General features: G+C 63.7%; 38 protein-coding genes and 1 pseudogene. 18 read left to right on the top strand and 21 right to left on the bottom strand.

Annotation, left to right across the window (positions count from 1 at the left end; all coding sequences use genetic code 11):
• Positions 1-175: 175 nt before the first annotated feature.
• A complete protein-coding gene (locus tag VIG90_RS03800; RefSeq protein WP_331592112.1) occupies positions 176-1,105 on the bottom strand; it encodes a polysaccharide deacetylase in 930 nt (309 codons plus the stop codon).
• A 136-nt stretch (positions 1,106-1,241) separates the two neighbouring features.
• Positions 1,242-1,988: an arylmalonate decarboxylase gene (locus tag VIG90_RS03795; protein WP_331592111.1), complete on the bottom strand. Its 747-nt coding sequence runs from the start codon at positions 1,986-1,988 to the stop codon at positions 1,242-1,244.
• 179 nt (positions 1,989-2,167) lie between these two features.
• On the opposite strand from VIG90_RS03795, the gene VIG90_RS03790 reads away from it, so the two are divergent.
• Positions 2,168-2,461, top strand: coding sequence for a DUF1330 domain-containing protein (locus tag VIG90_RS03790; RefSeq protein ID WP_331592110.1), 294 nt, complete (start codon positions 2,168-2,170; stop codon positions 2,459-2,461).
• 34 nt (positions 2,462-2,495) lie between these two features.
• Positions 2,496-3,701, top strand: coding sequence for an FAD-dependent oxidoreductase (locus VIG90_RS03785; RefSeq protein ID WP_331592109.1), 1,206 nt, complete (start codon positions 2,496-2,498; stop codon positions 3,699-3,701).
• A 144-nt stretch (positions 3,702-3,845) separates the two neighbouring features.
• Here the strand turns inward: VIG90_RS03785 and VIG90_RS03780 are convergent, their stop codons facing one another.
• The 5 genes from VIG90_RS03780 to VIG90_RS03760 all read right to left on the bottom strand — a co-directional run bounded on the left by VIG90_RS03780 (position 3,846) and on the right by VIG90_RS03760 (position 8,193).
• Complete coding sequence (locus tag VIG90_RS03780) at positions 3,846-4,652, bottom strand: helix-turn-helix domain-containing protein (protein WP_331592108.1); 807 nt, start codon at positions 4,650-4,652, stop codon at positions 3,846-3,848.
• Between the two features lie 61 nt (positions 4,653-4,713).
• The gene (locus VIG90_RS03775) at positions 4,714-5,631 is read right to left on the bottom strand and encodes a polysaccharide deacetylase family protein (protein WP_331592107.1); all 918 of its coding nucleotides are present in this window, start codon (positions 5,629-5,631) and stop codon (positions 4,714-4,716) included.
• Between the two features lie 4 nt (positions 5,632-5,635).
• On the bottom strand, positions 5,636-6,559 hold the full coding sequence (locus VIG90_RS03770; RefSeq protein WP_331592106.1) for a polysaccharide deacetylase family protein: 924 nt from the start codon (positions 6,557-6,559) through the stop codon (positions 5,636-5,638).
• Complete coding sequence (locus tag VIG90_RS03765) at positions 6,556-7,242, bottom strand: isochorismatase family protein (protein WP_331592105.1); 687 nt, start codon at positions 7,240-7,242, stop codon at positions 6,556-6,558. The genes VIG90_RS03770 and VIG90_RS03765 overlap by 4 nt, the downstream gene beginning before the upstream one ends.
• Before the next feature lie 15 nt (positions 7,243-7,257).
• The gene (locus VIG90_RS03760; protein ID WP_331592104.1) at positions 7,258-8,193 is read right to left on the bottom strand and encodes a hydroxymethylglutaryl-CoA lyase; all 936 of its coding nucleotides are present in this window, start codon (positions 8,191-8,193) and stop codon (positions 7,258-7,260) included.
• 82 nt (positions 8,194-8,275) lie between these two features.
• Between VIG90_RS03760 and VIG90_RS03755 the strand changes: the two genes are divergently transcribed.
• The 3 genes from VIG90_RS03755 (at position 8,276) to VIG90_RS03745 (ending at position 12,517) form a co-directional block, all read left to right on the top strand.
• Positions 8,276-9,460 carry a CaiB/BaiF CoA-transferase family protein gene (locus VIG90_RS03755; protein ID WP_331592102.1) on the top strand — a complete coding sequence of 395 codons (1,185 nt, stop codon included), beginning with the start codon at positions 8,276-8,278 and terminating at the stop codon, positions 9,458-9,460.
• A gap of 492 nt (positions 9,461-9,952) precedes the next feature.
• Positions 9,953-11,134 (top strand): Xaa-Pro peptidase family protein, encoded by a 1,182-nt coding sequence (locus VIG90_RS03750; RefSeq protein ID WP_331592101.1) that lies wholly within the window; start codon positions 9,953-9,955, stop codon positions 11,132-11,134.
• Positions 11,135-11,143: 9 nt separating this feature from the next.
• Positions 11,144-12,517 carry an LLM class flavin-dependent oxidoreductase gene (locus VIG90_RS03745; RefSeq protein ID WP_331592100.1) on the top strand — a complete coding sequence of 458 codons (1,374 nt, stop codon included), beginning with the start codon at positions 11,144-11,146 and terminating at the stop codon, positions 12,515-12,517.
• Between the two features lie 53 nt (positions 12,518-12,570).
• Here the strand turns inward: VIG90_RS03745 and VIG90_RS03740 are convergent, their stop codons facing one another.
• From VIG90_RS03740 to VIG90_RS03720, 5 genes are all read right to left on the bottom strand, one after another.
• Positions 12,571-13,470, bottom strand: coding sequence for an alpha/beta hydrolase (locus tag VIG90_RS03740; RefSeq protein WP_331592099.1), 900 nt, complete (start codon positions 13,468-13,470; stop codon positions 12,571-12,573).
• Between the two features lie 77 nt (positions 13,471-13,547).
• Positions 13,548-15,881, bottom strand: coding sequence for a TonB-dependent receptor (locus tag VIG90_RS03735; RefSeq protein WP_331592098.1), 2,334 nt, complete (start codon positions 15,879-15,881; stop codon positions 13,548-13,550).
• Between the two features lie 172 nt (positions 15,882-16,053).
• Positions 16,054-17,388, bottom strand: coding sequence for an MFS transporter (locus VIG90_RS03730; RefSeq protein ID WP_331592097.1), 1,335 nt, complete (start codon positions 17,386-17,388; stop codon positions 16,054-16,056).
• A 39-nt stretch (positions 17,389-17,427) separates the two neighbouring features.
• A complete protein-coding gene (locus VIG90_RS03725; RefSeq protein ID WP_331592095.1) occupies positions 17,428-18,111 on the bottom strand; it encodes a hypothetical protein in 684 nt (227 codons plus the stop codon).
• Between the two features lie 609 nt (positions 18,112-18,720).
• Positions 18,721-19,476, bottom strand: a complete 756-nt coding sequence (locus tag VIG90_RS03720) for a GntR family transcriptional regulator (RefSeq protein WP_331592094.1) — start codon at positions 19,474-19,476, stop codon at positions 18,721-18,723.
• Between the two features lie 136 nt (positions 19,477-19,612).
• Between VIG90_RS03720 and leuC the strand changes: the two genes are divergently transcribed.
• The 3 genes from leuC to VIG90_RS03705 all read left to right on the top strand — a co-directional run bounded on the left by leuC (position 19,613) and on the right by VIG90_RS03705 (position 23,185).
• Positions 19,613-21,019 (top strand): 3-isopropylmalate dehydratase large subunit, encoded by a 1,407-nt coding sequence (leuC, locus tag VIG90_RS03715; RefSeq protein ID WP_331592093.1) that lies wholly within the window; start codon positions 19,613-19,615, stop codon positions 21,017-21,019.
• On the top strand, positions 21,016-21,642 hold the full coding sequence (gene leuD, locus VIG90_RS03710) for a 3-isopropylmalate dehydratase small subunit (RefSeq protein WP_331592092.1): 627 nt from the start codon (positions 21,016-21,018) through the stop codon (positions 21,640-21,642). Before leuC ends, leuD begins: the two co-directional genes overlap by 4 nt.
• A 166-nt stretch (positions 21,643-21,808) precedes the next feature.
• On the top strand, positions 21,809-23,185 hold the full coding sequence (locus VIG90_RS03705) for an MFS transporter (RefSeq protein WP_331592091.1): 1,377 nt from the start codon (positions 21,809-21,811) through the stop codon (positions 23,183-23,185).
• A gap of 109 nt (positions 23,186-23,294) precedes the next feature.
• Here VIG90_RS03705 and VIG90_RS03700 read toward each other — a convergent pair whose 3' ends face one another.
• Both VIG90_RS03700 and VIG90_RS03695 read right to left on the bottom strand, forming a co-directional pair.
• The gene (locus VIG90_RS03700; RefSeq protein ID WP_331592090.1) at positions 23,295-23,696 is read right to left on the bottom strand and encodes a metalloregulator ArsR/SmtB family transcription factor; all 402 of its coding nucleotides are present in this window, start codon (positions 23,694-23,696) and stop codon (positions 23,295-23,297) included.
• Positions 23,693-24,346 carry a peroxiredoxin gene (locus VIG90_RS03695; RefSeq protein WP_331592115.1) on the bottom strand — a complete coding sequence of 218 codons (654 nt, stop codon included), beginning with the start codon at positions 24,344-24,346 and terminating at the stop codon, positions 23,693-23,695. Before VIG90_RS03695 ends, VIG90_RS03700 begins: the two co-directional genes overlap by 4 nt.
• 101 nt (positions 24,347-24,447) lie before the next feature.
• Here VIG90_RS03695 and VIG90_RS03690 point away from each other — a divergent pair, with 101 nt between their 5' ends.
• The 9 genes from VIG90_RS03690 to VIG90_RS03650 all read left to right on the top strand — a co-directional run bounded on the left by VIG90_RS03690 (position 24,448) and on the right by VIG90_RS03650 (position 34,297).
• Complete coding sequence (locus tag VIG90_RS03690; protein WP_331592089.1) at positions 24,448-25,374, top strand: MBL fold metallo-hydrolase; 927 nt, start codon at positions 24,448-24,450, stop codon at positions 25,372-25,374.
• 9 nt (positions 25,375-25,383) lie between these two features.
• Positions 25,384-27,042 carry a bifunctional protein tyrosine phosphatase family protein/NAD(P)/FAD-dependent oxidoreductase gene (locus VIG90_RS03685; protein WP_331592088.1) on the top strand — a complete coding sequence of 553 codons (1,659 nt, stop codon included), beginning with the start codon at positions 25,384-25,386 and terminating at the stop codon, positions 27,040-27,042.
• Between the two features lie 14 nt (positions 27,043-27,056).
• Entirely contained in the window at positions 27,057-27,836 is a 780-nt protein-coding gene (locus VIG90_RS03680) for a sulfite exporter TauE/SafE family protein (protein ID WP_331592087.1), read from the top strand.
• Between the two features lie 18 nt (positions 27,837-27,854).
• Positions 27,855-29,294: a cytochrome ubiquinol oxidase subunit I gene (locus tag VIG90_RS03675; protein WP_331592086.1), complete on the top strand. Its 1,440-nt coding sequence runs from the start codon at positions 27,855-27,857 to the stop codon at positions 29,292-29,294.
• 8 nt (positions 29,295-29,302) lie between these two features.
• Positions 29,303-30,316 (top strand): cytochrome d ubiquinol oxidase subunit II, encoded by a 1,014-nt coding sequence (gene cydB, locus VIG90_RS03670; RefSeq protein ID WP_331592085.1) that lies wholly within the window; start codon positions 29,303-29,305, stop codon positions 30,314-30,316.
• A 246-nt stretch (positions 30,317-30,562) separates the two neighbouring features.
• Positions 30,563-30,970 carry a hypothetical protein gene (locus VIG90_RS03665; protein ID WP_331592084.1) on the top strand — a complete coding sequence of 136 codons (408 nt, stop codon included), beginning with the start codon at positions 30,563-30,565 and terminating at the stop codon, positions 30,968-30,970.
• 66 nt (positions 30,971-31,036) lie between these two features.
• Entirely contained in the window at positions 31,037-31,570 is a 534-nt protein-coding gene (locus VIG90_RS03660) for a copper chaperone PCu(A)C (RefSeq protein ID WP_331592083.1), read from the top strand.
• Positions 31,554-32,201: an SCO family protein gene (locus tag VIG90_RS03655; protein ID WP_331592082.1), complete on the top strand. Its 648-nt coding sequence runs from the start codon at positions 31,554-31,556 to the stop codon at positions 32,199-32,201. The genes VIG90_RS03660 and VIG90_RS03655 overlap by 17 nt, the downstream gene beginning before the upstream one ends.
• A 95-nt stretch (positions 32,202-32,296) precedes the next feature.
• On the top strand, positions 32,297-34,297 hold the full coding sequence (locus VIG90_RS03650) for a TonB-dependent receptor (RefSeq protein WP_331592081.1): 2,001 nt from the start codon (positions 32,297-32,299) through the stop codon (positions 34,295-34,297).
• Between the two features lie 253 nt (positions 34,298-34,550).
• Here the strand turns inward: VIG90_RS03650 and VIG90_RS03645 are convergent, their stop codons facing one another.
• From VIG90_RS03645 to VIG90_RS03625, 5 genes are all read right to left on the bottom strand, one after another.
• Positions 34,551-36,602, bottom strand: a complete 2,052-nt coding sequence (locus VIG90_RS03645) for a M3 family metallopeptidase (RefSeq protein ID WP_331592114.1) — start codon at positions 36,600-36,602, stop codon at positions 34,551-34,553.
• Between the two features lie 677 nt (positions 36,603-37,279).
• Positions 37,280-39,274: a response regulator gene (locus tag VIG90_RS03640; protein WP_331592080.1), complete on the bottom strand. Its 1,995-nt coding sequence runs from the start codon at positions 39,272-39,274 to the stop codon at positions 37,280-37,282.
• Positions 39,264-40,139, bottom strand: coding sequence for a CheR family methyltransferase (locus VIG90_RS03635; protein WP_331592079.1), 876 nt, complete (start codon positions 40,137-40,139; stop codon positions 39,264-39,266). The genes VIG90_RS03640 and VIG90_RS03635 overlap by 11 nt, the downstream gene beginning before the upstream one ends.
• Positions 40,136-43,186 carry a response regulator gene (locus VIG90_RS03630; protein ID WP_331592113.1) on the bottom strand — a complete coding sequence of 1,017 codons (3,051 nt, stop codon included), beginning with the start codon at positions 43,184-43,186 and terminating at the stop codon, positions 40,136-40,138. The genes VIG90_RS03635 and VIG90_RS03630 overlap by 4 nt, the downstream gene beginning before the upstream one ends.
• A 500-nt stretch (positions 43,187-43,686) precedes the next feature.
• Complete coding sequence (locus tag VIG90_RS03625) at positions 43,687-44,841, bottom strand: class I SAM-dependent methyltransferase (RefSeq protein WP_331592078.1); 1,155 nt, start codon at positions 44,839-44,841, stop codon at positions 43,687-43,689.
• A 164-nt stretch (positions 44,842-45,005) separates the two neighbouring features.
• On the opposite strand from VIG90_RS03625, the gene VIG90_RS03620 reads away from it, so the two are divergent.
• On the top strand, positions 45,006-45,926 hold the full coding sequence (locus tag VIG90_RS03620) for a LysR family transcriptional regulator (protein ID WP_331592077.1): 921 nt from the start codon (positions 45,006-45,008) through the stop codon (positions 45,924-45,926).
• A gap of 97 nt (positions 45,927-46,023) precedes the next feature.
• Here VIG90_RS03620 and VIG90_RS03615 read toward each other — a convergent pair whose 3' ends face one another.
• Positions 46,024-46,341, bottom strand: coding sequence for a hypothetical protein (locus VIG90_RS03615; protein ID WP_331592076.1), 318 nt, complete (start codon positions 46,339-46,341; stop codon positions 46,024-46,026).
• Positions 46,342-46,403: 62 nt separating this feature from the next.
• Positions 46,404-46,818: pseudogene (locus tag VIG90_RS03610) on the bottom strand (hypothetical protein); the annotation flags it as partial.

Here is a 46,818-nt window from a genome sequence, read left to right as displayed (position 1 = left end):
CCCAGCCGTGCGAACGACAGGCCACCGCCGGTGAGGAACGCCGCCTCGAATCCGGCCTGCTCGATGAGAAGCGCCGAAAGCCCGTCCCAGCACCCCGGAACGGAGAGAAGCCGCCGACGTCCCTCGACATCGGCGGCCACTCCTTGTTTCAGCTTCTCGATGTGAGAAGGTGCGCTCATCCCTGCTTGCTTTCGCCCAGCTGGCCGGGAATGTGCTTTTCGTGGTTCTGCAGATACCACTCGGCGATTTCCTCGCGCTTCGGGAACCACACGCCCGGCAGCGACTTTGCGTACTCGAGGAATTCGCGCAGCGCGCGGATGCGGTGGGCGCGGCCCGACACGTGCGGGTGCAGGCCGACGTTCATGGTGCGCATGGAGTGCTCGCCCTCTTCATAGAGAACCTCCAGCTCTTCAATCAGCGCATCGCGGAACTGGTCCGTGGTGTAGTTCTTGCGCGTGATGAACGTGAAGTCGTTGATCTCGTTCGAGTACGGCGTCGAGACGATCGGCCCGTTCGGCGTGCGCAGCAGGTACGGCTGATCGTCGTTCATGATGTCGCAATAGAACAGGCAGCCGTATTCCGCCAGAATGTCGGCGGTCTGGAGCGTGCCGCGCAGCGAGGACGACAGCCAGCCCTTCGACTTTCGGCCGGTGTACTTCTCGAAGGTGTCAAGGGTGCGCAGCACGACCTCGCGCTCCTTGGCGCGGTCATGGGCAAAGCCGGTCAGCAGCTCGCCCTGCTCCCAGTTGTGCGCAATCAGCTCCCAGCCCCGCTCCAGTACGGCGTCGCACATGTCCTTGCGACGCTCGAAGGTCACGGCGTTGGTGGTGCAGGAGGCCGGAACGCCCAGCTTGTCGAACAGGTCGATCATCCGCCAGATACCGACGCGCTGACCATATTCGCGCCAGGTAAAGTTCGGGAAATCGGCAACGTTGCCCGGCAGGGTGTCCGGCAGGATCGACGGGCCGCCCGCATAGTACGGCTTGTCGGTGTCCTTGGTCAGATCCCAGGTCTCCAGATTGAAGGTCAGAATGAGCGCAACGCGCTTGTCATTCGGCCACTTCAGCGGCAGCCGTTTCGGCAGGGGGACGAAATCGTATTCCATACTCATGCACTCCACGTTGGTGCGCCGGCCCGTTCTCAGGCCGGAAGCGCCGAACAGGATGGCCCTGCCCGACGCTCCGATCAATTACCGTTAAGGTCTCTCCGACTGCAACCGGCTTGGCGGTTGGCGGAGAAACTTAGAAGTCTGCCAGCAGACGGCCGAAGCCTTCCATCTGGTCCTTGATGCCCATGCTGCGCAGGGCGTGCCAGTAGGTGGCGGTGTTGATGGCGATCACCGGCTTTTCCAGCCAGAATTCGGCAATGCCGGCCACCTCGGCAAAGGCCAGATTCGTGCCGCATTGAACGACGGCGTCGACGCCTTCGGAAACGGCAATGGCGGTCTGCTTCAGCTTCTGTTTCGGCTCGTGACCGATCAGCATCGGCGATGGCGAGGCCAGGCCGATCAGGTGCACCACCTCATAGCCCAGGTCTTCGAAGAATTTTTTCACGTTGACGTTGCCAACGTCGGTATAGGGCGTGAAAACGCCGATCTTCTTGATGCCGCCGTAGGTCTTCAGTGCTGCGTCAACTGCCGTCGAGCCCATGACCACCGGCACGCCGCCGGTGCGCTCGACCATCTTCTTGTGCAGGCGCTCGGCACCCTCGGCGCCGTCCCAGAACGTTTCGGCGGACATACCCATGATCACGGCCCCCGGCTCCATGGTCATGGCGACGTCAACCGCATCCATAGTGTTGGAGCGGATGTTCTCGATCATTTCGAGGAAGGTCTTGTCATCGGTGACCTTCGTGTCCGGGATATGGATGCGCGAGAAATGGTTGGTCACCCCGCGCGGGCGCATATCGTCGTATTCGGGCTGGACGCTGGTGTTCGTCGACGGCGCGATCACGGCGAACTTCATACGGTAACCAAGGGTATCAACCATTTTTCTTATCCCCGAGAGTGTTCTGAATGTTCGGATGATGGCGGGCGGCAGGGCTTATGACCATCAGCAGCCATGAGTTTTATCGCATGGTGAACAAATGTGTGCATGGCAGGCGCGGCGTCCGTTCGAAGGTGACAATAATCACCATAGAAAAGTCGAACCGAAAAGGAGAGGCGGGGATGGCTGCCTACATTGTTGCCACAGTGCGCATAACCGATCCTGAGCGTTTTGCGCTCTATGCCAAGGGCATTGCGGGCCTGAGCGAGCGTTTCGGCGGCGAACCCATCGTCAAGGGCGCGGTTCAGGAAGTGCTGGAAGGCTCGGGTGAGCCCGGCGAACGTGTGGTCGTCAGCCGCTACCCGGATGCCGAGTCTGCGCGCGCCTACATCGCCTCTGCTGAGTACCAGGCTGCTGCCGCGCACCGCGTTGGCGCGGCGGAAGTCACCATGCGCCTCCTTGTCGATCCGGCCTGAACCCGCATCAAAACCATAAAAACTAGGCTTTCCAATGACTGTTGTTCGTACACGAGTGCTTATCGCCGGCGCCGGTCCCGTGGGTGCAGTGGCGGCCTATCGCCTTGCACAAATGGGCATCGACTGCATGGTGGTCGAACCCAACGGTTCCTGCCCGGAAGACATGCGGGCTTCGACCTTCCACGCCCCCACGCTGGAAATGATGGATGACCTGGGCATTATCGACGAACTTCTGGCCGATGGCCTCAAGGCTCCTGTCTATCAGTACCGCAATCGCCGCTCGGGCAACGTCATCTCCATCGACCTGACGGACATCTCGGACGTTACCAAGCATCCATACCGTCTGCAATGCGAGCAGTACAAGCTCGCCCGCATGCTGACAAACAAGCTGGAAAACCACGACCACGGCAAAGCGCTGTTCCGCCACCGCCTGCTCAGCTTCGAGCAGGATGCCGAGGGCGTGACTGCCTATGTCGAGACCCCGTTCGAGATCATGACCGTCCGCTGCGATTACCTGATCGCGGCCGATGGCGCCTCCTCTACTGTGCGCAAGTGGACCGGCATCGAGTTTGAGGGCTTCACCTATCCGGAGCGTTTCCTCACCCTCTCGACTGCATACCCGGTGCATGAGCACTACGAAGGCCTGGCCCCGGTCTCCTACATGTCCGACGCCGAGGAATGGTGCGTGCTCCTGCGCGTGCCGACCCTGTGGCGCGTGCTTGTCCCGTCGCGCGAGTCTGACTCCGACGAAGCGCTTCTGTCGGATGCGAAAAAGACCGCCGTGTTCAACGGCCTGGTGCCGGATGGTGAGGCAATCACCACCTACCACCGCACGCTGTACCGCGTGCACCAGCGCGTGGCAAAGTCGTTCCGTCACGGTCGCGTCCTGCTGGTGGGCGACGCCGCGCATCTCAACAATCCGCTGGGCGGCTTCGGCATGAACTCTGGCATCCACGATGCCTGGAACCTGACGACCAAGCTGCGCGACATTCTGCTGGACGGCGCCTCTGCGGATCCGCTGCTGGACCTGTACGATCGCCAGCGCCGCACCGTGGCGATGGAGTTCGTCCAGACCCAGACCATCAAGAACAAGCAGGCGATGGAGGCCCCCAAGGGAGCCGAGAAGAGCCCGCAGGAAGTCGAACTGGAACGCATTGCAGCAGACCCCGAGCTGCGTCGCGACTACATGCTCAAGCAGGCGATGTTCCAGAGCCTGAAGCGCGAACAGGAAATTCAGTAAGTTTACCAGGGCGCAAGGGCACCTTCCCTTGCGCCCCTATCGTTTGGATGCTCGCACATGGTCGGCCCGTGCCCCCGGCGTCATCCATAAAAAAAGCGCCGCGGAAGATGCTTCCACGGCGCTTTTTTTCTTGCTTCTGAAAAATCAGATTACGATAGCGGCCCTGTCGAAGCTGGCGGAGCTGAGATCAGCGGCAATGGCCCGTGCCGCGTCTTTCAGCGGCTGTGCGAACTGCTCCACCGCATCAGACATCTTCACCGAAGAGGCGAAGAATGCGAGCGTCAGCGCACCGACAGGACGATCGCCAACCAGAATTGGCACGGCGATGGACGAGGTCTTGCCTGGGTTGCTGGTGAACACGTTATAGGCGCGCGTCACGTATCCCTGCGCTCTGATCTTGTCCGAGAGGTTGCTGTTCTCGAACAGGTCGATCATGTGGGTCGTCACCTTGCTCGGCAACAGCTTGAGCGTCGAGAGCAGCTGGCTGCGTTCCTCCTCCGGCAAATAGCCGATGTAGGCAATGCCTGCGGCCGACTCCAGGATCGGCAGGGTGAACCCAGGAAAATAGCTATTGAAGGTCAGTGCGGTCAGTGCGTGCGTGGAGTCGCGGATGACCATCGAGTGTCCAACGTGCGTGACCAGAGAAATCGGCCAGACCAGCTTGCGGGTCAGCTCCACGATATGCGGACGTGCCACTTGCACGAGCAGACCATGGCCCTGAAATCCATGGGACAACGTCTGGACCATCGCGGTCGGCCGGTATCGCTTGCGAGACGGCTCGCGCTCGATCAGCCCCTCGTGCATCAGGGTCTGCACGATACGGCACGCCGTGGGATAAGGGACACCAGAGGTACGGGCGATTTCCATCATGGAAATCGCACCGCCCCTGTTAATTGCCTGAAGGATGGCAATACCCCGGCTGAGAGAACGGATCGGAACGCCTTTTTCCATACCGGGATATTGTCACCTTCACTGCTGCTTGCAATCGTTTTTTATCCGACTGCCGGCTAAATTACGCCTCGATAACGGCTGCCAGTTCATCGCCCCGGGCAAACCAGTGGTCAGGCTGCTCTGAAAGCCAGCGCAGCAGCCCCTCGAACGCATTGATCCGATACGGCAGGCCCATGATGTACGGCGTGATGTGCAAGGGCAGCATGCGCCCACCGTACTTCTGGCTCTCCTGGCGCAGCCATTCGTAGGCATCCATCATCTGGAGGACATAGCTGTCCACCGAGTTCTGCTGGACGTTGATGATCTGGCGGTCGGACAGTTCGTGGTTCAGCGGCACGTTGACGAGATCACCCGCCTCCGTCGTGAAACGGTACGGCAGTTCGTCGTTCACCCAGTCGCACATGTAGGAGACGCCTGCCTCCCTCAGCAGGCGCGGCGTATTGAACGACTGCGAGCGCGCGATCGACAGCCAGCCATTCGGGCGCGTGCCGGAGACCTGCTCGAGCGTGTCGAGCGAACGGGCAATCAGGTCGCGCTCGTAGGCCTCCTCGACACCGCTGGCGATGGTGCCGTTCATGTCCGTCGAGTGAGCGATGATTTCATGGCCTGCCGACACGATGTCCTTGATGAGGACCGGATAGCGCTCGGCGATGGCGGCATTGGTGGCAAAGGACGCCTTGGCGCCGACCTTCGCGAACGCGTCGAGCAGGCGATAGACGCCGACGCGGCTGCCGTAATCACGTGCCGTGTAGTGGCGGTAATCCGGATAGGCCGTCTGCATGTGGCCCGGAGCGCGGAACGGCTTGTCTTCGGGAAGGATCGGAAACCATTCCAGCGACACGACGAACCACGAGGCGATCGCCTTGCCCGAGGGCCACTCGATGGGCTTGCGTTCGAAAATATTCGACCACGGGTAATAGTCGTGATCCATGCCCTTGCGGCGCATCGGATATTCGAAATAGGTGGGATCAAGCGCCATGTTCTCAGCCCTCCACCTTGTACTGTTCAGCGTCCCGAGCCACCGCGTCGTAGTGGTTCTGGATGAAGAAGTCGGCAATGTCGCCGCTGCGGGTGATCCACGCACGGCCATCCTCGGCGATGTGGCGCAGCACTTCCTCGAACGCGCCGATGCGGTGCGGTTGGCCGATCAGATAGGCATGCAGCGGAATGCACATCACGGTGCCGGACTGCTCGCCCTCCTCTGCCAGCCGGTCGAACTGGCGGATGAGCGTCTCGGCGTATTCTCTTGGGCTCATATTGTAGACGAAGAAGCCGTAGTGGTCGTTGACCTCCAGGCTGTACGGCATGGAAATGAGCTTGCCCGACTTCACATGCACCGGACCAGGCTGATCATCGTGGTACAGGTCGCAGGTGTAGGTCATGCCATATTCGGCCAACAGATCGAGCGTGCGCGGCGTATGGGTCAGTGCCGGGGCCAGCCAACCCTTGATGGTCTGGCCGGTGGCGGCGCGCACCGTGTTGATGGAGTCCTCGATGATGAGGCGCTCCTGCGCTTCGTCCATGCCATAGGAATAGCGGGTGTTGTAGATGCCGTGGCTGAAGAATTCCCAGCCCAGGGCATTGACCTGCTCAATGATCTCCGGACAGTGCTGGCACATCGCGACCGACAGCGACACCGAGCCCTTGAAACCATGCTTCTCCATGATCTCGGCAAGGCGATAGTGGCCGACGCGGTTGCCGAAATCCCGGTGGCCATAGCCGACCACGTCCGGGTGCGGCTTGGCCCAGGATTTACGATGCGGGTTCGCCGGCGGATCGAGCTCGTAATACTCGATGTTCGGGCTCACCCATACGGCGACCTTCTTGTCGCCCGGCCAGACGATCTTGTGGCGGTTGCGATAGGGCCGGTACTCATACAGGCCCGGGTCCTTCTGGCCTTCCCTCATTTCTGGCGCGCCTCCAGCCAGTCGATGACGGTCTGAACCGGCTCGACATCGGCGTACTTGATGAGCAGGTCGGTCAGGTTGGCAAAGTGATAGCTCTCGTGCTTGTCGGCGGTGGTCTCCACCGGCACGATGGTACGGAAGCCATAGCTCAGCGAGTCAACGGCGGTCGCCCGCACGCAGCCCGAGGTGCTGCCGCCGGTTACCACCACCGTGTCCACCTTGTGCCAGCGCAGGTAGCTGTTCAGCGGCGTCTCGAAGAAGGCCGAGGGCATGCGCTTGGTGTAGTGGTAGTCGTTCTCGCCGAACTCGCAGCGCGGGTCGTAGGCATGACGCTCGCTGTCGTACTTGATGTTCTGGAGGCTGTCCGGCGTGTTGGTGCGGGTGCCCCAGACGCCGCAGTCCGAGCCGTCCTCCGCATAGGCCACGCGCGACCAGATGACCGGCATGCCGGCACCCCGAGCCAGACGCGAAATCGTGTTGATGTATTCGATCTGGCGCGGATCCGTCTCGTAGGCGGTCTTGAATTTGTCCAGGCAGGTATAGGCCTGCTGCACGTCCACGTTCACAATCGCCAGCTTTTCGCCGAAGCCGAACTTCGCGCGTTCGGGTTTGGCCTGAATTTCTTCGAAGATTTCCCGGGCCGTGCGGCCGTCCGAAACCATCTTGGTCCCCAGCAACGTCATGACACCCACTCCCACTTATGCGCTTGCCGGCTTGAAGCCGAGAGGCACGCCAGCATCGGGGATAAAGCCATAGAGTTCCTCCCCCGGCAGGGCCTCCTTCAGGATTGTCCGACAGGCGACTAATTTCTCAATATCGATGCCGGTCTTCAGGCCCATGGCCTCCAGCATGAACACCAGATCTTCCGTCACGATGTTGCCCGATGCCCCCGGCGCGAACGGGCAGCCGCCCAGGCCGCCCAGCGACGAGTCAACGGTGGTCAGTCCCACATCCAGTGCGGCCAGCACGTTGGCAAGGCCGACGCCGCGGGTGTTGTGCAGATGGATGCCGGTCAGTTTGTCGTCGCCAACGACGCCGCGCACCAGCCGGGTCAGGTGCTTGACCGCCCGCGGGTCGGCATAGCCGGTGGTGTCGGACAGACCCACCTCGTCACAGCCCGCCTCTATCAACCGTCCGGCAAGGCGCGCGATCTGCGCGTCAGGGATAGGGCCCTCCAGCGTGCAACCGAACGCGGTCGAGAGGCTGCCCTCGAAATGCGGGCGCTGGTCTTCAGGCAGCTCCCGGATCATCGCGACGATGGCCTTGGCCTCCTCGATCACTTGATCATGGGTGCGGCGCAGGTTTTTCAGGGAGTGCGTTTCCGATACCGACAGCGGCAGGGTCAGCTTGTGCGCGCCGGACTTCAGCGCGGCTTCCGCCCCCTTGGCGTTCGGCACCAGCACGGCAACTTGAAGCCCCGGGATGGTGCGGGCAAAGGCCACAACTTCGGCGGTGTCGGCCAGCTGGGGCAGGATCTTGGCGGGCACGAAGCTGCCGACCTCGATTTCCCGCACGCCTGCGGCGGCCTCTGCCGCGATCCACGCCTTCTTGGCTTCCAGCGGCATGATGGACTTGATGCTCTGCAGGCCGTCACGCGGACCAACTTCGCTGACGAGAATATCGATATTCGACATGCGACACCCATTGCTTGTTTTGTTATACTCTTATATCAAATAAGCCGAACCTGTCGAGTGCGATGAGTTAGGAATGCGAGAGATGAACAGGGATGATCTGCCGCTCGCCGGCATCAAGGTGATTGAGTTCACCCACATGGTGATGGGCCCCGCCGTGGGCGTCATTCTGGCCGACATGGGCGCAACCGTCGTCAAGGTCGAGCCGATCGGCGGCGATCAGACCCGCCACCTGCGCGGCTCGGGCGCGGGCTACTATCCCATGTTCAACCGCAACAAGAACAGCATCTGCCTCGATCTGAAGAGCGCGGAAGGGCTGGAGGTCGCCAAGAAGCTGGTCGACTCGGCCGACGTGGTGATCGAGAACTTCCGCCCGGGCACGCTGGCCAAGCTCGGCCTCGGCTACGAAGCGCTGTCCGCCTCCAACCCGGGCCTCATCTACTGCTCGGCCAAGGGCTTCCTCTCGGGCCCCTACGAGAAGCGCACCGCGCTTGACGAAGTGACCCAGATGATGGGCGGCCTGGCCTACATGACCGGCCCTCCGGGCCGTCCGCTGCGCGCGGGCGCATCCGTCGTCGACATCACCGGCGGCATGTTCGGCGCCATCGGCGTGCTCGGCGCGCTCCAGCAGCGCCACCGCACCGGCAAGGGCGCGCAGATCACCTGCTCGCTATACGAGACCACCGCGTTCCTCGTTGGCCAGCACATGGCCCAGCAGGCCGTCACGGGTCAGGAAGCCAAGCCGATGCCGGTGCGCCTTGCCGCCTGGGCGGTCTATGACGTGTTCGAGACCGCCAACGAAGGCGAGCAGCTGTTCGTCGGCGTTGTCTCGGACTCGCAGTGGAAGACCTTCTGCCAGGCGTTCGGGCTGGACGAGCTGCTGAACAATCCGGAGCTGGAGACCAACAACCAGCGCACCGGCAAGCGCGACGTCATCATCCCGGTGGTGCGCGAGATGTTCCAGACGAAAACCCGCGCAGAGCTGGTGGAGAAGCTGGAGACCATCGGCCTGCCGTTCGCGCCGATCGCCAAGCCTGCCGAGCTGTTCGACGATCCGCACCTGAACGCGGGCGGCCTGCTGCCGATCACCATGCCGAACAACGGCGAGAAGACGAAGCTGCCCGCCCTTCCGATCGAATATGAGGGCGAGCGCTTCGGCGTGTTCCACGATGTCCCGACCGTGGGCGAGGACACCGACCAGATTCTGGCAGACATCGGCTTTGATGCCGCAAGCATCGCAAGGCTGAAGGACGCCAAGGCCGTCGGCTAAAAATCCTGCAGGTACACCGCGCAAGCGGTGCCGGGCGCCGGTCCTCTTCCTCCCCTCAGGACCGGCGCCCTATTTTTTCTAGCCGCAGCCCCTGCCCTGCCGCTGCGCCACGCCTGCCCGAGCGAACAGTACCCCAAGGCTCGCCGTCGGTGGTGCCGAGCAACTAGGACGGCGCCAAGCACTACAATCAGCTCATGCTTGAGCACCAGATTGGGATAACGTGTGTTCTTGGATATCGAGCAGCTGTCCGATACGCCAAGATCGCTTCAGGTGGACCTTGAGCGGGCTAGGCGCATGCCGCATCCATCGCAGGCCAAACAGCTCGAACAGTGCGCAGGTTAACGGCGTTATGGAGCCGATGCCGACCACTCCGTAAATAAGAACTACGGATTAGTTGCAGAATAATCGACTAGCGATCACCGCACGCAAAGTTTTTAGCCCGGCTGATATATTTTCCCTCAAGATACTCCCGGAGTTTCGAAGAGGGGGGCTATGTTACTCAATCGTGACCGCGCCGATGCGCTCATGGATCGGCATGGACTGGAGGCGATTGTGGCCTCCCAGACCATCAACGTCTTTTACCTCAGCAACTGGGCAACGGATGCATCCTGGGGCTTCGGCGATCTTGCCCTAGTCGTCCTTCCCCGCGATCGCCGGCTCGAGCCTGCCGTCATTACCGTCGAGACCGACAGCGCCCAACCGCAGCAGCGCGACGGCACCTGGATGAAAGTGATCCGCCCGTATCGGCGCAAGCCCGGAATCGGCCCTGGCGCCCGCCCGGTCGATCCAGATGATGAAAAGAACCCTATTCCCGCAGACCATGCCGAGGCTGTCGCTGATTATCTGGAAGAGCTCGGCTTGTCTGGGGCCACCATCGGCTTTGACGATCGCGGTCTTGGCATGGACGTGAAGGCATTGGCTGCACCCAGCTTCCAGTTCCGCGACGCGCGCGATCTTCTGCGCGATATTCGCATGGTTAAGACCCCGGAGGAGCTGCGCCTCATGCGTGCGGCCACCCGCAAGACGGAAATCGGACTGTTGAATGCCGCCGAGGCCATTGCAGGCGGCGCCACATGCGCCGAGGCAGAACGGGCGTTCTGGTCCACCGTCCCCCTTCTCGGAGGCCGGCCGGTCTTCCTGCTCATCACGCCCTATCGCCCCGGCGTCGGCCGAATGCCCAAGGCAACACCGCTGCAACCCGGAGACAATGTCACGTTCGACGCAACGGCCGAGTTTGATCATTACACCAGCGATATCGGCCGGACTGCCGTCATTGGCGAACCCACGGCGGAACAGCTGCGCCGCTACAACGCCATGCGCCGGGGCTGGCATGCCGCCTTGCAGGAATTCCGACCGGGACGAATGTCGAGCGACATCGAGCGCGCTGTCGTCGGCCATATCCAGGCGGCAGGTAACGACAGTTTCAGCGGCTGCTCCATTCACTCAGTAGGGCTGGAGCATACTGATCACCCGCATCCCGGCAATTCCCTGTCACCGTTCGAGCTGGTCGATGGCAGCGTGCTGAGCTGCGACATGACCTGGATGAATGTCGGAGTGGGACGCTTTCATCTGGAGGACCTCATCCATGTGGGCAGTGGCGAGGTCGTAACGCTGAATGACAATGACAGCCGCATGTTCATGTGCATCGACGGCCGGTCTGAACGGGTTGAGTAGGAGGAACTCATGAAGAATAAAAAAATGAAGCTGGCTGTATTCATTCACAACAGCGGCGCCCATCCCGGCGGCTGGCGCTATGCTGCCGACGGCCCGGCAGACCTCCATGACGTTAAGTTTTATGCGCGCATCGCCCAGACGGCCGAGCGCGGGAAATTCCATGTCTTCTTTGCGGGCGACGCCCAGGGCTACCATCATATTCCCGGCCGCGACGCCTTTGCCGCCACCGACAACAGCGGCAAACTGGAGCCGACCACCTTGCTCGGCGCGCTTGCCATGGTGACCGAGCACATCGGCCTCATCGCAACCGCATCCACTACCTACAACGAGCCCTATGCACTCGCCCGCCGCTTCGCCTCGCTCGACCACATCACCGGCGGCCGGGCGGGCTGGAACGTCGTCACCTCCACGACCGACAGCGAAGCGCGGAATTTCGGGCGTCAATCCAATGTGGCGCACGACGACCGCTACGCACGCGCTGAAGAATTCGTCGACGTGGTCAAGGGACTGTGGGACAGCTGGGAGGACGATGCCCTGCTGAAGGATGTGGCCGCCGGGCGCTATTTCAATCCGGACAAGGTGCATGCCCTGGCGCACCAGGGGCGGTTCTTCAGCGTCGAGGGTCCGCTCAACGTCTGCCGTCCGCCACAGGGACATCCGGTCATTGTGCAGGCCGGCGGGTCCGAGCCGGGCATGCAACTCTCCGCCCGCACGGCGGACATGGTCTTCACGGCCCAGTCCTCCAAGGCCCGAGCCCAGGCGTTCTATGCCGACATGAAGCAGCGCATCGCAGCCTTCGGGCGAGACGCATCATCGGTCGCCATCCTGCCGTCCTGCCAACTCATGGTGCGCTCGACGGAAGCAGAAGCCCGCAGGGCTGAACGCGATCTTCTCGAGCGTATTCCACTCGAGCTGGCCGTTGCACGCCTCGAGATGCTGCTGGGCGGGATCGACCTGTCATCCTACCCGCTCAATGGGCCTCTGCCGGATAGCATTGCCCTGACCAACGGTGGCCAGTCCGTCCAGAGGCAGATCCTCGCCATGGCAAGCGAGGAAAATCTCTCGATCGAGCAGTTGGCCCGGCGTGTCAGCATTTCACGTGCCAGCTGGAGTCTCGCCGGCTCGCCCGAGCAGATCGCTGACATGTGCGAGGACTGGTTCCGGGACGGGGCGTGCGACGGCTTTGCCCTGGCGCCCAACACCCTCCCCGACTGCCTCGACAATTTCGTCGAGCATGTTGTGCCGATCTTGCAGAAGCGTGGCTTGTTCCGCACAGAATATGAAGGCGCCACACTGCGGGAGAATCTTGGCCTGCCCCGGCCGGCGAACATCTTCGTCCGTCATCCGGAGCGGCACCGGGAGCCGAGCATCTGGGCCCGGTAAAAGCCCGAACGCTTCAAGAAGGCGGCCCCGGACAGCCCCGGGCCGCCTTCCTTTCAGGCTTCTGCGAGAAAATCCAGCAGCACCCTGGCCGTCTCCTCAGGCAGTTCCTGGTGCACAAACGAGCCCTTGGCCGCCAGCGTGACGATGCGAGGGTTCTGCATCCGCTCGCGAGCCACCTGCTGGTATTTCAGGTAGGAGCCGCTCGAGCCGTAGACCAGCAGCGTCGGCGCCTTGATCCGCGGCAGAGCCGCCGCGACGCCGCCCATCATCACGCCGCGCTCGGAGGCCCGCACCCATTTGCCCGCAACCGCCCGACTCTGGTTGAGCTCTTCATTGATCTGCGGCGTCATGCCGAAGGTCTTGGCGGTGCGGTCGAGCGTGCGGGGCAACGGGTTCCAGTCGGCATCATAATTGCCGGGGCGCGGCGACTGGTCGGCTATCCTGATATCCGCCAGAGACTGCTTTCCGTAAAGAGCAGTGCTCACCAGCCCCAGCTTCGCAACCGCCTCCGGCCAGGAGGCCGCAAGCATGACCCCGATGCATCCGCCCAACGAGTTTCCGACAACGAAAAACCGCTGGATGCCCAGCGATGTCAGCGTCGCCAATACGGCGGAGGCTGATTCGGCCAGTGTCTGCACATAGGGTGCATGCCCGAGGAACCGGGACCCGCCGTGGCCCGGAGGGTCGATGGCGATCACGTAATATTGCTCGGCCAGGCGCGGAGCCACGTGCCGCCAGTCCGCGATCCAGCCGCCGAGCTTGGGCAGCAGCACCACGGCGGGATTGGCAGGGTCTCCCAACGTTGCATAGTGCATCTGCCCGCCGCTGCGGGCGATGGCGCCATGGCGCGCCCAGACGTCCGGCAAGCCGCCGCTCCAGGCCAGCGCCGGCGCCGCGGCGGTGGCCCCCATGGCGACGGCACCTCCCAGAAAGATACGACGGTCTATTGTCATGCTATCACCTGCTCGCAAAAAGCAGGCGCCCGCCTCCTCGTTGGAGAAAGCAGGCGCCGCCATCCGTCATCCTGACACTAGTAGGTCAAAGCTACCCTGATGCCGTAGGTCGCGCGCTCTGCCGGACCGACGATCATGGCGTTGGCGCCGGTGAAGGTATCGCCTGCGCGGCCGATATTGACCGGGGTCTTGTTGTCGAAAATGTTCTTGCCCCAGATTTCGAAGCGGTATGCATCATTGTGGATACCGATGCGGGCATTCACAATTCCACGATCGGACGTCCATGCCTTGTTCGCTTCGGTCGCATACTGCTTGCCGGTGTAGACGAAGTCGGTGCGGCCATAACCCACCCAGTCGTCATTGATCGGCTTCTGGTAATCGAGCGAGACGGTACCGGTCAGGGCCGGATAGCGCGGCAGCCGGTTGCCGACCGGATTGGTATCGCCAGTGATGTTGCCGCACTCGGTGCAGCTGGTCCGCTTGATCTCCGTCTCGTTGTAGGCAAGCGTGCCTTCCAGACGCAGCTCAGGGGTCACAGCGAACTTGCTTTCCAGTTCGATACCGTACACCTCGACCTCACCCTGCGGCAGCAGCAGCTGGATGGTCCGGTAATTGGGATCGAAGTAACCGACCGATACCTGGATCTGCTTGTCCTGCCACTTGCCATAGTAGAGAGCCGAGAGGAGTTGCAGGCGGCCGTCGAAGAAGTTGCCCTTCACGCCGAATTCGCCCATGCGCAGGCGCTCTTCGTCCACCTGAAGCGGGACATCGACCTGGGCCTCGACCTGGGCCCGGGCGCTCGCCGACAGGCCAAGCAGGCCGGCGTTGAACTGGGACGGGCGGGTGCCCTCTGAGTAGGACGCATAGATGTTCAGATCGCGGTCGATCTTGTATTGCAGGATTGCGCGCGGCGTGAAGGAACGGGTGGTGCCCGACAGCTTGTCGCCAAGCGGTGACAGCGCCTGCTGCGAGATCTCGTCCCACTGCAGACGACCCTCGACGCTGAAACTCAGTGCGTCGGTGAAGTCATAGCCCAGCGAGCCGAACAAACCGTAGGTATCCGTCGTCGTGCGGGTCAGCACCTGGCCGCGGTTGAACAGGCCGACCGGCACGCCGGCCGCATCCTGGCTCTTGTTGGAGAACGAGCCCGTCAGCGTCTTCTGGTTGAACCAGTTTCCACCGAACAGGAACTTGAACGGCAGCTCCTGGTCGCTGGCGATGCGCAGTTCCGCCGACTGGTTCTTGATGTCATAGGGAATGATGAACCATGCGTAGGCGCCTGGGCGGTTGGCCGTATCGACCATATGACCCCACTTGTTGCGCCCAAAGCCGTAATTCGCGTTGAATGAATAACCGGCCGGCAGGTCGTAATCCAGTGCGATCGATCCCTGGTGCGCCTTGCGGTGCAGGCCCGGCGAATTCAGAAAGTCAGACTCATAGACCTGGTTACGCTCGGCAAGACCGCCGAAGACCGCTCCCGGTGCCCCGGTATACTGACTGATCCGCTCCTTCGGGGCTTTCTGAATTGCGCCGCAAAAGTAGTTCAGCGTCGTGCCGCCCCTGGCGTCGCAATTGTAGTCGCCCGCCAGCAGGTAGGCCTGCGCCGCCGGGCCGTCCTCGTCTTCCCAGCCCGTATAGTTGGCGCGGATGCGCAGATCGTCCGAGGGAGTGAATAAGAGGCTGCCTGCGAACGAATTGGTCTCGCGCTCACCCAGCTTGCCCTCGTTGCTGTAGTTGTCGTACTGGCCGCCGGCATGATAGTGGCGTGCCGACAGGCGGCCTGCCAGGATGTTGCCGACGATCGGGCCCTCAACCGCCACCTTCACTTCGCGACCCGCGTAGTTGCCCAGTGTTACGTCTGCGTTGAAGCGCGTATCAAAGCCCGGCGCGCGAGTGATGAAGTTAACGGCGCCAGCGAAGGTCGAGCGGCCGAAATAGGCCGACTGGGGCCCCTTGACCACTTCCACCTGGCTTACGTCCGTCAGGCCCGGGATGGCGCCGCCGCCGCCAACGGGCACGCCATCGACGAAGACGGAGACGGCCTGACGCTCGGGCGAGTCAGACCCCGGATAGATACCACGTACCACAAAGGTGTTGAAGCCGCGGGTGGCAACCGATGAGCCCTGCGTCTCGTAGCGGAAGCCCGGCGCGAAGTCGTTGAGGCCTGAATAGTCGACGATGCCCCGCTGACTCAGGTCGGCAGCGGTGAGCGCCGTCACGGCAACCGGCGTCTCGGTCAGGCTTTCGCTGCGCTTGCGGGCCGTCACCACGATCGCGTCGAGGCTGGCGGCCTCGCCGGCAGCAGCTGCGGCTGCCGGAGCCCCAGCGGTCTGGGCCATGGCGGGTGCGGCCGCGAGCAGGAGCGACCCCCCGGCGAGCAAGAAATACGAACGTAACTTGGTACTGGACATGACTGGAAAGTCCCCCTGTTGACTAATCGTCGTTTTATTGCGGGCCCCTCCCGGCCCTTCCGGTGACTGCCGCCGGTGTCGTTGCTTCCTTTGCCCGGCGTGTTTGGGTGGCGGGTCGACCGAAGAGCGCCTCATCAGACGTCCCGCCGCTCGTTCCTGTTGCCGTGCGGTCTCAACTCGCAGTTGCTGCGGCCCGGCGGCGGCGCAGGATCAGGAGCCAGAGCGTGCTGGCCCCGACAAAAATCGCAGGCATCAGGCCAAAGGCGAACAGGATGGCCTGGAGGCCAGCCTCGCTCAGAGTCTCGCCCGGTGGCGGCGCGACATAGCCGTAGAAGGACAATGCGAAGCCAACGCCTGCGATGCCGATGGCGTTGGCGCCCTTCTCGGCAAAAGTGAAGAGCGAGGCGAGCGTGCCCTCGCGGCGCAGCCCGGAGAGGCGATAATCATCCTCGATGGCGTCCGGCAGCATGGACTCGCTGGTCAGCAGCAGGCCGCCCGCACCAATGCCGTTGATCGCCGAGAGCAGGATAAATACCTCCGTCGGCACATGGGCGCCCAGGAAGGCCCAGATGATGCTGACGATCGTATAAATGCTGGCGGCGCCCATGAAGGCGAAGACCTTGCTCGTGCGACCGATCAGTTTCAGCCACAGCGCCTGCGAGGCAACCATTCCAAGCGAGTAGACCAGGAGAAAGAGGCTCAGCGTCGACTCGCTCGCCTGCATCACGTAGCGCACATAGTAGGTGGCAGTGGCAGTGTGCGCAGTCGAGCCGATGAGGAACGTTGCCTTCACCAGCACCACGGCGACATAGAGCCTGCTGCGGAAGAGCGTGGGCAGGGCCGACCAGAAGCGCGACTTGGCAGCGGCTTGCAGTTCGGTCACCGGCGCGCGGCGGGTGGAGAAGAAGGCGACCAGGCCGACCGCGATGACCATCAGCGCCAGCACCATCGACATCCCGCCGTAGGCCGGGCGATCCGCCCCCAGCCGCTCCACCAGGAGCGGGGCGCCGCCGCCCACGATGAACTGTGCCGCGGCCAACGCGTACACCCGGTAAGACACCAACAGCGCCCTTTCCTGCGGGTTGCTGGTCATCTCGGCCATCATGGCCAAGTACGGCACGTTGAAAGCGGTGTAAGCGACAGAAACCAGCACCAGCACCGCAAACACATAGGCGGGCACCAGCGCGCCTGTCAGGCTCATCGGCACATTGAACATGAGGATGAGGCTGAGAGCGCCCAGCAACGTGCCTGCCAGCAGATACGGCCGCCGCCGTCCCCAGCGGGACTGGGTGTTGTCGCTGACGAGGCCCATTACAGGATTAATGCAGGCATCTACGATTTTCGTCGCGGCCAGCAGCGTGCCAGCAAGCGCGGCCGCCAGACCGATGTAGTCGGTCATGAACCGCAGGAAGAAGGTGTTTGTAATGAAGATCAGCGTCGTTGTGACGATGCTGCCGACGGCCCAGCCCGCTCGGATTGAAAACGGAAGTCCGGGGCGCTGCTGCATGTCTATTTTTCCTGTTGTTGGAGAGGAAGCGATCTCGCCTCACCAGGTCTCGTATTCGAGGGCGGCCACCTCATAGACGGTCCCGGCGTTGCCGCCTTCCAACACCTCGAGGCCCGCAAAGGCGTAGTGGTCGCCGAGCGCCCAGATCTTCAGCACCTTGCTGAACGGCGTGAACCACAGGAACGTGCGGCACTCGTGCGCCACGCCGCCGATGGTTCTTTGCTCGAGACCCAGATACTCGACCTCGCTTTCGACCAGTTGTCCGTGGCCGATGGTCTTGCCGTTCCACGTCACCGAGCAGGTGTGCGTCGCCAGCGGGTGGCGCTTGCCGGTCTCCAGCGGAATGAGCGCCATTTTCCAGCATTCGTCAGCGATCGGATGGAAGCCAAGCGAGTAGCGCGATTTGGGCGCGTCAAATTCGGCGATGTCGACGCTGCCGTGCTGGTAGACGACCGAGCGGATGGTCTGCCCGGTAACGAATTTTGTAATTACGCCGCATGGCTGGCCGTCCAGGTAAAGGCGGCTGGCGCCGGAAGTGGGCTGCCAGTCACGCGTGACATTCTGATTGACATCGCGCACGAGGCTGCCCTGGGGAGAAACTGTGAGGGTGCGCAGCGTACGGCTGCCGTCTGGGTTCACCGTGATCGAATAGCGCTCATACTCATGAGCCGGGCCATCCGCTGCGCGCACCGTAACGCGCCCCTGAACCAGGGCTAACCGCATACTGAAATTTCCCCACTAATTACCTTGTTCTAGATATTGAACCGGAATCTTCCAGAGGGAACAATAGGCCTTAACGAAGAACAGCAGGCCTATCCGTTAGGTAGTTATTTATGCCGTTTTCCTAATCGGTTCATGCAAGTAGAAATATGAATCTCGTGCGCGAATAGTTTTTTTGATGGCCGCTTCCAGGCTTAGGCTACGTATTTCGCGGGCACGCATGCAATGGACCGCAAACGCAGAGGTTTCTGAATCGCTTGATGAATAAAATTTACGCTGAGATGCAGAAATGCCCACGCTCGCATTGTCAGATACAGTTCAGCATTGAGGCAATTGCCGCGCTCAAGTTACGGCTCTAGGCATACGCCGGCTTGTTGCCGGTAAAAGCGAGCCACAATCATCTGGTAAATGAATCGAAACAGGAAGGCCATCCATCACCGAGCCCCTGCCGGAGGTGCGCAGGCGCGTTCCGGTAGGCAGGGCCGAGCTTGTTCCCGAGTCGCCTAACGCCGCGTAGGCAGGCCGCCGCATTTACCGGGGGCCCGCTGCCTTTACTCGGCCCGGCAAAAGTAACTTCCGGATCAGGGCGTGTGTCCGCTGAGTTCCGTAAGGCTAGTGAATATCCGGGACGATGCGGCTGCCGGTGTGCAGATCAAGGCTGATGCGGTAACGGTCGGCGCGGTAGTTGGCGACCGTCAGCAGCACCGGGCGATTGGCATCGTCTTCCACCAGACGCTCCACGCGCAGCACGGGGGCCAGCGGCGCGATGGCGAGACGTTCGGCAAGGTTGGGGTCCGCCACCCGCGCCTCGATGGTCTGCTGCGCACCGCCGATTTTTACCCCGGCCCCGCGCAGCAATTCCAGCATGGGCGTGTTGGTCAGCGTGCTGCGGTCTGCCAGCTTTGCAAACCGCTCCGGCAGCCAGCTGGTGATCTCGCCGAGCGGAGCGTCATCGAACTGGCGCAAACGCACGGCACGAATGACCCCCGCACCCTCTGCCACCTGCAGTCGCGAGGCGATGAGCGGGTCCGCCAGATCGCGGGTGATTTCCAGAACCTGCACGCTGGTGTTGCGACCAAAGGCGATGAGCGATTCGACCGCCTGATCGATATCCGCCTCGATCGGCTTGGCGGGAGAGCGGTATATGACCCGCGTTCCGGTGCGGCGGCGACGCTCCACCAGTCCTTCGAGCGCCAGCTCATCCAGTGCGCGGCGCGCCGTGATGCGGGAGACGCCGAATTGCTCGCCCACCTCGAATTCGGTAGGTACCGGGCTGTCATAGGGGCGCTGCCCGCTCAGAATTTCATCCCGCAGGACCAGAAAGATCTGATGGTAAAGGGGTATCCCCCCTTTGCGCTCGCTTGCCATTCAGTCTCTCCGCCCCCTGTTACGACACCGGCTCTATAGCGCAATCCTCAGCTGTCGGGCACCAATTCTATTTTGATATAAGATTATAGCAAATGAGCCTCTTGCCCGCTATATTGGGCGCTTACAGGAGGTACACGTGGGAAAAACCGCTTTCGAGAAAATATGGGACGCCCACCAGGTCGCCGACCTCGGCGGCGGGACGGGTCTTGTCCTCATCGACCGCATCATGCTGCACGAGCGCACGGGCTCGGTGGCGCTGGAGAGCCTGAAGGCGGCGAACCGCCCCGTCGTGGCCCCGCGCCAGACCTTTGTGACCATGGACCACGTGGTCGACACGCTGCCCGGCCGCACCGACAAGACCATCATGCCGACCGGCACCAATTTCATCCTGGCCACCCGCAAGGCGGCTCAGGACGCGGGGCTGACGCTGTTCGACCTCGGCGACCCGCGTCAGGGCATCGTCCACGTGATTTCACCGGAAAACGCCATCGTGCTGCCCGGCGTCACGCTGGTCTGCCCGGACAGCCATACCTGCACGCAGGGCGCGCTTGGCGCCCTCGCCTGGGGCATCGGTTCATCGGAAGCCGAGCATGCGCTGGCGACCGCCACCTTGCGCGTGAAGAAGCCCAAGACCATGCGCGTCACGATCAGCGGCCGCCTGGCCAGCGGCGTCACCCCGAAGGATTTGGCGCTGTATCTGCTCGGCAAGTTCGGCTCCAGCGGCGCCAAGGGCCACGTCGTTGAGTATGCCGGCGAAGCCGTTCGCGCGCTCGACGTTGAGGGCCGCCTGACGCTGTGCAACATGGCGACCGAATTTTCTGCCTTCTCCGCCTTGATCGCGGCGGACGACGTCGTGTTCGAATATCTGAAAGACCGCCCCTATGCGCCCAAGGGCGCAGACTGGGACCGCGCGGTGACAAGCTGGCGCCAGCTGCAAAGCGATGCGGACGCGGTGTTCGACACCGAGCTGGAGATCGATGCCTCCGAAGTCACGCCCATGGTCACCTGGGGCACCAGCCCGCAGCAGGCCATGCCGGTCACCGGCACCGTGCCGGTGTTCGAGGACGTCTCCCACCGCGACAGCCGCGAGAGCTACGACCGTGCGCTGAAGTACCAGGCGATCGAGGCGGGCCAGGCGATCCAGTCGCTCAAGATCGACGCCGCATTCATCGGCTCTTGCACCAACTCACGTCTGTCTGACCTGCGCCGCGCTGCGGCCATCCTCAAGGGCCGCAAGGTTGCAGACGGCGTCAAGGCCATCTGCGTGCCCGGCTCCATGAAGGTGAAGGCCGCCGCTGAGGCGGAGGGGCTGGACAAGATTTTCCTTGAAGCCGGGTTCGAGTGGCGCGAGGCGGGCTGCTCCATGTGCTTCTTTGCAGGCGGCGAGGCCATGGGCTTTCAGGAGCGGGTGGTGACCTCCACCAATCGCAATTTCGAAAGCCGTCAGGGGCCGGAGACCCGCTCCCATCTGGCTTCGCCCGAAACCGTGGCCGCGTCGGCCATTGCCGGTAAAATCGCCGATCCGCGTGAGGTGGCAGCATGAGCAACGAACCGTTCCGTCAGATGACGGCCGTCACCGCGCCGATCATTCGTGAAAATATCGACACCGACATCATCATCCCCTCTCGCGAGATGAAATCGGTCGGCAAGCAGGGTCTGGCCGAGGGTCTGTTCGCCGGCTGGCGCTACACCGCCATCGGCGGGCGCGACCTGAACCCGGACTTCGTGCTGAACAAGCCGGAATATGCCGGAACCCGCTTCATTCTGGGCGGCAGCAATTTCGGTTGCGGCTCCAGCCGCGAGCATGCGGCCTGGGCCTTGAGCGAATACGGCATCCGCGCCGTCGTTGCGCCCAGCTTCAACCCGATCTTCCGGGGCAACTGCGTGCGCAACGGCATCGTGCCGGTGGAGCTGCCCGCAGACAGCATCGCGGAGCTGGCCGCGCAAGTGGAGGCAGATCCCGCCGCCCGCCAAGTGAACATCGATCTGGAAGCCTGCATTGTTCGCGCGCCCAACGGCAAGGAGTTTTCCTTCGCCCTGGAGCCGGAAGCCCGGGAAATGCTGCTAGAGGGGCTGGACGCCATCGAGATCACTCTCAAGCGCCGCGCCGAGATCTCGGCATTCCGCGAGGCGGATCGGGCAGCACGCCCGTGGGTCTATCTGTAATCCAGGCGACCTGCCAAGCTGCGGCACTGCGCCGCCGGGCAGGATCGCACGGGCCTCCCTAATATCCGCCCAGCGGACAAGCTGAACAGCCGGGCAGTCAATGCTGCCCGGCTGTGCTTGTTTTAGGCCACAAAAAATTGCGCCTAAAAAAGCGGGAGGCCACAGCATGACATCAACCCAACCGGCGGGGGCAGCGCCTGGGGGAACCACGCAGCCCATGCCCCTCAAGCTCCAGCTCGGCTGGAGCATCGGCACGCTGGGCCTGACCGCCTTCATGGTCGGCAGTTATCTGCTGCTGCGCTTCATGACCGACTACATGGCCGTGCCGCCAGCAGTGGCCGGCATCATCTTTGGCCTCGCCAAGATTTATGACGGCATTGCCGATCCCATTTTCGGTGGTCTCAGCGATCGCACCCGCACCAAGTGGGGGCGCCGCCGCCCCTATCTGTTCGCCGGCGCCTTTGCCTGCGGCCTCACCTTCATGCTGGCCTTCAACGCGCCGATCGCCGAAACCAAATCGGGCGCAATCGCCATGCTGGTGGCGCTACTGCTGATGCACGCTACCTCCTATGCCATTTTCGCCGTGCCCTACATGGCAATGCCAGCGGAGATGACCGACACCCCACACGAGCGCTCCAAGATGATGTCCTTCCGCGTCATCAACGGCTCGCTCGGCAACATGGCGGGCGGCTCGGCCACCACCTTCCTCATCGCCTATTTCGGCGGCGGCCTTGCCGGTCACCGCGCCATGGGCATCATCATGGGCCTTGGCATCTTCGCCGTGCTGATGGCCTGCTTCTGGTTCACCCGCGGCGCGCGCCAGCGCGAAGTGGCCGTCGGTACCAAGCATCTCTCCTACAAGGAGCAGATGAAGCTGGCCGCCTCCAACAAGCCGTTCCTCACCCTTCAGGGCGCAAAGCTCATGCTGCTGAGCGCCGCCGGCCTGCACACGGCCTCCGCCGCCTTCTTCGTGCAGCGGCGGCTGGAGATGTCCGACGCCTGGCTCGGCGTCATCTACCTCACGCTGACCATCGGCACGGTCTGCGCCCAGCCGTTCTGGCTGTGGATGGCCAAGCGCTACGGCAAACGCATGACCTATCTTTTCGCCGGCGTGTTCACGGCCTTCACCTGGGTGCTGTGGTGGCCGTTCGGCCCCGGCACGGCAGAGTGGATCATCATTGCCATCGGCCTCCTGGCGGGCCTTGGCAACGGCGGCATCGTCATGATCTCCCAGTCCATGCTGCCGGACACCATCGAATACGGCTACCGCACCAGCGGCCAGCATATCGGCGGCAGCCTGGCGGGCCTTTACATCATGGTCGAGAAGTTGGGGCAGGCCATCGGCGCTTCAACGACCGGCATCATCCTGGGCCTGTTCGGCTACATCGAGGCCAAGGCGGGCGAGACCGTCACCCAGCCCGAAAGCGCCGTTTTGGGCATCACCCTTTGCTACTGCGTTTTCTCCACTTTGTTCCTGCTCGCCAGCGTCGGCATCATGTCGCGCTACCAGTTGGACGAGCGCACCATGGAGTTGCGCAAGTAGCCTCTTTGCTTCCCTCCCCCCTCTGGGAAGACAAGGCCGCCTTGGTGCCACCACCGGGGCGGCCTTGCACGTTAAGGAGTAGAGAAATTAGCCTTTTAAGGGGTCAACCTTAATCGACGATCGCGAACGCCGCGGCACCGCTGGGCCGCTTTGGCTGCGGACGGGCCGGCTGTGACAGCACAAGAGGGCGCGCCCGATCATCGTTCTCGCCCTGGCCGCTTCCAGTCATCGCCTCGATGCTCTGCAGGCACTGGCGCACCCAGTCGCTTGCCAGCCGGTAACAGACCTTCTTGGCTTCGCGGCGAGCGGTCACCAGTTCAGCGCGGCGCAGTTCCGCAAGTTGCTGGCTGAGCGCCGGCTGGGTAATTCCGGTCGCCTCTTCGATTTCGCCGACCGTATGCTCGCCCGATTTCAGGAAGGAGAGAATCATCAGCCGCTGCGGCTGGGCGTAGATGCGCAGCCGGTCCGCAGCCGCTTCCGCTGCCGGGCGAGAGGCATAAAGCGGCGTCATTTCTCAGCTTTCCTGCAAAACCAAGGCTGCTCCGGCCGGGTCTCGGCCAGCACCTCGGCCTGCGTCTGGACAGGCGACATCAACAGCGCATCACCCGGCCGCCAGCCTTCAGGAGACATGACCGACCCGTCTTCCGTCTGTCTCAAGGCCGCCAGCAGGCGCAGCAATTCCTCCACCGAGCGGCCGACGTTGGCCGGATACCAGACAATTGACCGGATGATGCCCTCTGGATTGATGAAATAGGTGCTGCGGATCGACGATGCATCGCGGGCCGTCTCATCAATCATGCCATAGGCGCGGCCAATGGCCATGGACGGGTCCTCCACGATCGGGAAGGGGACGGTGACGCCAAACGAGTCCCGGATCGAGCGCACCCACGCCAGATGGGAATAGAGACTGTCCACCGACAATCCGAGCAGGGCGCAATCCATGGCGGCGAACCGGTCCGCGGCACGTGCGATGGCCACGAACTCGCTGGTGCAGACCGGCGTGAAGTCCCCGGGATGCGAGAAGAACATCAGCCATCGGCCCCGATAATCCGCAAGGCTCACATCACCCAGGGTGCTGCGCGCGCGAAAATTAGGGGCCCGGTCGCCGATCCTCAGGCTCGGATGCGGCGTATTTACAGGAGATATCGGCTCAGTCTGCATACCGCGGAACATGGCACCGCAATTGGGTTGACGCAAGCCGACCATTTAATTACATAAATTCATAAATTAATAAATCGTAACCGATTCAATGGGAGCCCGCTGTGTCTGACCGACCTCTCCGCCATGCAGCAGACCAGATCGAACGATCCCGCACGTCTCCTGCCAAGCAGCCAATCATCAAGGCGTTTTTCGACGAGACGACCAACACCGTCAGCTATGTAGCGCACTGTCCGGAAACCCGCCGCGCCGCAATTATCGATAGCGTGCTTGATTACGATTCTGCCTCAGGGCGCACCAGCACCCGCTCCGCCGATGGCATCATCAGTTACATAAAAAACGAAAGTATAGAGGTTGAGTGGCTGCTGGAAACCCACGCCCATGCCGACCATCTCTCAGCCGCCCCCTACCTCCAGCAGATGCTCGGCGGCACGCTCGCCATTGGCCGCGAAATCGTTCAGGTTCAGGCGATCTTTGGCAAGGTGTTCAACGCAGGCACCGACTTTTCCCGTGACGGCTCAGATTTTGACCGGCTGTTTTCTGACGGCGACACCTTCCGCATCGGCAACCTGGACGCCGTTGCTCTTTATGTACCCGGCCACACCCCGGCGGACATGGCCTACGTGATCGGTGATGCCGCGTTCGTTGGCGACACCCTGTTCATGCCCGATTACGGCACCGCCCGCGCAGATTTCCCCGGGGGCGATGCCCGTCAGCTGTTTCGCTCCATCCGGCGCCTGCTCTGCCTGCCAGCCGAAACGCGCCTGTTCCTGTGCCATGACTACAAGGCCCCCGGCCGCGACAGCTACGCCTGGGAGACCACGGTTGGCGCGCAGCAAACGGGCAATGTCCATGTCCACGATGGCGTGAGCGAGGACGAGTTCGTCGCCATGCGCACGGCGCGGGATGCGACCTTGTCTATGCCCAGGCTCATTCTGCCGTCCATTCAGGTGAACATGCGCGGCGGGCATCTGCCTGCGCCGGAGGACAACGGCGTCCGCTACCTGAAAATCCCGCTCGATACGCTCTGAAGACACGACATGACATTCAAAACCCTGACCACCGAGTTCTCGGTTTGCGGCCAGCTGACCGAGGACGACCTTGCACGCGCAGCCGCCGCCGGTTTCACCACCATTATCTGCAACCGCCCGGATGGCGAAGAGGCGGGCCAGCCGGATGCCAGCGCCATTGCCGCCGCCGCCGCGCAGCACGGCCTCGGCTTTGCCCATATCCCCGTCACCACCGGCAATATCGCGGACGCTGACGTCGCCCGCATGGGCGACGTGCTCGCGGACGCCAACGGACCCGTTCTCGCCTACTGCCGCAGCGGCACCCGCGCCGCCATGCTGTGGGCGTTGGCCAGCGCCGGGTCCCGTCCGGCAGCTGATATTCTGGGCGCAGCCTCTGCGGCGGGCTATGACCTCGCAGGCCTGCGCGCCCGCCTTTCTGTGCAACGGTCCGCGCCAAAGCACTCTGCCCGATGCTTCGACATTGTCGTGGTCGGCGGCGGCAGCGGCGGCATCGCCGCGGCCGCCAGCCTGCTCAAGCGCCGCCCCTCCTTGTCGGTGGCGATCATCGACCCGGCGCTTGAGCATTTCTATCAACCCGGCTGGACGCTGGTCGGCGCCGGTGTCTTCCGGTCCGAGGAGACCCGGCGACCGATGGCCAGCGTCATTCCGGACCGGGCAACCTGGATCAACCGCGCCGTCACCGGCTTTGCGCCCGAAGCAAACGAGGTGCAGCTGGAGGATGGCTCGACCGTCAGCTACGGCGTGCTCATTGCCGCGCCTGGCATCGTACTCGATTTCGAGGCCATTCCCGGGCTGTCCAAGACGCTCGGGCGCAACGGCGTGACCTGCAATTACCGGTTCGATACCGCTCCTTACACCTACGAACTGGCGCGGCGGCTGCGCGGCGGGCGCGCCTTGTTCACCCAGCCTGCCATGCCGATCAAATGCGCGGGGGCCCCGCAGAAGGCCATGTACCTGTCCTGCGACATCTGGCGGGAAGCAGGCACTCTGGCGGACACGGAAGTGGAGTTCCATCTGGCCGGGGCGGCCCTGTTCGGCGTCGCCGATTACGTCCCGGCGCTCATGGAATATGTGCAGCGCTACGGCATCGGGCTCAACTTCGGCTCGACACTGGTGGCCGTTGATGGCCCGCGCGGTATCGCCACGTTCACCCGCAACGACGCGGACGGCCAGACCGTCCGCTACGAGCGCGAATTCGACATGCTCCATGCCGTGCCGCCGCAGCGTGCGCCCGAATTCGTGCGCCGCAGCCCGCTTGCGGATGCCAGCGGCTTCATCGAGGTCGATCCCGCCACCTTGCGCCACGCCCGGTACGCCAACGTCTTTGCATTGGGCGATGCCATCAACACCACCAACGCCAAGACGGCTGCCGCCACGCGCAAGCAGGCGCCCATCGTCGCCGTCAATGCGCTGGCGGTTCTGGAAGGCCGCGAGCCCGCGCCGCTGTATGACGGCTACGGCTCCTGCCCGCTCACTGTCGAGCGCGGCAAGATTGTGCTGGCTGAATTCGGCTACGGCGGCAAGCTGGCCCCGACCTTCCCCAAGTGGGTGCTGGACGGCACACGGCCGACACGCAAGGCATGGCTCCTCAAGGCCGCGATGCTGCCCCCCATCTACTGGCACGGAATGCTGAAGGGCCGCGAATGGCTCGTCAGCCCTGAGATGTAACCGGGTTGGCGCACATGCTGGAGCCTCTGCAATATCTGCTGGGCGCAGGATCGGGCAGCCTCGTGGGGTTCATCCTCGGGCTGGCAGGCGGCGGGGGCTCCATTCTGGCAGTCCCGCTGCTGGTCTATCTTGTCGGCGTTCCGAACCCGCACGTCGCCATCGGCACCAGTGCGTTCGCCGTGGCGGCCAATGCCGCGACCGGCCTGGTGCACCATGCGCGGGCAGGCAACGTCAAGTGGCGCTGCGCGGGGCTGTTCACGGCCGCGGGCGTCCTGGGCGCGCTGGCCGGCTCCACCATCGGCAAGGCCGTGGACGGGCAAAAGCTGCTCGCCCTCTTTGCTCTCGTCATGATCGGCGTTGGCATCGTCATGGTGCTGCGCCGCCATGACCCCGGCACCCCAGGGGCGGAGTGCAACCGGGAAAAAGCGCCCAAGGTTCTGGGCATGGGTCTTGGCACCGGCATTTTCTCCGGCTTCTTCGGGATTGGGGGCGGTTTCCTCATCGTCCCCGGCCTGACGGCCTCCACCGGCATGCCGATCCTCAACGCCATCGGTTCGTCACTCGTGGCGGTTACGGCGTTCGGGCTGACAACCGCACTGAACTATTCCCTGTCCGGCCTCGTTGACTGGATGCTGGCCGCCGCGTTCATCGCAGGCGGAGTGGTCGGTGGACGGCTCGGCGTTAAAACCGCTGCCCGGCTCGCCGCCGGAAGCGGCACGCTGCAGAGCGCTTTTGCCGCCTTGATCTTCCTTGTTGCACTCTACATGCTCGGGAAGAGCCTGGGGGCTATATGAGAGAGCAGGGACCTAACCATGGCTGACTCTGAACTCGCCTTGCTGCTGGCCCGAATACAGTTCGCCTTCACGGTGAGCTTCCACTTCATTTTTCCGGCGTTCTCGATCGGTCTGGCCAGCTACCTTGCCGTGCTGGAGGGCCTGTGGCTCTTCACCAAGCGGGAGGTGTTCCTTAACCTTTTCAAATACTGGCTGAAGATCTTCGCCATCGCCTTTGCCATGGGCGTGGTCTCGGGCATCGTCATGTCCTACCAGTTCGGCACCAACTGGTCCGTCTTCTCCGACAGGGCCGGGCCTGTCATCGGCCCGCTCATGGCCTATGAGGTGCTGACCGCCTTCTTCCTCGAGGCAGGGTTCCTTGGCGTCATGCTGTTCGGCATGAACCGTGTGGGGCCCAAGCTCCATTTCGCGGCAACGCTGATGGTCGCCATCGGCACCTTCATCTCGGCCTTCTGGATCCTGTCGGTGAACAGCTGGATGCAGACGCCGCAAGGCCATATCCTGGCCGATAATGGCCAGTTCATGCCGGGCGAGAGCTGGCTGCCCATCATCTTTAACCCCAGCTTTCCGTATCGCCTCGTCCACACCGTTCTGGCCGCGTACCTGACCACGGCATTGGTGGTGGGCGGCGTGGGCGCATGGCACCTGCTGCGCGACCGTGCCAACGAGGGCGCGCGCATCATGTTCTCCATGGCCATGTGGATGGCCGCCATCGTTGCCCCCATTCAGGCGGTCGTAGGCGACTTCCATGGCCTGAACACACTGAAGCATCAGCCCATAAAGATCGCGGCGATGGAGGGGCATTTCGAGAGCTACCCGGAGGGCCGCGCACCGCTCATCCTCTTTGGTATTCCCGATCAGGAAGCGGCCACGGTGCATGGCGCGGTCAAGATTCCCAACGCCTCCTCCATCATCCTCAACCATGATCTGGACGCGCCGCTCAAGGGGCTGGACAGCGTAGATCGCTCGGAATGGCCGCCGGTGCCCATCGTCTTCTGGTCATTCCGCATCATGGTCGGACTTGGCCTCCTGATGGTCGCACTCGGCGCCCTCAGCCTTTATGCCCGCTGGCGCAAGCGCCTTTACGACTGGCCGCTGCTGCACCGGTTTGCGCTCGCCATGGGCCCGGCCGGGTTCGTCGCCGTCATCGCCGGGTGGGTGACGACAGAGGTCGGCCGCCAGCCCTACACGGTCTATGGCCTGATGCGAACGGCGGATTCGGTGTCGCCGCTCGGCGCCCCCGCAGTTGCAACCTCGCTCGTCGCATTCGTCGTCATCTACTTTGCGGTGTTCGGCGTCGGCACGTGGTATCTCATCAAGCTGATGGGTCACGCGCCGCATGCGGGCGAGCCCGGCGTCGAGGAAGGGCCCGACCGGCCCATCCGCACCGCCGGCATCACGCCCGCCCCCTCGGTCAACCCCGACCGTTCGCTTCATCCCACCGAACCGGCAAAGTGAGGCGCGAGATGGAATACAACTTCGACCTGACCGTCGTCTGGGCTTTCGTCATCGCCTTTGCGGTCTTCGCCTATGTGGTGATGGACGGCTTTGACCTCGGCATCGGCATCCTGTTCCCGACCCTGCATGTGGGGGAAGAGCGCAACGTCGCCATGAACACCATCGCCCCGGTGTGGGACGGCAACGAGACCTGGCTCATCCTGGGCGGCGGCGGGCTGATGGCCGCCTTTCCGCTGGCCTATGCGCTTATCCTGCCCGCCATTTATGCCCCGCTCATCGCCATGCTGCTCGGCCTCATCTTCCGCGGCGTTGCTTTCGAGTTCCGCTGGCGCGACCCCGGCCACCGCGCCTTCTGGGACATGGGCTTCTTCGGCGGCTCGCTGGTGGCGGCGCTGTCGCAGGGCATCATCCTCGGCGCGGTGCTGCAGGGCATCGACATCGACCTTGAGCGCCGCATCTATTCGGGTGGCTGGTGGGACTGGCTGACCCCGTTCAGCCTCGTTACCGGCGTTGCCGTCGTCATCGGTTACGGTCTTCTGGGGTCCACCTGGCTCATCATGCGCACCGAAGGCACGCTGCAAACCAAGGCGCGCGCCTATGCCCGCTGGTTTGCCGCGCTGATGCTCATCTCGATCGCCGTCGTCAGCGGTGCAACCCCTTACCTCAGCAATGCCTATTTCGAGCGCTGGTTCGACTGGCCGAATGTACTGTTCACCGCGCAGGTGCCGGTGCTGGTAGCGGTTACCGCCGTTGCGCTCTACTTCGCGCTCAAGCGCAAGCGGGAGCGCTGGCCGTTTCTGCTCTCGCTCATCCTGTTCACCCTCACCTTCATCGGCCTTGGCATCAGTCTCTACCCTTACGTCGTGCCGGATCAGGTGACGATCTGGCAGGCTGCGGCCCCGGAGAAGAGCCAGGTATTCATGCTGGTGGGCGCGGGCGTCCTCATTCCCATCATCCTTGCCTACACCGGCTATGCCTACTGGGTGTTCCGCGGCAAGGTGGGCCATGAGGGTTATCACTGATGCGCCCCACCCCGCAGCCGCCACACTCGACGCCGCCGTCTTCCACGCCACCTCCCAAGACGCCCGGCCCGTTGTGGAAGCGGCTACTGTGGTTCGTCGGCCTGTGGCTGGCAGGCCTGGCCGTCGTCAGCCTCGTTGCGTTAGTCCTCAGGCTGTGGATCGCCTGATCCGGCAATCCGTCTGCGCGGCGACGCCTGCGACAGCAGGGAAGCTTGCTCTCCAAAAAAGCCGAGCTATGAGAGGTATATGACCCGTACCCGCCACAAGCGTCAGCACCCCTTGCCGGCAGCCATACTGCTGGCGGCGCTGCTTGCGCTGTTCTGGCGGGCGATCATTCCGGGCGGCTTCATGCCGGACTGGCAGGACGGCGGCTTTGTCGTCACCGTCTGCGGCGAGCAGGGGCTGGTCACCACCGTCCTCAGCCCGGACGGCACGCCTCAGGACGGTGCAGACACGGGCAGCACCACGGCCGCCCCTTGCGTCTTTGCCAACCTTGGCCTGCCGATGCTGCCCTCAGCGCCGATGGCGCTCCTGGCCGTTGCGCTGACCTTCATCCTTCTGTCCAGCCGCCGCCCCTCTACGCCAGTTCTGCGGCGTGAGAGTCTACGCCTGCGCCCGCCGCTGCGCGCCCCGCCCGTTCCCGTCTTCGCCTGACCCTGAAGACCCTTTTTCAATGATTTGCGGCGCGCGTGCTCGCGCGCCGGGGAACGGAACGAACCCATGAACAAGTTCGCATACGCGCTGACGGCCGTGCTGGCCCTCTCCACCCTTGCTGCACCGGTGGCGCTCGCCCATGGCTACAAGGTCGGCGAGATTTCCATCAAGCACCCATGGTCGCGCGAGACCGCGCCGCGCGCCAAGACGGGCGCGGGCTACCTCACCATCGTCAACGGCGGCAAGGAAGCCGACCGCCTCGTCAGCGGCTCGACGCCGGTCGCCGAGCGGCTGGAAATCCATTCCGTCTCGATGGAAAACAACATCATGCGCATGCGCCACCAGAAGGAGGGCGTCGAGGTGCCCGCCGGCGGCCAGCTGGAGCTGAAGCCGGGCGGCTATCACATCATGCTCATCGGCCTCAAGCAGCCGCTCAAGGCAGGCGAGTCCATCCCCGCAACGCTCGAGTTCGCCAGGGCGGGCAAGGTCGAGGTCTCCTTCTCGGTCGACAGCCTTGCTGCCAAGCCGAAGGCGGAAGAACACCACGGCGGACACAAGTCCGATGGGCACAAGGCAGGCGAACATGACGGACACCGGTGAGACCAGTCGCCCGTCCGCCCTGCGGCGGGTGCGCCGAATCCTGTGGGCCGTCGTTGGGGTGGCGCTGGTGGGCCTTGGGGCAACCCTCGCCGTCAAGCGCGCCGACACGCCGACCACACCGCAGGCGGCAACGGCAACGCGCCCGGCCATCGGCGGCCCGTTTGCCCTGACGGACCCGGACGGCCGCACCGTCACCGACGAAACCCTGAAGGGCAAGCCGTTCGCGATCTTCTTCGGCTTCACCCGTTGCCCGGACGTGTGTCCGACGACCCTCAATGACCTCAGCATGCTGCACAAGCAGCTGGGGCCGGAGGCCGAGCGGCTGAACATCGTCTTCGTGTCGGTGGATCCGGAGCAAGACGGGCGTGAGGATATCAAGCAGTACCTCACCCTGTTCGATGCTCCGATCATCGGGCTCACCGGCACGGACGAGCAGCTGCGGCAGATCGCCAAGGTTTACCGGGTGTTCTTCGAGAAGGTGTCTCAGGGCGACGACGACTACACCATCGACCACACGGCCACCGTGTTTCTGATGGATGCGAACGGACAATTCGTGAGCACCATCGACATGCACGAGTCCCGCGAGGTCGCTCTGGAGAAGCTGCGCCGCCTCGTCAGCCGCACCGCCTAGAGCCGCTTTCTCGAACCCGCGCACACCAACGCATTGATCCCGAGGCGGCAGGCCATGCGCCTGCCGCCCGCGCCTGAAACCGGGGATACCCCATCATGAAATGCCTCTCTGGCGCCGTTCTGGCCGCCATAAGCCTTGCTGCGCCCTGCGCACAGGCCCAGAATACCGACTTCTCGGTCGGCGACATCGTCGTCACCGCCACGGGCATGGCCCGCTCGACCGTGGGCGTGCTCACCTCGATCGACGTGCTGGGCGGAGACATCGCCCAGCGGCAGAGCGTCAACAACACCTGGGAAATGTTCGCGCGCCTGCCGGGCGTGACACTGACGGACTTCGATCAGGGCACCACCTCGGGCCGCTTCTCCATTCGCGGCTTCAACGGCGAGGGCGAGATCAACGCCGTCAAGCTGCTGATCGACGGCATTCCCGCCAATGCCAATGATGGCGGCATGGGCTTCATCGACATGGTGATGCCGCTGGACATTGCCGGCATCGAACTGGTGCGCGGCACGTCAGACCCGCGCCACGGCCTGCACAGCATTGCGGGCAACGCCAACATCCTCACCCGCATCGGCGGCACGTACCTCGACGCCCGGGCGCTTGCCGGCGCTTACGGCACCTACGAGGGGCAGGTCTCGGCCGGCCATGAGACGGAAGGCGGTTTCAGCCAGAACTATTTCGTCGGCTACCGGGACACACAAGGGTACCGCGACCACGCGGACCTTGATCGCCTCAACCTTGCGGGCAAGTGGTTTCAGGATATGGGCCGGGTGCGCTTTGGCGCCATCGCCCGCTACTCGCGTGCAAACGCGCAGGAGCCCGGCTATCTGACCGAGGCGGACGCGAGCAAGGACCGCCGCCAGTCCTATGCCATCTCCGAGACGGACGGCGGCAAGCGGCGGCTTCAGCAGTACAGCCTGCATCTGGACGCCGACCTTGGCCACGCCCTGTCGCTTACCGCCAAAGGCTATGCCAACGGCTACAAGGACGACCGCTTCGTGCGCTTCTCCGAGAACGTCTCCCAGCAGCGGCGACTGACGCAGGAATGGCAGTACGGCGGCCTGTTCGCGCTGCACTACCACCCGTTTATCGATGGCATGCACAGCGTGATGATCGAGGCCGGCGGCGACTTTCAGATCCAGGACAACGAGAGCCTGCGCTTCCAGACGAACCGGCGCACGCCTGTGCGCCAGACCCGCGACCACAGCTTCGACATGACCGTTTATGGCGGCTACGTGCAGGCCATCCTTGAGCCGACGCCGTGGCTGAAGCTGACCCCGGCGTGGCGCTTCGACAAGGTATCGGGTGACTTCACCGACCGGCTGATCGGCGCAATCTACGACATCAATGACTACGGCACCATCAGCCAGCCCAAGTTCAGCCTCGCCGTGCTGCCGGCAGAAGGCGTCACGGTCTATGGCAACTGGGGCCGCACCTTCCAAATCGGCGTCGGCTCGGGCGCGTACAAGGTGCCGCCGCGTGACCGTGACCTCGACCCCTCCATCAACGAAGGCTGGGAAGCGGGCGTCAAATACGCGCTCGACAAATGGCTGACCGTGCGTGTTGCCCTCTGGAAGCAAACCGCCTCGGGCGAGTTCAAGCGCCGCCTCAACGACCCTTCGGGCGATTTCGACAACCTCGGCAAGACCCGCCGCCGGGGCACGGACGTGCAGGTCAGCCTGTCTCCCCTGCCGCAGCTCGACCTCTGGGCCGCATGGTCGCGCCAGCGCGCGATCATCGCAGAGCCCGATCCGGCAACGCCCGCCAACAAGGGCAACTGGATTGACCACGTGCCCGAGCACGTGTTCTCGGGCGGCATCGACTATCTGCCGACAGAGCAGCTGCGGTTCTCGCTCACCGGCAACGGCCAGTCGTCCTACGAGCTGGCGCCCGACAACGCGACGCGCCGCTATGGAAACGACGTCGTTCTCAATCTCGAGGCGGCTTATCAGCTGACGCCCGCCATCGAACTCTCGGCGCAGGTGAACAATCTGGCCAACGAGGATTACGCCTACGTTTGGCACGACGGCACGCAGGTGCTGATGGCCCCTGCGCCCAAGCGGGCCGTCTATGGCGCTGTGCGCGTGCGGTTGTAAGCTTTTTTACGCTCGGCTGTTTTTTTGAAGGAAAGTGCAGAGGGTCTAGGAACCTCTGCACTTCCATTTTTATTTTCCGGGCCGTGTTACCCGCGCGTGCTGAAAGTAAAAAACGGACGCACCACAGTATGGCCGGGTGCGTCCCTTTTTTATGCAACTGCTGAAGAATGCGGGCCGACCGAGCGACCGGTTTCATCCTGAAAAAGGAACAGGAGATGCAGGAGGGTTAAGACCCTCCTGCAAAACCAGCCAATCATACACTCAGGCCATAGGACCGCAGCAGCGCCTCGGGCTTGGGCTCGCGCCCTCGGAAGGCGATGAAGCTGTCAAGCGCCGGGCGGGACGCACCCTTGGCGAGAATGTGCTCGCGGAAGGCCAGGCCGGTCTCGGCGCTGAGCACGCCGGTTTCCTCGAACCGCTCGAAGGCATCGGCGGAGAGAAGCTCGGCCCACAGGTAGCTGTAGTAGCCCGCCGCATAGCCGCCCGCGAAGACGTGGGTGAAGGCATGCGGGAAGCGGTGCCATTCAGGCGGGTGGATGACCGCCACCTCCTGGCGCACTTCGTTCAGGACGTCGAGCGGGCGCACCGGCTTTTCAGGCGCATATTCAAGGTGCAGGCGCAGATCGAACAGGCCGAACTCCAGCTGACGCACCAGGAACATGCCCGCCTGGAAGCGGCGCGCCGCCAGCATCTTTTCCAGAAGCTCGTCCGGCAGCGGCTCCTGGGTCTGGTAATGTCCGGAGAGCAGGCCGAGCGCCTGCTTGTCCCACGCGAAGTTCTCCATCAGCTGGCTGGGCAGCTCCACTGCGTCCCACTCGAAGCCGGTGATGCCGCCGACGGACGGCAGGTCCACCTCGGTCAGCAGGTGGTGCAGCGCGTGGCCGAATTCGTGCAGCAGGGTCAGCACGTCGCGATGGGTGAGCAGCGCGGGCGTGTCGGCCGTTGGCGGCGCGAAGTTGCAGGTCAGGTACGCCACCGGCAGGTGCAGCTTGTCCGCATCCCGGAAGCGGGAGCGGCACACGCCCATCCATGCCCCGCCGCGCTTGCCCGAGCGGGCGAACAGGTCGATGTAGATGCCCGCAAAGGCATCGCCCTGCGGGTTCACCAGCTCGTAGTAGGCGGCGTCCGGGTGCCAGGTCTCCACGTTCTCCCGCTTCTCCAGCCGGATCCCGAACAGCTGCTCGAACAGGGCAAAGGTGCCATCGAGCACACGCGGCAGCGGGAAGTACGGCTTGATCTGCTCCTCGTTCACCGCGTAGCGGGCGAGGCGCAGCTTCTCGGAGGCATAGCCGACGTCCCACGGCTGAAGATCCTCGATGCCGAGCTCGCTGGCGGCAAAGGCGCGCAGTTCATCCAGATCCTTCTGGGCGACCGGGCGGGCCTTGGCGGCCAGATCCCGCAGGAAGTCGATCACCTCCTGCGGGGTGCGCGCCATCTTGGGCTCCAGCGACAGCGCAGCGCTGCTGGAGAAGCCGAGCAGCCGGGCCGCCTCGTGGCGCAGCGCGACGATGCGCTCGATCCTCGCGCTGTTGTCGAACGTGCCGGCGTTGGGGCCGACCTCGGAGGCGCGGGTGTTGTAGGCATGGTAGACCCGCTGGCGCAGGCTGCGGTCGTTCGCGTAGGTCAGGATGGCGTTGACGCTCGGCTGGTGCAGCGTGACCAGCCAGCCGTCCTTCTCCTTGGCCTTGGCGTAGGCGGCCAGCACGCCCTTCTCGGATGCGGGCAGACCCTCAAGGGCAGCCTCGTCGGTGATGTGCTCCGACCATGCCTCGGTGGCGTCCAGCACGGCGTTGGCGAACTCGGTCGACAGCTTGCTCAGCTCGACGCCGATCTCGCGGAAGCGGGTGCGCTCCGGCTCCTCCAGCGCGACGCCTGAGAGGCGAAAGTCGCGCAAGCTGTGCTCCACCAGCTGCCGCGCGGCGGGAGACAGGGAGTTCAGGCTGCCCATCTCCGCCACGGCGCGGATGGCGGCATAGAGGTCGCGGTTCTGGCCCACCTCCAGAAAGTGGGCGGTCAGCTTGGGCTGGGCCTCGCCGTAGGCCTCGCGCAGCTCCGGCGTGTCAGCCACGCTATGCAGGTGCGAAACCGGGGCCCACGCGCGGCTGATGGCAAAATCGGCCCGCTCCTTGGCCGTCAACACCGCCTCGAACGTGCGGGGCGTGCCGGGGGCGGTAATGGCGTCGATGGCGGCGGCATGATCCTTCAGGACCGCATCGATGGCCGGGCCGACATGCTCGGCGCGGATATCGGCAAAGGCAGGCAGGTCCGCATCTTGCAGCAGCGGATTGTCGATGGCGTCGGTAATGGTGGCCTCCCTTGGCTGGGCGGGTGGACGTTCCTGTTCTGTTACAAGCAATTGCGGCCTCGGCCGTGCGTTTTCAAGAGGCCGGGGGCACTCGGCCCCTAGAACGCATGGCCCGTACTCCGTGTCCCACCAATGGACGCGGGCGCTGATGCGCCTGCAGCGACGTAGGAACGGCTCACATAAAGTTGATATGACTTGCTTGGAAATTTGTTGTTTTCCGCAGCCTCGCCTGTGGCACGCGCAATGCTCTGGTCGACCCCACTCCATTGAGATGACAACGACGAGTACTGGCACGACATCATGGTCGGCATCGGTGGAGTTTCAGATAACCCCAGGCTGGCAGACCCCAGCGAAATGGCCGAGCCGGCAGCCTTGGCTATTCGATCGGATAGCCTGAATGTCCGCAGCCAAATCGCAGGATATGGGTTCATGCAGCCGCTCGTTCGCCAAAAAGACGAAATTGACGAAACAGGGGATATAACGCCCATTGAGAGGTTTTTAACATTCAGGGCTGCCAACCTAGCCAGAAACCTCATTTCGGCGCTGCAAGGCGCCTTGGCGGGCAGATGCGGACCACTTCAGAGACCAAGATCCCCGGCGAATAATCAGACAACAGAAACCCGCTTTCCGCTCTTCATTGCAGCCCTGACTGATCACAGCAGCTTAAAATCTCGGGGTCAGAGGCAGGCCACGCGCCCAGGGCGGACACCCCCTTGAATGGCGCCTTGAATCCCGCCCTGCTTGGGCAGCCGGGCGCCATCGTCCGCAAGGCCGAGACGCCCGATCGCCTCGAGCAGCGCGTCCGGAACGAACGGCTTGCCCACCACCGGCACGTGACCGAAGTCGCGCGGCAAATTCTCCCGCCCGTAGCCGCTGACGAACAGGAACGGCACCTTTCTGCGGGTCAGCTCCGCTGCGATATCGTCTACCACCTCACCGTGGAGGTTGGCATCGAGCAGGGCCCCGTCCGGAACCGAAGTCTCGATCAGCTGGATCGCCTCCTCGGTCGAGCTGGCCAGACCCGCCACCTCTGCGCCCGCGTCTTCCAGCAGGTTGGCGATCTCCAGCACCACCAACGGCTCGTCCTCGATGACGAGGAAGCGCTTGCCTGCAAGTCCGCCCGGTCGGGCGGCGCTGGCCGTAGCGCGCCCCTGGCCGCCGCTATCGGCCGTCACAGATCCGGCGCTTGCCATCTCGGCCGCGTCCGGCCCGGCTGATATTGCGGCCACAGATGCTGATGCAGCAGGCGGGGCCTGCGGCTCCGGCTCGCCTTTAGGTAGGCCGGGCACCGGCAGGCACAGTTGCCAGCAGATGCCGTCCTGCCCATAAGAGACCTTGGCGGACCCGCTCATCGCCTTCAGGCTGCGCTCGATCAGCGTGGTGCCGAAGCCGGAGCGCAACGGCGGCTCAAACTGCGGCACGCCCGACTCCTGCCAGCGCAGGTGCATCTCCTGCCCCCGCTGCTCCCACTCCAGCTGCACCCGGCCCTCGGGCGCTGCGAACGCGCCGTACTTGTGCGCATTGGTTGCCAGCTCATGCAGCACCAGCGCCAGATGCAGGGCGATGTCCGGCGCAAAATCGAGGCTCGGTCCGCTGACGGACAGGCGCGCGGCGTCAATAAGCCCCAGCTGCAACTGGTTCTGGACCAGCTCCGCCAGATCAGCCCCCCGCCACGTGGTGCTGCTGAGCAGGGAATGGGCGCGTGCCAGCGCCTGAATGCGCCCCATGAAAGCCTTGGAAAAATCGGCGGGGCTGTCGGTGTGGCGCAGGGTCTGGGTGGCGATGGCCTGCACCGTGGCCAGCGTATTCTTTACCCGGTGGTTCAGCTCGCCGATCAGCAGCCGCTGGGTTTCCTCGGCACGGGCACGCTCGGTCACGTCAAGGATCTGCCAGTTGACCGAGGTCAGCCGTCCGTTCTGATCACGCAGCGCCGAGCCGTACCATTCGCAGTCCAGCACCTCGCCGTCCTTGCGGAAGGTCTTGTAGCACGGCACGCCATCCACTGGCCGCGCATCACGCAAGTCCGCCACCAGCGCGCGGAATGCATCGCGGCCAGCCGGGTGCACCCAGTCAAACTCGTTCATGCATTTGCCGACGACCTCCTCGGCCCGCCAGCCGAACATGCGCTCGGCGCTGTTCGACCAGGAGACCAGCCGGAAATCCTGATCCACCTCCACAATGGCGAGTGGTGAGTTGTCGCTGTACGCTTGGAGGCGGGACAGAACACCGGCGAGCGCGCTTGCGGTCGAGCTCAGCGCGTCGCGCTGGCGCGCCAGCTCCTGCCGCTGGCGGCCCAGCTCGAAGAAGATGTTGGCCTTGCTCTTGAGGATCTGCGGATCGAGCGGCTTGAGCAGATAGTCCACGGCGCCCGCCTCGTAGCCCCGGAAGCGGCGGTACTCGTTCGTTGCCATGGCCGTGAGGAAGATGATCGGGATCTGGCGGGTGCGCTCGATGCCGCGCATCAGTTCCGCCAGTTCAAAACCGTCCATGCCGGGCATCTGCACGTCCAGCAGCGCCAGTGCCACGTCGTGCTGAAGCAGCAACTCCAGTGCCTCGTGCCCCGAGCGGGCCTTGAGCATTTCCAGCCCATCGCGCCGCAGGAGCGCCTCCAGAGCAAGGAGATTCTCCTCAATATCGTCTACCAGAATGAATTTGACCGTATCATCGGACATCAGGGTCGAACTCCTTCCGGACAGGGTATGGGGCGGCACGTCGATAAATGCGCTCGGGGCGCGCAAATTCGGTGAAATTGTCACCGACCCGGGAAAAATTCAGGCTTTCCTTCATACCAAGACCCAGAAAGCCGCCATGGACGAGCGAATCCCGGAACAGGGTCAGCGCGCGGTCCTGCAGATCGCGCTCGAAATAGATCAGCACGTTGCGGCAGGACACCAGCTGCACTTCGGCGAACACCGCGTCGGAGACCAGGCTGTGCTCGGCGAACACCACGCGAGAGCGCAGGGATTTGTCGAAAACCGCCGCACCGTAAGCTGCCGTGTAATAGTCTGACAGGGACGACTTCCCGCCGGAGCGGCGATGATTCTCGGTGAACTGGGGAATGCGGTCCAGATCATAGATTCCGGCTTCCGCCTTGCGCAAGGCCACCGGGCTGATGTCGGTGGCATAGAAGATCGTGCGATCTTCCAGCCCCTCCTCCCGGAAAAGAATGGCGAGCGAGTAGAACTCCTCGCCGTTGGCGCAGCCGGCGATCCACACCTTGAGGGAGGGAAAGGTTTTCAGGTGCGGCACCACTGTTTCGCGCAGCGCCCGGAAATAGGCGGGATCGCGGAACATCTCGCTGACCTGAATGGTCAGGAAGCCCAGCACCTCCTGAAAAATGCCGGGCTCGTGCAGCAGGCGGTGCTGCAGTTGGGAGAGAGTGACGCAACCGAGCCGGTGCTGCGCCCGCTCCAGCCGGCGCTTGAGCGTGCTGCGGGCATAGTTGCGGAAGTCATAGCGGTAGCGACGCCAGACCGCCTCCAGGAGCAGCTCCAGCTCGATCTCGTCGACCTCCTCCTGACGAGACACCGGCGTCATCGGGGCATCCACACGCGCACGAGGGACAGCAGCTTGTCCACGTCCAGCGGCTTGGCCAGGTAATCATTGGCGCCGGCCTCAAGGCACTGCTCCTGATCGTGCGCCATCGCCTTGGCCGTCAGCGCGATGATGGGCAGGGATTTCCACTCTGCCCGCCGCCTGATCTCGCGCATGGCGGTCAGTCCATCCATTTCCGGCATCATGATGTCCATGAGCACCAGATCGATGGCGCGGCCGCCCGATCGGCCTGCCTCTTCCAGCGCGCGCAACGCCTCATGCCCGTTGCGGGCGATCCTGACCACCGCCCCGTGCGGCTCGAAAATGCTGGTCAGCGCATAAACGTTGCGGATGTCGTCTTCCACCACCAGGATGTGCCGCCCCTCGAGAGCGGCATCGCGGCTGAGAGACTTGACCACCAGGTTGCGCTGCGGCTCGGGCAGCTCCGAGACGACTTGATGCAGGAACAGCGTCACCTCGTCCAGCAGGCGCTCGGGCGAGCGCGCGCCCTTGATGATGATGGACTTGGAGTATTTGCGCAGGCGCAGCTCCTCATCCGCCGACAGCTCCTTGCCGGTGTAGACGATCACCGGCGGGAAGCTCACCGTCTCGTCCTGACTGAGCTTTTCCAGGAGATCCAATCCGGAGCGGTCCGGCAGGTTGAGGTCCAGCACCATGCAGTCGTAGATGCCGGCGCCCAGGTGCTCGAGGCACTCCGCCGCCGAGCGGGCAAGAACGGTCTCCACGTCCCGTGTGCCCAGCAGGTGCATCAGGCTTTCCAGCTGGGTACTGTCGTCCTCCACGATCAGCACCCGGCGCATGCGCTGCGGCAACTGCGTCTCCAGTCCTTCCAGCACGCGGAGCAGCTCTTCGCGCTTGACCGGCTTGAGCGTGTGACCCGCAGCGCCATAAGCCCGGGCCGCGTGGGAGTAATCGTTCGCCGAGACCACGTGCACCGGAATGTGGCGCGTGTGCATGTCCCGCTTCAGCCGGTCCAGCACGGTGAGACCGGTGTGATCCGGCAGGCCGATGTCGAGAATGACAGCCATCGGCAGATACTGCCGTGCCATCAGCACGCCTTCGTCCGCCGTTTCGGCCACAAGGCAGGCAAAGCCCGCCTCATGGGCCAGATCGTAAAGCACCCGCGCGAATGTCGGGTCGTCCTCGACGACGAGGATGACCCGGCTGTCGCCGGTCAGGCGCTCGCGGTCGTCCTCGAGACCGTCACGGCGCTGACGGGTCTCTGGCGCCGGGCTGCGCGCCGCGGCAGACCTGTCGATCCGCGCGCGCTCCGGCGCGACCGACGGCGGCGCCACGTCAACCTCGCCCTCGAAGGCCTCAGGCAGGATCAGGCTGAAGACGCTGCCCTCGCCTTCCGCGCTTTCAACCTTGATGTTGCCGCCCAGCAGTCGCGCCAGTTCGCGCGAGATGGACAGGCCAAGCCCCGTGCCGCCGTACTTGCGGCTGATGGTGCCGTCCGCCTGACGGAACGCCTCGAAGATGATGCTCTGCTGCTCAGGCGCGATGCCGACGCCGGTGTCCTTCACCGAGAACATCAGGCGTCCATCCACGGTGCGCCGCGCTCGCAGCACCACCTCGCCCTTTTCCGTGAACTTGACGGCGTTGGAGAGGAAGTTGCGCAGAACCTGCTCCAGCCGCTGGGGGTCGGTCTCCACTTCCGCGGGAAGGCCGGGCTCGATCTCGACACCGAACCTCAGCCCCTTTGCCGACGCGCTCGCCTCGAACGCCGACTTCAGCTTGGCCATCAGCGGGGCGATGCGCACCTGCCGCACGTGCAGCTCCAGATGCCCTGCCTCGATCTTGGAGATATCCAGAATATCGTTGATCAAGACCAGAAGGTCGTTGCCCGAGGTCTCGATCGTCTGGGCGAACTTCACTTGCTCTGCCACAAGATTGCCGCCCCGGTTCTCGGCCAGCAGCCGCGCCATGATGAGGAGCGAGTTGAGCGGCGTGCGCAGCTCGTGAGACATGTTGGCGAGGAATTCGGACTTGTAGCGGCTGGCCCGCTCGAGCTCGCGTGCCTGCTCTTCCAGGACGGAGCGGGCCCGGTCGAGATCGTCCCGCTGCGCCTCGAGAGCCTGGGTCTGCTCTTCCAGCTGGACGTTGGTCTCCTCGAGCTCGGACTGCTGCACCTCGAGCCGGGACTGGGATTCGCGCAGCGCCCGGCTCTGGGCCTCCAGCTCCTCGTTGGTCGCCCGCAGCTCTTCGCTCTGGACCTGCAGTTCCTCGGCCTGCTGCTGGGTTTCCTCCAGCAGCTCCTGAAGGCGCACCCGGTATTCCGCCGAGCGGACCGCTATCCCGACGGCTTCCGATACCCGGTCGAGAAGCTCGACCCAGGTGGGATCTATGTCGTCGATGAAGCCCAGCTCCAGCACCGCCCCGACCTCGCCGTCCACCTTTGCCACGGCAATCATCATGTGGCGCGGCTTCGCCTGACCCAGCCCTGATCCGAAGTAGAGATAGTTGTCCGGCACCTCGTGCAGCACGAAGCTGCGCTTGTTCATGACCGCCTGACCGAGCAGGCCGTCTCCCGGCAGGAAGCGCTCGGGAATGGGCGCATTCAGGGGCGCGCCATAGGTTGCGGTCAGGCGAAAGCCCTCGCCGTTGCGGAAATAGATCGCCCCTGCCTGCGCCCCCAGATACTCTGCAAGGTAGGTCAGCACGTTCCGGCCCAGCTGATCCAGCCGCTGCTCGCCGTTCACGTTCATGGCGACGCCCAGCTCACCCGCCTGCAGCCACTCCTCCCGGCGCACCGACAGCCGGTTGCGGATCGAGACGGTGCCGCCCGCCGCGATGATCCAGATGACAATGCCTGCCAGCACACGGTTGAGCTGCGCAAGCGCGCCGCCCACGCCACCCGGAGGGCTGAGAACATAGCCGATGGGCAGCAAAACGGTCACGATGGTCGCCAGGATGAGCGGCAGCTGCTGCCGTGTGCCCATGTACGCCAGCGTCACGGGCATGAGGTAAAGCATCCAGACTGCGGCACCCAGGGGCACCATGAGGTCGATGATGAAGGGCACGACCATCAGCAGCGCGATAATGCCGTAAAGCAGTGGGTCGAACCTTCGGTCGATAACGGGAGTCTTCACGCAGGTTCCAATTTGCTACTCTGTTCGGATCAGCCCTTATTCCAAACCTCCAAGCGGAACGCAACCATTGCGGGCGGCATCGAAGTGATTGCCGCGCTGCCCGCATGATTTCGTTTTAGAGCGAATCGCACCGGAGCCAGAATTTGGTTGGTATATCTTGTCCAAAGGTGGCGGAAATCAAGATCTGTTGCGCCCATGAAACATACCAGTTAGCCTTCCATTCAACGGTTATTCGGGATGCCGGACGTTTGATTGCAGGAAATAGCGGCTTGATTTTTGTCCTGAAGGATTGATCCGGCGCACCCGTGCCGCGAGTATGAAACCAACCTGCGGTACGGCAGAACGCCTTCGGCCGGAAACGAGAAAAGCCGCGCCGGTTGTTCCGGCGCGGCTTTTGTCAGGCTCGGCAATCCAAGGCCTTTCTCGGGCCTCGCGCCTCAGGTGGTGCGGGCGTCTCCAGCCTCAGGCTTGCGCGCCCGCGTCACCCACGGATAGCTGCCATCTCCGAGCGCAAAGCTCTCCACATCGATAAAGCCGGCTTTCTTCAGCTCCTCGCCCCAGTCGGCAAGGCAGGAGACGGTGAAGAACGGCTCTTCCCGATGGTCGGTGTCCCACTCCAGAATGACGGCATGGAAGATGTCCACCGCCCGGAACGGCGGCGGGTCGCTGAGAACAATGTCGCCGCCCGGCTTCAGAATGCGGTACATCTCCTGGAACAGCTTGGCGTTTTCCTTCGGCGGCAGCTCGTGATGCAGCGCGTAGGTGACGACCGCGTCCACGCTCTGGTCCGGCTCGCCGGTTGCCGTGGCGTCACGCTGCTTGAGGGCGATCTTGATCCCCATGCGCTCGGCCAGCATGTGGCCGTTCTTCAGCAGGAGCGGAGACAGGTCGCATCCGGCCAGCTCCGCCTCGGGGTGAACGGTATGCACGGCGCGCAGGGTGGAGACGCCACCGCAGCCGGGCTCGTAGACCCGCTTGTATGTCTCGCGCGGTAGCTGGCGGATCACATCGAGGCGCTGCTGGGTGATGTCCGCACCTGCGCCCACCGCCGCATAGCCGCCGTGGCGAAACACGTGCGGACCGACGGCAAAGGCAAACAGCGGGCCGTAGAGATCGTAGCCGTCCCAGCCGCCCGGCTCCAGGTGCCATTCGGTCCGGGCCTGATAGGCGGGCACGTCCAGATCCGGCGCGAGCTCGAGCGAACCGATCGGGTTCTCCGGCAGCGCCTTAGCGAAGGTCTCGAAATACTCGCGGCGCTCTTCGATGGCCGGAATACCGCGGTTGAAATTCTCCTCGGCCACATAGCGCTGGAAGAATCGCTCCAGCCGGAACACGCTGTCTGCATAGGCCACGGCCTTGGCGTCCTTCAGCCGCCGGAGAATGGCGTCGCGATCCTGCGGGCCGTCGGCGTGCTCTTCGGCGAGCGCCTTGCCTTCGGCCTTGGCAAAGAAGTTCTCGCGCGCCCGCGTGCGCAGCTGGCTGGAGGAGAATTTCTGGATCGATCCGAGCATCTGCATGCCGGCGCGGCCGTGCTGGGTGAGGCCGACCGGAGCGCCGGCTCCCTGCGGCGCGGATTTCGTGAAGAATGTCATAGCGGGACTGCCTCCCAAATCGCCTTTTCATCCCAACGGCTCTCTGGCCGCCTGTCTGCAGGATAGGATGACAAAAAACGCACATTCAAACTGGATTAAATCCATAATCCATGAGAATTTGTCATCTCTTTGGGTGGCAGGCTTGCGGTGTATCGGAGCGGCGTATGGAAATGCAGCATTTGCACCATTTTCTGGTGACGGCGCGGCTGGGCAGCGTGGGCAAGGCTGCTGCCGAGCTGAACCTTTCCCAGTCCGGCGTCAGCCGCAGCATCCGCACGCTGGAAGACCTGCTCGGCTTGCCCCTGTTCAAGCGGGTGGCCAAGGGCGTCTCCCTCACCGAATATGGCGAGAAGTTCCTGCCCCGTGCACAGGGCATCTGGAACGCCCGCGCTCGGGCCATCAACGAAATGCTGTCTTACAAGTCACTGAAGACCGGACGCGTCGAGGTGGGGCTGCACAGCGTGTTCGACCATACGGTGGCGGCCGAGGCGCTTTCCCGCTTCAGCCGGGAACACCGTACGATCGACGTGACGGTCGTCTCTGGCTCCGACCCCGAGATCAGCGCCCGGATCGTCGACGAGCAGCTGGATTTCGCCTTCGCCTTGTTCGTGCCCGAGCACCGCGACAGCCGCCTCGTCTATGAAAAGCTGTTCTCCATGCGCTGCGGCACCTACGTGCGCACCGGCCATCCGCTCGTGGGCCAAGGACAGGTGAGCGTCGCCCAGTTGGCGGAGGCCGAGTGGGTGCTGGCGGGCAGCTCCTCGCTGCGTTCGACCTTCACCGAGTTCTTCGCCGACCACGGTCTGATGGCGCCGATGCGCCAGCTCCAGTGCGGCTCACTTCCACTGGTGGTGAACATGGTGGAGAATACGGACTGCCTGACCATTCTGCCGGACGCGGTGGCCAGGGCCCCCACCTTTGCCGGCCGGGTAGAGCGGCTGGACGTGGAGCACAGCCCGGCCAGTTCGCCGGACGGCGGCCTGATCTACCGGCCCGACCTAGTTCAGACCCCTGCCGTCAGCACGCTCATCGCCATGTTCCGGGAACTGGCGCAGCAAACGCTCTCGGACGACAGGGCTCCCTGAACTCACGACGCGCGCGGGCACAAAAAAGGCCGGCACGATCACGCGCCGGCCCATGGCATGGCCGACGGAAGAATCCTCCGCCGGCCTTCCCCCCTTGTCAGTTGGTCGCCGAGTCCGGCTTGGGCCGAGCCATGCCTGCCCGCGCCAGGATCTCGTCAACGCTCCGCTCGCGCGCGGCCAGCGGCGCACCGATGACATTGCCTGCCATCCGGTCGCGCAGTTTCTCAAGGCTCGCCTCGAACTCCGGCGTCGGGACGTAGTTGTTTACCTCGTCCGGGTTCAGCACGCCCTTGTCCTCGAGAATGCGTTCGAGAACGGCCACACGGTCACGGGCGATCCACAGTTCGGTCAGAAGTGCGGTGACCATCCGCCCGAGGTCGTCAACATTATCGTGCGACAGGTAAGTGTTAGCCATGTTTGCCTCGTCTTTGTTTTTTGAGCCTATAATTTCCGTTCAGCGGGTGACGCTCTGCGGCCTTAGAAACGGTAGGAGGCGGTCAGGCCCCAGGTGCGGCGCTCACCCGGATAGAGGCGGGTATAGGTGATGCCGGAGAGCGGCGAGCCGTCCGCCACCGAGCCGACCACCGTCGCGCGGGCGTTGTACTTGCTGTCGAACAGGTTTTTCACCCAGAGCGACACGTCCGCGCCGCCGAAGGTAAGGCCTGCGCGCACGTTCACCAGCTCGATCGAGCCCTGCTCCTGCAGGTTGAGCGAGGTGGAGTATTTGCTGCTCTGGAAGCTGTAGTCGGCCCGCAGGTAGCCATCCACGCCCTCGAACAGATCGCGCTGGGTGTAGCCGCCGCTGACCGCCATCTGGAAGTCGGAGGTGCGGGCCATCTGGTTGCCGCCCACGGCGTAGGAGCAGCCCTTCACGTCGATCTGAGAGCCGGAG

Source organism: Pedomonas sp. (assembly GCF_036515995.1).
Lineage (GTDB): Bacteria > Pseudomonadota > Alphaproteobacteria > Sphingomonadales > Sphingomonadaceae > Pedomonas.
Note: the sequence above shows the minus strand (reverse complement) of the source record. Positions and strands in the feature narration are given on the sequence as shown.

Coding starts and splice junctions, on each gene's coding strand:
- VIG90_RS03765 (WP_331592105.1), bottom strand. CDS start 7,242: ATGACGTTGCTGGGGACCAAGATGGTTTCGGACGGCCGCACGGCCCGG.
- VIG90_RS03615 (WP_331592076.1), bottom strand. CDS start 46,341: ATGGCTAACACTTACCTGTCGCACGATAATGTTGACGACCTCGGGCGG.
- VIG90_RS03790 (WP_331592110.1), top strand. CDS start 2,168: ATGGCTGCCTACATTGTTGCCACAGTGCGCATAACCGATCCTGAGCGT.
- VIG90_RS03760 (WP_331592104.1), bottom strand. CDS start 8,193: ATGTCGAATATCGATATTCTCGTCAGCGAAGTTGGTCCGCGTGACGGC.
- VIG90_RS03650 (WP_331592081.1), top strand. CDS start 32,297: ATGAAATGCCTCTCTGGCGCCGTTCTGGCCGCCATAAGCCTTGCTGCG.
- VIG90_RS03800 (WP_331592112.1), bottom strand. CDS start 1,105: ATGGAATACGATTTCGTCCCCCTGCCGAAACGGCTGCCGCTGAAGTGG.
- VIG90_RS03695 (WP_331592115.1), bottom strand. CDS start 24,346: ATGCAGACTGAGCCGATATCTCCTGTAAATACGCCGCATCCGAGCCTG.
- VIG90_RS03660 (WP_331592083.1), top strand. CDS start 31,037: ATGAACAAGTTCGCATACGCGCTGACGGCCGTGCTGGCCCTCTCCACC.
- VIG90_RS03680 (WP_331592087.1), top strand. CDS start 27,057: ATGCTGGAGCCTCTGCAATATCTGCTGGGCGCAGGATCGGGCAGCCTC.
- VIG90_RS03700 (WP_331592090.1), bottom strand. CDS start 23,696: ATGACGCCGCTTTATGCCTCTCGCCCGGCAGCGGAAGCGGCTGCGGAC.
- VIG90_RS03775 (WP_331592107.1), bottom strand. CDS start 5,631: ATGGCGCTTGATCCCACCTATTTCGAATATCCGATGCGCCGCAAGGGC.
- VIG90_RS03770 (WP_331592106.1), bottom strand. CDS start 6,559: ATGAGGGAAGGCCAGAAGGACCCGGGCCTGTATGAGTACCGGCCCTAT.
- VIG90_RS03735 (WP_331592098.1), bottom strand. CDS start 15,881: ATGTCCAGTACCAAGTTACGTTCGTATTTCTTGCTCGCCGGGGGGTCG.
- VIG90_RS03655 (WP_331592082.1), top strand. CDS start 31,554: ATGACGGACACCGGTGAGACCAGTCGCCCGTCCGCCCTGCGGCGGGTG.
- VIG90_RS03795 (WP_331592111.1), bottom strand. CDS start 1,988: ATGGTTGATACCCTTGGTTACCGTATGAAGTTCGCCGTGATCGCGCCG.
- VIG90_RS03740 (WP_331592099.1), bottom strand. CDS start 13,470: ATGACAATAGACCGTCGTATCTTTCTGGGAGGTGCCGTCGCCATGGGG.
- VIG90_RS03720 (WP_331592094.1), bottom strand. CDS start 19,476: ATGGCAAGCGAGCGCAAAGGGGGGATACCCCTTTACCATCAGATCTTT.
- VIG90_RS03730 (WP_331592097.1), bottom strand. CDS start 17,388: ATGCAGCAGCGCCCCGGACTTCCGTTTTCAATCCGAGCGGGCTGGGCC.
- VIG90_RS03640 (WP_331592080.1), bottom strand. CDS start 39,274: ATGTCCGATGATACGGTCAAATTCATTCTGGTAGACGATATTGAGGAG.
- VIG90_RS03705 (WP_331592091.1), top strand. CDS start 21,809: ATGACATCAACCCAACCGGCGGGGGCAGCGCCTGGGGGAACCACGCAG.
- VIG90_RS03635 (WP_331592079.1), bottom strand. CDS start 40,139: ATGACGCCGGTGTCTCGTCAGGAGGAGGTCGACGAGATCGAGCTGGAG.
- VIG90_RS03625 (WP_331592078.1), bottom strand. CDS start 44,841: ATGACATTCTTCACGAAATCCGCGCCGCAGGGAGCCGGCGCTCCGGTC.
- VIG90_RS03665 (WP_331592084.1), top strand. CDS start 30,563: ATGACCCGTACCCGCCACAAGCGTCAGCACCCCTTGCCGGCAGCCATA.
- VIG90_RS03755 (WP_331592102.1), top strand. CDS start 8,276: ATGAACAGGGATGATCTGCCGCTCGCCGGCATCAAGGTGATTGAGTTC.
- VIG90_RS03745 (WP_331592100.1), top strand. CDS start 11,144: ATGAAGAATAAAAAAATGAAGCTGGCTGTATTCATTCACAACAGCGGC.
- VIG90_RS03630 (WP_331592113.1), bottom strand. CDS start 43,186: ATGGTCGTGCCCTTCATCATCGACCTCATGGTGCCCCTGGGTGCCGCA.
- leuD (WP_331592092.1), top strand. CDS start 21,016: ATGAGCAACGAACCGTTCCGTCAGATGACGGCCGTCACCGCGCCGATC.
- VIG90_RS03785 (WP_331592109.1), top strand. CDS start 2,496: ATGACTGTTGTTCGTACACGAGTGCTTATCGCCGGCGCCGGTCCCGTG.
- VIG90_RS03725 (WP_331592095.1), bottom strand. CDS start 18,111: ATGCGGTTAGCCCTGGTTCAGGGGCGCGTTACGGTGCGCGCAGCGGAT.
- VIG90_RS03620 (WP_331592077.1), top strand. CDS start 45,006: ATGGAAATGCAGCATTTGCACCATTTTCTGGTGACGGCGCGGCTGGGC.
- VIG90_RS03780 (WP_331592108.1), bottom strand. CDS start 4,652: ATGGAAAAAGGCGTTCCGATCCGTTCTCTCAGCCGGGGTATTGCCATC.
- VIG90_RS03685 (WP_331592088.1), top strand. CDS start 25,384: ATGACATTCAAAACCCTGACCACCGAGTTCTCGGTTTGCGGCCAGCTG.
- VIG90_RS03750 (WP_331592101.1), top strand. CDS start 9,953: ATGTTACTCAATCGTGACCGCGCCGATGCGCTCATGGATCGGCATGGA.
- VIG90_RS03675 (WP_331592086.1), top strand. CDS start 27,855: ATGGCTGACTCTGAACTCGCCTTGCTGCTGGCCCGAATACAGTTCGCC.
- cydB (WP_331592085.1), top strand. CDS start 29,303: ATGGAATACAACTTCGACCTGACCGTCGTCTGGGCTTTCGTCATCGCC.